The sequence below is a fragment of the Streptomyces sp. ISL-87 genome, from assembly GCF_018614095.1.
Taxonomy (GTDB): Bacteria; Actinomycetota; Actinomycetes; order Streptomycetales; family Streptomycetaceae; genus Streptomyces.
The window spans coordinates 126,954-181,864 of the sequence record NZ_JAGGOY010000043.1 but is presented as its reverse complement, the minus strand read 5'-3'; the positions used below and the strand labels follow the sequence as shown (position 1 = coordinate 181,864).

At 72.8% G+C, this 54,911-nt stretch carries 54 protein-coding genes, 1 other RNA gene, 1 pseudogene and 1 riboswitch (2 of these 57 cut by a window edge); of the genes and pseudogenes, 27 read left to right on the top strand and 29 right to left on the bottom strand.

Annotation, left to right across the window (positions count from 1 at the left end):
* From J7I97_RS17225 to J7I97_RS17195, 7 genes are all read right to left on the bottom strand, one after another.
* Window positions 1-396, bottom strand: partial view of a transglycosylase SLT domain-containing protein gene (locus tag J7I97_RS17225; RefSeq protein WP_214935778.1) — the 5' portion only. The gene continues 60 nt to the left of window position 1, outside the view; 396 of the gene's 456 nt are visible here — the first part of the coding sequence; its start codon is at window positions 394-396; its stop codon lies beyond the left edge, outside the window.
* A gap of 264 nt (window positions 397-660) precedes the next feature.
* A complete protein-coding gene (locus tag J7I97_RS17220) occupies window positions 661-1,581 on the bottom strand; it encodes an ECF transporter S component (RefSeq protein ID WP_214935776.1) in 921 nt (306 codons plus the stop codon).
* On the bottom strand, window positions 1,578-3,758 hold the full coding sequence (locus J7I97_RS17215; RefSeq protein ID WP_214935774.1) for an ABC transporter ATP-binding protein: 2,181 nt from the start codon (window positions 3,756-3,758) through the stop codon (window positions 1,578-1,580). The genes J7I97_RS17220 and J7I97_RS17215 overlap by 4 nt, the downstream gene beginning before the upstream one ends.
* Complete coding sequence (locus tag J7I97_RS17210; protein WP_251058874.1) at window positions 3,755-5,149, bottom strand: energy-coupling factor transporter transmembrane component T; 1,395 nt, start codon at window positions 5,147-5,149, stop codon at window positions 3,755-3,757. The genes J7I97_RS17215 and J7I97_RS17210 overlap by 4 nt, the downstream gene beginning before the upstream one ends.
* A complete protein-coding gene (locus tag J7I97_RS17205) occupies window positions 5,146-5,892 on the bottom strand; it encodes an SCO2322 family protein (RefSeq protein WP_251058873.1) in 747 nt (248 codons plus the stop codon). The genes J7I97_RS17210 and J7I97_RS17205 overlap by 4 nt, the downstream gene beginning before the upstream one ends.
* Complete coding sequence (locus tag J7I97_RS17200) at window positions 5,892-7,130, bottom strand: prenyltransferase/squalene oxidase repeat-containing protein (RefSeq protein WP_214935772.1); 1,239 nt, start codon at window positions 7,128-7,130, stop codon at window positions 5,892-5,894. The genes J7I97_RS17205 and J7I97_RS17200 overlap by 1 nt, the downstream gene beginning before the upstream one ends.
* Window positions 7,131-7,261: 131 nt before the next feature.
* A riboswitch (cobalamin riboswitch) is annotated at window positions 7,262-7,342 on the bottom strand.
* 191 nt (window positions 7,343-7,533) lie between these two features.
* Window positions 7,534-8,574: an MBL fold metallo-hydrolase gene (locus tag J7I97_RS17195; protein ID WP_214935769.1), complete on the bottom strand. Its 1,041-nt coding sequence runs from the start codon at window positions 8,572-8,574 to the stop codon at window positions 7,534-7,536.
* 270 nt (window positions 8,575-8,844) lie between these two features.
* Here J7I97_RS17195 and J7I97_RS17190 point away from each other — a divergent pair, with 270 nt between their 5' ends.
* Both J7I97_RS17190 and J7I97_RS17185 read left to right on the top strand, forming a co-directional pair.
* Window positions 8,845-10,317: an aldehyde dehydrogenase gene (locus J7I97_RS17190; protein WP_214935768.1), complete on the top strand. Its 1,473-nt coding sequence runs from the start codon at window positions 8,845-8,847 to the stop codon at window positions 10,315-10,317.
* Window positions 10,317-10,550 (top strand): ferredoxin, encoded by a 234-nt coding sequence (locus tag J7I97_RS17185; RefSeq protein WP_214935766.1) that lies wholly within the window; start codon window positions 10,317-10,319, stop codon window positions 10,548-10,550. The genes J7I97_RS17190 and J7I97_RS17185 overlap by 1 nt, the downstream gene beginning before the upstream one ends.
* Before the next feature lie 114 nt (window positions 10,551-10,664).
* On the opposite strand, the gene J7I97_RS17180 is transcribed toward J7I97_RS17185, so the two are convergent.
* Window positions 10,665-11,363: a TetR family transcriptional regulator gene (locus J7I97_RS17180; protein WP_251058872.1), complete on the bottom strand. Its 699-nt coding sequence runs from the start codon at window positions 11,361-11,363 to the stop codon at window positions 10,665-10,667.
* 262 nt (window positions 11,364-11,625) lie between these two features.
* On the opposite strand from J7I97_RS17180, the gene J7I97_RS17175 reads away from it, so the two are divergent.
* From J7I97_RS17175 to J7I97_RS17155, 5 genes are all read left to right on the top strand, one after another.
* Complete coding sequence (locus tag J7I97_RS17175; RefSeq protein WP_214935764.1) at window positions 11,626-12,939, top strand: glycosyltransferase family 4 protein; 1,314 nt, start codon at window positions 11,626-11,628, stop codon at window positions 12,937-12,939.
* Between the two features lie 73 nt (window positions 12,940-13,012).
* Complete coding sequence (locus J7I97_RS17170) at window positions 13,013-13,747, top strand: class I SAM-dependent methyltransferase (RefSeq protein WP_214935762.1); 735 nt, start codon at window positions 13,013-13,015, stop codon at window positions 13,745-13,747.
* Window positions 13,744-14,826 carry a prenyltransferase gene (locus J7I97_RS17165; RefSeq protein ID WP_214935760.1) on the top strand — a complete coding sequence of 361 codons (1,083 nt, stop codon included), beginning with the start codon at window positions 13,744-13,746 and terminating at the stop codon, window positions 14,824-14,826. The genes J7I97_RS17170 and J7I97_RS17165 overlap by 4 nt, the downstream gene beginning before the upstream one ends.
* A 179-nt stretch (window positions 14,827-15,005) precedes the next feature.
* Window positions 15,006-15,641 (top strand): hypothetical protein, encoded by a 636-nt coding sequence (locus tag J7I97_RS17160; protein ID WP_214935842.1) that lies wholly within the window; start codon window positions 15,006-15,008, stop codon window positions 15,639-15,641.
* Window positions 15,642-15,667: 26 nt separating this feature from the next.
* Window positions 15,668-16,060: a hypothetical protein gene (locus J7I97_RS17155; RefSeq protein ID WP_214935758.1), complete on the top strand. Its 393-nt coding sequence runs from the start codon at window positions 15,668-15,670 to the stop codon at window positions 16,058-16,060.
* Here the strand turns inward: J7I97_RS17155 and J7I97_RS17150 are convergent.
* The 5 genes from J7I97_RS17150 to J7I97_RS17130 form a co-directional block, all read right to left on the bottom strand.
* Entirely contained in the window at window positions 16,057-17,067 is a 1,011-nt protein-coding gene (locus tag J7I97_RS17150) for an LLM class F420-dependent oxidoreductase (protein WP_214935756.1), read from the bottom strand. The genes J7I97_RS17155 and J7I97_RS17150 overlap by 4 nt on opposite strands.
* A gap of 141 nt (window positions 17,068-17,208) precedes the next feature.
* Entirely contained in the window at window positions 17,209-18,024 is an 816-nt protein-coding gene (locus tag J7I97_RS17145) for a DUF5336 domain-containing protein (RefSeq protein WP_214935754.1), read from the bottom strand.
* A 139-nt stretch (window positions 18,025-18,163) separates the two neighbouring features.
* Window positions 18,164-19,186: an N-acetylmuramoyl-L-alanine amidase gene (locus J7I97_RS17140; RefSeq protein ID WP_214935752.1), complete on the bottom strand. Its 1,023-nt coding sequence runs from the start codon at window positions 19,184-19,186 to the stop codon at window positions 18,164-18,166.
* Between the two features lie 149 nt (window positions 19,187-19,335).
* Window positions 19,336-19,983, bottom strand: a complete 648-nt coding sequence (locus tag J7I97_RS17135; RefSeq protein ID WP_214935750.1) for a class I SAM-dependent methyltransferase — start codon at window positions 19,981-19,983, stop codon at window positions 19,336-19,338.
* Window positions 19,984-20,247: 264 nt separating this feature from the next.
* The gene (locus J7I97_RS17130) at window positions 20,248-21,243 is read right to left on the bottom strand and encodes a polyprenyl synthetase family protein (RefSeq protein WP_214935840.1); all 996 of its coding nucleotides are present in this window, start codon (window positions 21,241-21,243) and stop codon (window positions 20,248-20,250) included.
* Window positions 21,244-21,559: 316 nt separating this feature from the next.
* Here J7I97_RS17130 and J7I97_RS17125 point away from each other — a divergent pair, with 316 nt between their 5' ends.
* Both J7I97_RS17125 and J7I97_RS17120 read left to right on the top strand, forming a co-directional pair.
* Entirely contained in the window at window positions 21,560-23,725 is a 2,166-nt protein-coding gene (locus tag J7I97_RS17125) for an acyl-CoA dehydrogenase (protein WP_214935748.1), read from the top strand.
* Between the two features lie 22 nt (window positions 23,726-23,747).
* Entirely contained in the window at window positions 23,748-24,938 is a 1,191-nt protein-coding gene (locus J7I97_RS17120; protein ID WP_214935746.1) for a lipid-transfer protein, read from the top strand.
* Between the two features lie 121 nt (window positions 24,939-25,059).
* On the opposite strand, the gene J7I97_RS17115 is transcribed toward J7I97_RS17120, so the two are convergent.
* Entirely contained in the window at window positions 25,060-25,419 is a 360-nt protein-coding gene (locus J7I97_RS17115) for a DNA-binding response regulator (protein WP_251058886.1), read from the bottom strand.
* A 265-nt stretch (window positions 25,420-25,684) separates the two neighbouring features.
* On the opposite strand from J7I97_RS17115, the gene J7I97_RS17110 reads away from it, so the two are divergent.
* The 3 genes from J7I97_RS17110 (at window position 25,685) to J7I97_RS17100 (ending at window position 28,730) form a co-directional block, all read left to right on the top strand.
* A complete protein-coding gene (locus J7I97_RS17110) occupies window positions 25,685-26,539 on the top strand; it encodes a MaoC/PaaZ C-terminal domain-containing protein (RefSeq protein WP_214935742.1) in 855 nt (284 codons plus the stop codon).
* A 24-nt stretch (window positions 26,540-26,563) separates the two neighbouring features.
* Window positions 26,564-27,640, top strand: coding sequence for a Zn-dependent alcohol dehydrogenase (locus J7I97_RS17105; protein ID WP_214935740.1), 1,077 nt, complete (start codon window positions 26,564-26,566; stop codon window positions 27,638-27,640).
* 145 nt (window positions 27,641-27,785) lie between these two features.
* On the top strand, window positions 27,786-28,730 hold the full coding sequence (locus J7I97_RS17100) for a 3-oxoacyl-ACP reductase (protein ID WP_214935738.1): 945 nt from the start codon (window positions 27,786-27,788) through the stop codon (window positions 28,728-28,730).
* 31 nt (window positions 28,731-28,761) lie between these two features.
* On the opposite strand, the gene J7I97_RS17095 is transcribed toward J7I97_RS17100, so the two are convergent.
* Window positions 28,762-29,853 carry a hypothetical protein gene (locus J7I97_RS17095; protein ID WP_214935736.1) on the bottom strand — a complete coding sequence of 364 codons (1,092 nt, stop codon included), beginning with the start codon at window positions 29,851-29,853 and terminating at the stop codon, window positions 28,762-28,764.
* A gap of 287 nt (window positions 29,854-30,140) precedes the next feature.
* Between J7I97_RS17095 and J7I97_RS17090 the strand changes: the two genes are divergently transcribed.
* The 3 genes from J7I97_RS17090 to J7I97_RS17080 are packed head-to-tail and all read left to right on the top strand — an operon-like array spanning window position 30,141 to window position 33,162.
* Window positions 30,141-30,998 carry a Nif3-like dinuclear metal center hexameric protein gene (locus J7I97_RS17090; RefSeq protein WP_214935734.1) on the top strand — a complete coding sequence of 286 codons (858 nt, stop codon included), beginning with the start codon at window positions 30,141-30,143 and terminating at the stop codon, window positions 30,996-30,998.
* A complete protein-coding gene (locus J7I97_RS17085; protein ID WP_214935839.1) occupies window positions 30,995-31,738 on the top strand; it encodes a zinc ribbon domain-containing protein in 744 nt (247 codons plus the stop codon). Before J7I97_RS17090 ends, J7I97_RS17085 begins: the two co-directional genes overlap by 4 nt.
* Window positions 31,738-33,162, top strand: a complete 1,425-nt coding sequence (locus J7I97_RS17080; protein ID WP_214935732.1) for a bifunctional RNase H/acid phosphatase — start codon at window positions 31,738-31,740, stop codon at window positions 33,160-33,162. The genes J7I97_RS17085 and J7I97_RS17080 overlap by 1 nt, the downstream gene beginning before the upstream one ends.
* A gap of 83 nt (window positions 33,163-33,245) precedes the next feature.
* Here J7I97_RS17080 and rnpB read toward each other — a convergent pair.
* An RNA gene (gene rnpB / locus J7I97_RS17075) (RNase P RNA component class A) lies at window positions 33,246-33,655 on the bottom strand.
* A 77-nt stretch (window positions 33,656-33,732) separates the two neighbouring features.
* On the opposite strand from rnpB, the gene J7I97_RS17070 reads away from it, so the two are divergent.
* Window positions 33,733-34,467 (top strand): MerR family transcriptional regulator, encoded by a 735-nt coding sequence (locus tag J7I97_RS17070; RefSeq protein WP_214935730.1) that lies wholly within the window; start codon window positions 33,733-33,735, stop codon window positions 34,465-34,467.
* Complete coding sequence (locus tag J7I97_RS17065) at window positions 34,464-35,093, top strand: hypothetical protein (RefSeq protein ID WP_251058871.1); 630 nt, start codon at window positions 34,464-34,466, stop codon at window positions 35,091-35,093. Before J7I97_RS17070 ends, J7I97_RS17065 begins: the two co-directional genes overlap by 4 nt.
* On the opposite strand, the gene J7I97_RS17060 is transcribed toward J7I97_RS17065, so the two are convergent.
* Window positions 35,090-36,532, bottom strand: coding sequence for an RNB domain-containing ribonuclease (locus J7I97_RS17060; protein ID WP_214935728.1), 1,443 nt, complete (start codon window positions 36,530-36,532; stop codon window positions 35,090-35,092). The genes J7I97_RS17065 and J7I97_RS17060 overlap by 4 nt on opposite strands.
* A gap of 102 nt (window positions 36,533-36,634) precedes the next feature.
* On the opposite strand from J7I97_RS17060, the gene yaaA reads away from it, so the two are divergent.
* A complete protein-coding gene (yaaA, locus tag J7I97_RS17055; protein WP_214935726.1) occupies window positions 36,635-37,435 on the top strand; it encodes a peroxide stress protein YaaA in 801 nt (266 codons plus the stop codon).
* Between the two features lie 285 nt (window positions 37,436-37,720).
* Here yaaA and J7I97_RS17050 read toward each other — a convergent pair whose 3' ends face one another.
* Both J7I97_RS17050 and J7I97_RS17045 read right to left on the bottom strand, forming a co-directional pair.
* Window positions 37,721-38,470 (bottom strand): bifunctional DNA primase/polymerase, encoded by a 750-nt coding sequence (locus J7I97_RS17050; RefSeq protein WP_214935724.1) that lies wholly within the window; start codon window positions 38,468-38,470, stop codon window positions 37,721-37,723.
* A 166-nt stretch (window positions 38,471-38,636) separates the two neighbouring features.
* Window positions 38,637-39,278 (bottom strand): TetR/AcrR family transcriptional regulator, encoded by a 642-nt coding sequence (locus J7I97_RS17045; protein WP_214935722.1) that lies wholly within the window; start codon window positions 39,276-39,278, stop codon window positions 38,637-38,639.
* 131 nt (window positions 39,279-39,409) lie between these two features.
* Here J7I97_RS17045 and ddaH point away from each other — a divergent pair, with 131 nt between their 5' ends.
* A complete protein-coding gene (gene ddaH / locus J7I97_RS17040; protein ID WP_214935720.1) occupies window positions 39,410-40,219 on the top strand; it encodes a dimethylargininase in 810 nt (269 codons plus the stop codon).
* Window positions 40,220-40,222: 3 nt separating this feature from the next.
* Here ddaH and J7I97_RS17035 read toward each other — a convergent pair whose 3' ends face one another.
* The gene (locus J7I97_RS17035) at window positions 40,223-41,224 is read right to left on the bottom strand and encodes a small ribosomal subunit Rsm22 family protein (RefSeq protein WP_214935718.1); all 1,002 of its coding nucleotides are present in this window, start codon (window positions 41,222-41,224) and stop codon (window positions 40,223-40,225) included.
* A 203-nt stretch (window positions 41,225-41,427) separates the two neighbouring features.
* The gene (locus J7I97_RS17030) at window positions 41,428-42,732 is read right to left on the bottom strand and encodes a multidrug effflux MFS transporter (protein WP_214935716.1); all 1,305 of its coding nucleotides are present in this window, start codon (window positions 42,730-42,732) and stop codon (window positions 41,428-41,430) included.
* 107 nt (window positions 42,733-42,839) lie between these two features.
* Between J7I97_RS17030 and J7I97_RS17025 the strand changes: the two genes are divergently transcribed.
* Genes J7I97_RS17025 through J7I97_RS17015 form a run of 3 tightly spaced genes read left to right on the top strand, consistent with a single transcriptional unit; the run spans window position 42,840 to window position 45,083 of the window.
* On the top strand, window positions 42,840-43,601 hold the full coding sequence (locus tag J7I97_RS17025) for an SDR family oxidoreductase (protein ID WP_214935714.1): 762 nt from the start codon (window positions 42,840-42,842) through the stop codon (window positions 43,599-43,601).
* A 52-nt stretch (window positions 43,602-43,653) separates the two neighbouring features.
* On the top strand, window positions 43,654-44,517 hold the full coding sequence (locus J7I97_RS17020) for a PhzF family phenazine biosynthesis protein (RefSeq protein ID WP_214935712.1): 864 nt from the start codon (window positions 43,654-43,656) through the stop codon (window positions 44,515-44,517).
* Window positions 44,518-44,564: 47 nt separating this feature from the next.
* Window positions 44,565-45,083: a GNAT family N-acetyltransferase gene (locus J7I97_RS17015; protein ID WP_308365291.1), complete on the top strand. Its 519-nt coding sequence runs from the start codon at window positions 44,565-44,567 to the stop codon at window positions 45,081-45,083.
* A gap of 24 nt (window positions 45,084-45,107) precedes the next feature.
* On the opposite strand, the gene efeU is transcribed toward J7I97_RS17015, so the two are convergent.
* The 3 genes from efeU to efeO are packed head-to-tail and all read right to left on the bottom strand — an operon-like array spanning window position 45,108 to window position 48,411.
* Window positions 45,108-45,953 carry an iron uptake transporter permease EfeU gene (gene efeU / locus J7I97_RS17010; RefSeq protein ID WP_214935710.1) on the bottom strand — a complete coding sequence of 282 codons (846 nt, stop codon included), beginning with the start codon at window positions 45,951-45,953 and terminating at the stop codon, window positions 45,108-45,110.
* A gap of 12 nt (window positions 45,954-45,965) precedes the next feature.
* On the bottom strand, window positions 45,966-47,237 hold the full coding sequence (gene efeB, locus J7I97_RS17005; RefSeq protein WP_214935708.1) for an iron uptake transporter deferrochelatase/peroxidase subunit: 1,272 nt from the start codon (window positions 47,235-47,237) through the stop codon (window positions 45,966-45,968).
* Window positions 47,238-47,271: 34 nt separating this feature from the next.
* The gene (gene efeO / locus J7I97_RS17000) at window positions 47,272-48,411 is read right to left on the bottom strand and encodes an iron uptake system protein EfeO (protein ID WP_214935706.1); all 1,140 of its coding nucleotides are present in this window, start codon (window positions 48,409-48,411) and stop codon (window positions 47,272-47,274) included.
* Between the two features lie 540 nt (window positions 48,412-48,951).
* Between efeO and J7I97_RS16995 the strand changes: the two genes are divergently transcribed.
* On the top strand, window positions 48,952-49,614 hold the full coding sequence (locus J7I97_RS16995; protein ID WP_214935704.1) for a PhzF family phenazine biosynthesis protein: 663 nt from the start codon (window positions 48,952-48,954) through the stop codon (window positions 49,612-49,614).
* 70 nt (window positions 49,615-49,684) lie between these two features.
* Window positions 49,685-50,026: a hypothetical protein gene (locus tag J7I97_RS16990; protein WP_214935702.1), complete on the top strand. Its 342-nt coding sequence runs from the start codon at window positions 49,685-49,687 to the stop codon at window positions 50,024-50,026.
* Between the two features lie 30 nt (window positions 50,027-50,056).
* Here J7I97_RS16990 and J7I97_RS16985 read toward each other — a convergent pair whose 3' ends face one another.
* Together J7I97_RS16985 and map are read right to left on the bottom strand one after the other, a co-directional pair.
* On the bottom strand, window positions 50,057-50,704 hold the full coding sequence (locus J7I97_RS16985) for a heme oxygenase (biliverdin-producing) (RefSeq protein WP_214935700.1): 648 nt from the start codon (window positions 50,702-50,704) through the stop codon (window positions 50,057-50,059).
* Window positions 50,705-50,830: 126 nt separating this feature from the next.
* Entirely contained in the window at window positions 50,831-51,688 is an 858-nt protein-coding gene (gene map, locus J7I97_RS16980) for a type I methionyl aminopeptidase (protein WP_214935698.1), read from the bottom strand.
* Between the two features lie 72 nt (window positions 51,689-51,760).
* Between map and J7I97_RS16975 the strand changes: the two genes are divergently transcribed.
* Complete coding sequence (locus J7I97_RS16975; RefSeq protein ID WP_214935696.1) at window positions 51,761-51,997, top strand: hypothetical protein; 237 nt, start codon at window positions 51,761-51,763, stop codon at window positions 51,995-51,997.
* A 46-nt stretch (window positions 51,998-52,043) separates the two neighbouring features.
* Here the strand turns inward: J7I97_RS16975 and J7I97_RS16970 are convergent, their stop codons facing one another.
* Window positions 52,044-52,691 carry a hypothetical protein gene (locus J7I97_RS16970; RefSeq protein WP_214935694.1) on the bottom strand — a complete coding sequence of 216 codons (648 nt, stop codon included), beginning with the start codon at window positions 52,689-52,691 and terminating at the stop codon, window positions 52,044-52,046.
* A 107-nt stretch (window positions 52,692-52,798) separates the two neighbouring features.
* Between J7I97_RS16970 and npdG the strand changes: the two genes are divergently transcribed.
* On the top strand, window positions 52,799-53,509 hold the full coding sequence (npdG, locus tag J7I97_RS16965; protein WP_214935692.1) for an NADPH-dependent F420 reductase: 711 nt from the start codon (window positions 52,799-52,801) through the stop codon (window positions 53,507-53,509).
* A 155-nt stretch (window positions 53,510-53,664) separates the two neighbouring features.
* Here the strand turns inward: npdG and J7I97_RS16960 are convergent.
* Window positions 53,665-53,802, bottom strand: a pseudogene (locus J7I97_RS16960) (TerD family protein); the annotation flags it as partial.
* A gap of 252 nt (window positions 53,803-54,054) precedes the next feature.
* Between J7I97_RS16960 and J7I97_RS16955 the strand changes: the two are divergent.
* Window positions 54,055-54,249 (top strand): hypothetical protein, encoded by a 195-nt coding sequence (locus J7I97_RS16955; RefSeq protein WP_214935690.1) that lies wholly within the window; start codon window positions 54,055-54,057, stop codon window positions 54,247-54,249.
* Window positions 54,250-54,270: 21 nt separating this feature from the next.
* On the opposite strand, the gene J7I97_RS16950 is transcribed toward J7I97_RS16955, so the two are convergent.
* On the bottom strand, window positions 54,271-54,911 hold the 3' portion of the coding sequence (locus tag J7I97_RS16950) for a site-2 protease family protein (RefSeq protein WP_214935688.1). The gene runs 190 nt beyond the window's last position; the window shows 641 of its 831 coding nt (coding positions 191-831); the start codon falls outside the window, past its right edge; it ends in the stop codon at window positions 54,271-54,273.

Below are 54,911 nucleotides of genomic sequence, written 5' to 3'. Positions count from 1 at the left end.
GTTCATGTAGTCCAGACCCCACTTGATCTGGGTGGCCGGGTTGGTCTTCCAGTCCGAGCCCGCCGAGGCCATCTTCGAGGCCGGCAGGGCCTGGACCAGGCCGTACGCGCCGGAAGACGCGTTCGTGGCGGTGTGGTCCCAGCCGCTCTCGTGGGAAATGATCTTGTCAAAGGCCGCAAACTGCGCCGGGTCCTTGATCATCTGGTGCGCGATCGCCTTCGCGTTCATCGGGGCCGCCTGGGCGGGAACCGTGGCGAGCATGGAACCGGCGACGCCCAGGGCGAGGACGGTGCCAGCGAGGGTCTTCTTGGAAGCGGCGATGCGACGGATGACTGCGTTGGACACGGATGAACCTTCCGAAGGGGACAAGGGCGGTCGCGGGCATGCCGAAGACATGCGTGAGCCACTCACGCTGAGGAGAGGGGTTCGTCGGGCGGGGGGTGAAGACCCCGCCGCCGTAGCGACAACACCAGTTAGCCAGGCCCTCGGAGGTCTGGCAACGACCCCCCTGTACTAGCGGCGGTCGCAGTCCTCACGAAACCGCCCAGAGGTGACGGCTCCGGTGTCCGTGCAGGTGGGGGGCGGTTTTGAGGGGGTTGGCGGAGGGTGCCCAGGGGCTACTATCCCGGGCCGTATGTGACGTAGGTCCTGTGGGGCGCCTCACCGCTGGAGGGTCTGAATGTCACCTTCCGTGCCTGGTTGTACCCCTTTTGTGGGTGTGGCCGGGGCCACTTTCACCCCTGAATCGAAGGAAACAGGCGCATCGAAGGCAGCTTTCCGAGTCGCCCGCCGCAGCGCCTTCAGCAGGATGGTGCCGAGCGCGAAGATCAGTACGACGGTCAGGGCGGCCCGGCCCAGATCCCAGCCCACCGAGGTCGCCAGGCAGTACGCGAGGAAGCGCGCCAGGTTCGCGGGGACCGGGTCGCCGGGGTGGAAGGAGATGCCCTGGCCCATGCCCTGCAGCATCACCCAGCCCTGGAGGTTCATGACCGTGCCGTACGCGAACGAGCCGAGGAACCCGTACGCCGCGAGCATCGCCAGCTCAGCCCGGCCGCGGATGCGGGAGGGGCCGGGCAGCAGGCCGGCGCCCAGCGAGAACCAGCCCATGGCCAGCATCTGGAACGGCATCCACGGCCCGACCCCGCCGGTGAGCAGGGCGGAGGCGAACATCGTGACGGAGCCGAGGACGAAACCGAAGCCGGGACCGAGGACGCGTCCGCTGAGCACCATCAGGAAGAACATGGGCTCCAGGCCGGCCGTCCCGGCGCCGAGCGGCCTGAGCGCGGCCCCGACGGCCGCGAGCACGCCGAGCATGGCCACGGCCTTGGAGTCCATGCCGTCGTCGGCGATGGTCGCGACGACGACGGCGACGAGGAGGGGGAGCAGCGCGGCAAAGAGCCAGGGGGCGTCGTGCGAGTGGGCGAGGCCGGACTGGCGGTCGGCGAGGAGGGGCCAGCCGAAGGCGGCCACGCCGATGAGGGTGACGAGGACCAGGGCGGTGGCGGCGCGGGGGCCTAGGCGGATGGGGCGGGCGGGGCGGGTGGTGTGGGTGGCGTGGGCGGGGACGGTGGGGCGGATCATGGGGTTTCTGCCGCCTTGGGGGCGTCGTCTGCGGATGCTGCCGAGCGTGACAGGGCCTGTGAGACCTGGGTCACCGTGAGCCAGTGGCCGGGGGCGAGGATCTTGGCCACCTGGGGGGCGAAGGCGGGGGAGGAGACGACGACCTCGGCGGTGGGGCCGTCCGCGACGATCTCGCCGCCGGCCAGGATCACCACGCGGTGGGCCAGCTCGGCGGCGAGCTCCACGTCGTGGGTGGCGAGGACGATGGCGTGGCCCTCGGCGGCCAGAGCGCGGAGGATCTCGATCAGACGGGCCTTCGCGGCGTAGTCCAGGCCGCGGGTTGGCTCGTCGAGGAGCAGCAGCGCGGGGCGGCCGGTGAGGACCAGGGCCAGGGCGAGGGCCAGGCGCTGTCCCTCGGAGAGGTCGCGGGGGTGGGTGTCGTCGGGGACGTCGGGGAGCAGGGCGGTGACGATGGCCCGGCAGGTACCGGGCGCCTGGCCGGCGTCGGAGTCGGCGGCGGTGCATTCGGCGGCGACGGTGTCGGCGTAGAGGAGGTCGCGGGGTTCCTGGGGGACGAGGCCGACGCGGCGGACCATCTCGGCGGGCGGAGTGCGGTGGGGGGTGCGGCCGCCGACGGTCACCTGGCCGGTGGCCGGCTCGACGGTGCCGACGAGGGTGTTGAGGAGGGTGGATTTGCCGGCGCCGTTGCGGCCCATGAGGGCGATGGTCTCGCCGGGGGCGACGGTGAGGGTGATGTCGTGCAGTACCTCTGCGTGGGCGCGGCGGACGGAGAGGGCGGTGACGTGGGCCACCGGGGCCGGGGCCGGGTCGGTGCTGTCGCCCGTGCGGGGGGTCGGGGCGGCGGACCTGCGGCGCAGCCGGGCCCACAGGCCGGGCCGGGGGGCGGTGCCGCGGCGAGGGGCGGTGCCGCTGCGGTGGGCGGTGCCGCTGCGGTGGGCGGTGCCGCTGCGCGGGGCCGTTTCCCCACCCCGCCCCTTCCCGAAACCGGGGGCTCCGCCCCCGGGCCCCCGCGCCTCCGACGCCGGCGTACCCGGCTCCGCCGGGGTTTGCCGTGCGGGGGCCGGGGCGGAGTCCCGGGAAGTGGGAAGGGGTGGGTAGGCGACAGGCCCCGCAGGGTCCGCCGACACCTCGAGCCTCGCCACACCGTCCGGCTCCGCCACACGGTCCGGCTCCGCCACACGGTCCGGCTCCGCCACACGGTCCGGCTCCGCCACACGGTCTGGCTCCGCCACACGGTCCGGCTCCGCGGCATGGTTCGGGCTCGCGGCACGGTTCGGCTCCGCCACACGGTCCGGCTCCGCGGCATGGTTCGGGCTCGCGGCACGGTCCGGCCCCGCCGCTGCACCGGCGCTGTCGCGCGGAGTGGACAGGCGGGCGCGCAAGGGGGCGGCCAGTCTGCGGGCGTCGCGGATGGAGAGGGGGAGGGGGGACCAGCCTGCGAGGCGGCCCAGGGTGACCACCGGGGGGTGGACCGGGGAGAGGGACATGATGTCGGAGGGGGTGCCGAGGACGGGGGGCGCGCCCGGGGCGGGGAGGAGCAGGACCTGGTCCGCGTACTGGACGACCCGTTCCAGGCGGTGTTCCGCCATCAGCACCGTCGTGCCGAGGTCGTGGACCAGGCGTTGGAGGACCGCCAGGACCTCTTCGGCCGCCGCCGGGTCCAGCGCCGAGGTGGGCTCGTCCAGTACCAGGACCCGGGGGTGCGGGGTCAGGACCGAGCCGATCGCCACCCGCTGCTGCTGGCCGCCGGAGAGAGTGGCGATGGGGCGGTCGCGGAGTTCGTTCAGGCCGAGGAGGTCCAAGGTCTCCTCCACGCGGCGGCGCATGACGGCGGGTGGCAGGCCGAGCGACTCCATGCCGTAGGCCAGTTCGTCCTCGACCACGTCCGTGACGAAGTGGGCCAGCGGGTCCTGGCCCACCGTGCCCACCACGTCCGCGAGTTCGCGCGGCCGGTGGCTGCGGGTGTCCCGGCCCGCCACCGTGACCCGGCCCCGGAGCGTGCCCCCGGTGAAATGCGGGACGAGGCCGGAGACCGCCCCGAGCAGCGTGGACTTTCCGACGCCCGACGGGCCGACCAGGAGGGTCAGCTCGCCCTCCGGCACGACCAGGTCCACGTCGCGGAGTGAGGGCTGCGCGGCGCCCTCGTACGTCACCGACACCTGCTCGAAGCGGATCACTGCGACGCCTCCTTGGGCGGGACGGGTGCCACGAAGGCGGGGAGCAGGCCGATGAGGATCGCGGCGGCGGGCCAGAGCGGGAGCCCGGGGGCCACCAGGGGGACGACGCCGGGCCGCAGCCCCTCCGGGTCGAGCCGGGCCGCGTGGATCAGCAGGGCCGCGACCGCCGCCCCCGACCCGGCGACCAGCCAGGCGCGCGGGCCCCACCGGTCGGGCCGGTAGCGGGTCCGGATGCTGCGCCGGCCGCCGAGGCGGAGCCCCGCGAGGGCGAGCGCGAGGCCGATGAAGAGGACGGGGAGGCCGAACGCGGCGCCCTCGGCGGCCAGCAGGCCGTACGTGCCCGCGCACATGCCGAGCAGGCCGCCGAGGGTGAGGACGTTGGTGGTGTGGCGGATGACCGGGGGGACCTGCGCGGTGCGGCCGTAGCCGCGCGCGTCCATCGAGGCGGCCACGGCCACCGAACGTTCCAGCGCGCCTTCGAGTACCGGCAGGCCGATCTGGAGGATGGCCTTCACCCCGCCGGTGGGCCGGCCGCGCAGGCGGCGGGCGGTGCGCAGCCGGACCACGTCCGCGACCATGTTCGGCGCGAAGGTCATGGCGACGACGACGGCCACACCGACCTCGTAGAGCGCGGCCGGGAGCGACTTGAGGAGCCGGGCCGGATTGGCGAGGGCGTTCGCGGCGCCGACGCAGATGAGGAGGGTGGCCAGTTTGGCGCCGTCGTAGAAGGCGAAGGCCAGCTGCTCGGCGGTGACCCGGCCGCCGAAGCGGATGCCCTGCGCCCAGGCGGGGAGCGGGACCTCGGGGAGGACGAAGAGGGTGTGCGAGCCGGGGACGGGGGAGCCGAGCAGGGCGGAGAAGAGGAGGCGCAGGCCGATGACGGCGAGGCCGAGCTTGACGAAGGCGCCGTAGGAACGTGCCCAGGGGGCGTTGGTCCGGCGGGCGGCGACGACGTAGCCGGCGACGCCGATGATCAGGCCGAGGAGGAGGGGGTTGGTGGTCCGGGAGGCGGCCGTCGCGAGACCGAGGGCCCAGAGCCACCAGGCGCCCGCGTGCAGGGCGTTGCCACGGGTCGCCTGCGGCGGCTCCCAGCGGCGGTCCCTTCTTTCGTACGTCGGCCCGCGCGGCGGCCCCACCGGCCCGGCGCGCCCCGGCCGGGGCGGGGTCGCGACGTCGGCTGCGGGGCGGCGGGGGCCGCGGGGCGTGCGCCCGGCCCTCGTGGGCGGCTCAGCGCCGTCGGCGGCTGCCGCGCCGTGCGCGTCGGCGGCTGCCGCGCCGTGCGCGCGAACCGGCTCCGGCCCGGCTTCCGAGGTGGTCGGCTCGGCCGGGGTCCGGCCGTCGGAGGGTGCCGGAACCGTCGGGAGCCGGGGGGCGTCTGTCGGGTCCGTCATGGGGTTCGGCGGCGGCGGGACTGCCAGAGGGCGGCTGCGGCCAGGGCGGCTACCGCCGCGATGCCGGCCAGGAGGCCCACCGAGGGGCCGGAGTCCGGCTCGGGGGTGGAGGCGGAGGTGGAGGCCGGGGTGGAGGCGGAGGTAGAGGCGGAGGCGGAGGCCGGGGTGGAGGCTTCGGACGGTGCCGACTGGGTCGGGTCCGGTTCCGCGATCGGTTCGCCGCAGCCCTGCTTCGGGTACGCCGAGACCGCGCACAGCAGGGCCGCGCTGTTGTAGCGGAGCGGTTTGGCCACCGCCGCCAGGGCCTCGGCCGCCGTGCCGTCCGGGGGCAGCTGGGCGCAGGCGGTGCGCGGGGCGGACTGGGGCGGGGCCTCGCCGGACGGGGAGTCCGCCGGGATGCCGAAGTCGATGACCAGGGCCACCCGCTTCTTGCCCGCCGCCGGGGCGGTGGCCGAGCAGACGGCCTCGAAGTCCGCGGCCGCGCGGGGCTGCGCCGCCTCCGCCGCCGTGTCCTTGCTCACCGCGAAGCGGAAGCCCTGGACCGCGCCGTCCGCCGGGCGGGCCGTCGAGGGGCCCTGGGTGGCGTACTTCCACTGGCCGCCCGCGCCGTCCCAGAACGACCAGTAGCGGTAGCCCGCCGCCAGGGCCGGGGACGCCGTGGTGAGGAGCGTGGTGAGGAGGACCGCGAAGGCCAGGGCCAGGGAGGCCGGGGCCGGGGCGGGGCGGCGGCGCGTCCGGTGCATCAGAGCTGGTTCTTCTTCCGACGGCCGCTCAGGAGGATGCCGATGCCGATGCCGGCCGCAGCGCCCGCGCCGACGATCCACCAGACGTTCTGGTTGCCGGAGGACTTGTCCTTCTTCTCTTCCTTCGTCATCGCGCCGGTCGGCGGCGTCTGCGGGGCCGGCCCCGTGGCGTTCAGCGCCGAGACCAGGTCCGTGCCGCCGAACGACTTCGGGTCCGTGCCCGTCGCGTGTGCGGCCAGCACCAGGGTGGCGAGGGCGGCCGGGTTGCCCTTGGCCCACTCCGCCGAGTTGGCCTTGAGCCACTCCAGCGCGCCCGCCGCCGACTGCTTGTGCCCGGCCGCGGCCAGGGCGATCACGGCGTCGGCGGTGTTGCCGGTGTCCGGGGTGGGCTGGTCCGCGCCCGGGGTGACGGCGGTGAGGTGGCCGTCCTTCTTCAGGGCCTCGGCCAGGTAGCCGGCCGCGCCCTGGGCGGCGGCCGCCGGGTCGGTGGCGCCCGCCGGGCAGGCCAGCGCGGCCGCGGGGGTGTCCGTGGCGGAGGGGGCGACGACCGCGCCCTGCCCGAGGGCGGCCAGGGTCGCGGCGGCCGTCGAGTCGGCGTTGGCCGGCAGCTTGCCGCCGGCCGGCTGGTAGCCGAACGCACCCTGGTCGGCGGCCGGCTCGGCGGCGCAGCCCAGCTGGAAGGAGAGCAGGCCCTCGTACGCCGACTTCCCCGCCTTGGACTTCACGTCGGCCGGCTTCTCGCCCGCCACCGACAGGGCGCTGATCACCACGGAGGTGGAGCTGGCCTCGCTCGGGGAACCGGGGACGTAGCTCCAGCCGCCGTCCTCGTTCTGGACGGACTTCAGCCAGTCCACGCCCTTCTTGACCGCCGCGTCCTGGCCGCCCAGGGCCTTCAGCGCCTGCACGGCCACCGCGGCGGCGTTCGTGTCGAGCATCGTCGTCGCGTCGCACGCCTTGGTGGCGTCCGCGCGGAAGGAGGCGAAGCCGCCGTCGGCGCACTGCTGGCCGACGAGCCAGTCGACGGCCTCCTTGGCGGGCCTGACCCCGACCGTGTGCTGGGCGAGCAGCGCGAAGGACTGGCGCCACACACCGTCGTAGGTCGGGTCGTTCTTGCCGTAGAGCCCGGAGGGGATGACCGGGGCCGGCGAGGGGGAGGGCGCGGCGAGGGCTGCGGGGGCGGCGCCCACGCAGAGCACGGCGGAGGCGGCGAGCGCGGCGGCGCTGCGGCGGACGTTCATGGCGGGGCGGGTGCCTCTCGTGCTGGGGAGCGGGAGGCAGGCACGCGAACGCACCGGGCTCCGGCCCCGTATACCTCGACGGTGCCGGCCGCCGGAGGCCCCGGCGGCGCGAGCCGCGCACCTCCGGTACGGGGCATTCCGGCTCCCCGCCCCGAAGCTTCTGGGGCTGGGTCACGGTTGCGGGTCAGCGCCGGAATTGCACCGGCTTCCCCCCGTACGGAAGTGTGGACGACGGGCTTACTGTACCGGCCCGTAGTCCGCGTGCCCGGTGGTGCCCGGCACCCCCCGGCGCTTGCCCGCCGCGTTGCCCGCCCCCTTGTGCCGCCCGCCTTGCCGCACCCGGTACCCCGCATCCCGCACCCCGCATCCCGCACCCAGCGCCCCGCCCCCGGCGCCCCGCGCCCTACAGCGCCCGGTACGTCACCGGGTCGCTGCCCGGGACCGCCTCCGCCCGGCCCTGTTTCACCAGCCGCCGCAGGTGGGCTTCCGCTTCCGAGACGGCGATGGTGCGGGAGCCGTACGGGATCTGCTCCCAGGGCCGGTTCCACTCCATCCGCTCCGCCAGGCCCCACGGGGTCAGCGGCTCGGCCAGCAGCGTCCAGAGCCCGGTCAGCCGTTCCTCGTGGTGGTCCAGCAGCTCGCGCACCCGGGCCGGGGCGTCGGTGAAGGCGTGCTGGTGGGCCGGGAGCACCTCGGCCGGCTGGAGGCGGCCGACGCGTTCGAGGGAGTCGAGGTAGTCGCCCAGCGGGTCGGTGACCCGGGTGTCCTCCGAGTTCTCGTACAGGCCGATGTGCGGGGAGATCCCGGGCAGCAGGTGGTCCCCGGAGAAGAGGCGGCCGTTGCCGGGCAGGTTCGCCGGATGCTCCTCCTCCAGGTGCAGGCAGACATGGCCGGGGGTGTGACCCGGAGTCCAGATCGCGCGGAGCCGGCGGCCCGCGAGGGGGAGCAGTTCGCCGGGGACGATCTCCCGGTCGGGGACGGCGGCCCGCAGGCCCGGGAGGGTCCGCATCCGGCCGCTCGCGCGGGCCGCCCGCAGCGGGGCGATGTGCTCCTCGGGGGCGCCGGCAGCGGCCAGCTTCCCGCTGATGTAGTCGAACCAGACGCCGGGCTCGGCGGAGCGGGTCCGAACGACGACCTCCGTGTCCGCCGCGTGCATCGCGATCCAGGCGCCCGAGGCCTCCCGTACCCGGCCGGACAGGCCGTGGTGGTCGGGGTGATGGTGGGTGATGACCACACCGTGGACGTCGGCGATCGAGATGCCGAGGGCACCGAGGCCGGCGACGAGGGTGTCCCAGGACTCCGGGTCGTCCCAGCCGGTGTCGACGAGGACGGGGCCCCGGCCGGTGTCGAGGACGTGGACGAGGGTGTGTCCGAGGGGGTTGTCGGGGATGGGGACCTTGATGCCCCACACGCCGCCGCCGTGGTCGGTGACCTGAGGTGTCATGAGGGCTCCCTGTCTGGGGCGAACGGCTGGGTGAATGCCTGGGTGAGTGCCTGGGTGAGTGCCTGAGTGAATGCCGTGAATGCCTTGGGGCGAACGAGAACGTGTTTCAGTAGTAGCCCAAGTCGACCATCTCTTCCGCGTTCTGGCTAGTCGTTGGATCTTCCCGGTCGTTCCGTCCCGGCCGTGGACTCCTGGAACTAGAACTGGTATCAGTTCTGAAACACCGTCAGGGTGATCGGGTATCCGCACCGGCCGCAGGAGGCATCAGCCATGACCGAGCTCGTGGAACACGGACAGCTGTTCATCGGCGGGGAGTGGACGGATCCGCTGGGCACCGACACGATCCGGATCGTCTCCCCGCACACCGAGCAGGTCATCGGCAGCGTCCCGCACGCCTCGAAGGCCGATGTGGACCGCGCCGTCGCCGTGGCGCGCAAGGCCTTCGACGAGGGGCCCTGGCCGCGGCTGAGCCTGGAGGAGCGGATCGCGGTCGTCACCCGGATCAAGGACGCCATCGCCGTCCGGCACGAGGAGATCGCCCGCTCGATCAGCTCCCAGAACGGGTCCCCGTACTCCTGGAGCATCCTCGCCCAGGCGCTCGGCCCGATGATGGTCTACGACGCCGCGATCACCGTCGCGCGGGCCTACCCGTACGAGGAGTACCGCCAGGGCGTGCTCGGGCCGATCCTGGTCCGGCGGGAGCCGGTGGGCGTGGTCGCCGCCGTCATCCCGTGGAACGTCCCGCAGTTCGTGGCCGCCGCCAAACTCGCGCCCGCGCTGCTGTCGGGGTCGGCGGTGATCCTCAAGCCGTCGCCGGAGTCCCCGCTGGACTCGTACATCCTTGCCGACATCGCCCGGGAGGCCGGGCTGCCCGAGGGAGTGCTGTCGATACTGCCCGCCGACCGGGAGGTCAGCGAATACCTGGTCGGGCACCCCGGCGTCGACAAGGTCGCCTTCACCGGCTCGGTCGCGGCCGGCCGGCGCGTCATGGAGGTCGCCTCTCGCAACCTCACCCGCGTCACGCTGGAACTCGGCGGCAAGTCGGCCGCCGTCATCCTGCCGGACGCCGACCTGGACACCACCATCGCCGGGATCGTCCCGGCGGCCTGGATGAACAACGGCCAGGCGTGCGTCGCCCAGACCCGGGTGCTCGCGCCGCGCAGCCGCTACGAGGAGGTGGCCGAGGCGCTCGCCGCGGCGGCCGGCGCCCTGGTGGTCGGCGACCCGCTGGACCCGGCCACGCAGCTCGGGCCGCTGGTGGCCGAGCGCCAGCAGCAGCGCTCGCTGGACTACATCCGGATCGGGCAGGAAGAGGGCGCCAAGATCCTCACCGGCGGCAGCCGCCCGGCGGGCCTGGAACAGGGCTGGTACGTCGAGCCCACCCTCTTCGGCGACGTCGACAACTCGATGCGGATCGCCCGCGAGGAGATCTTCGGGCCGGTCGTCTGCCTGATCCCGTACGGGGACGAGGCGGAGGCGGTGCGGATCGCCAACGACTCGGAGTTCGGGCTGAGCGGCAGCGTCTGGACCGGGGACGTGGAGCACGGCGTCGACTTCGCCCGGCAGGTGCGCACGGGCACCTTCAACGTGAACACCTTCAGCCTGGACATGCTCGGGCCGTTCGGCGGCTACAAGAACAGCGGCGTGGGGCGCGAGTTCGGGCCGGAGGGGCTGAGCGAGTACCTGGAACACAAGATGATCCACCTGCCGACGGGGTACCAGCGGCCCGAGGCGGGTGCGTGATGGGTGACCGCTGGCGTGTGGAGGTGGACCGGGGCGTCTGCATCGGCTCGGGCATGTGCGTGAACCACGCCCCGGCCGGGTTCGCCCTGGACTCGGCGCGGCAGTCGCACCCCGCGGCCCCGGAGACGGACGCCAACGAGCCGGTCCTGACGGCGGCGGAGGGCTGCCCGGTGGAGGCCATCACGATCACCCTGCTGGGCAGCGGCGAGGCGGTGTTCCCGCCGGAGGAGTGAGCGACCCGCCGGGCGGTGCGGCGTGTCGTACTGCGGTGACAGCCGCCGGGACGGACCTCGCCCGGCGGCTGTCCGCACGGCGGCCGTCCGTGCGGCGGCCTCCGTGCGGCGGGATCAGGACGTTCGCGGGGCCGCCGGGGTCCTGGCCGAAGCGGTCGCGGTCGCGGATGCCCGGGCGGGGGCAGGAGCGGGGGCAGGAGCGGGGGCCGTCAGGTCGATGAGGCGGCACACGGTCTCGATGTCGATCTTCACCTGGGCGATCGACGCGCGCCCCGAGAGCCAGGTGATCAGCGCCGAGTGCCACGTGTGCTCGATGACCCGCACCGCCGACAGCTGCTCCGCCGTCGGGGGCCCGTCCAGGCCCATCGCGTCCAGAATGATGGCCGTGGTCAGCCGGGAGACCGTGTCCACCTCGGGGCTCACGCTGCGGTCCGCGAACGTCAGCGCGCGCACCATCGCGTCCGCCAGGTGCGGCTCGCGCTGAAGGGCGCGGAAGGCGCGCATCAACGTCTCCGCGACCCGCTCCGCGGGATCCTCGGCCGCCGGCGGGCGCTTTCGCAGCGTGGTGTGCATGTGCTGGAGCTGGTCCTGCATGGTGGCGACGAGCAGGTGCACCTTGGAGGGGAAGTAGCGGTACAGGGTGCCCAGCGCCACGCCGGCCGCCTCCGCGACCTCCCGCATCTGCACCGCGTCGAATCCGCCCCGGCTGGCCAGCTGCGCGCTGGCGTGCAGGATCCGGCGGCGGCGCGCCTCCTGGCGCTCCGTCAGGGGAGGGGACGCCGGCGTGGTGACGGCCTTCGCTTCCGCTGTCATGTGTCCCGTTCCATGGCGTTCCGTGGCGTCGTCGGTGGTGCTGTGCGGGTGCTGTGCGGGTGTTGTGCGGGTACTGATCCAGCTGAATCCGGGCCCAGCATGTCAGGCGCCGGAGCCGTGGCGCGAATCACCTGCTCCGCCTCTTACGGTGGGGTTTCCGGCCGGTAGATTCAATGCTCTTCAACGGATCAAGTCTGAAACTTGTTCTACATTATGCGAGCGGTTACGCTCCGGCGAAAGTGCAGTGAGAAGGGGGCCGAGAGTGACCGCTGAGGCCATGGTGACGAGCCCTTTCGCGGGTCCCGCCACCCACAGCGACCGCCCGCTGCGCATCGCGCTCCTCACGTATAAGGGGAACCCGTTCTGCGGGGGCCAGGGCGTCTACGTCCGGCACCTCTCGCGCGAGCTCGTCCGCCTCGGGCACTCAGTCGAGGTCATCGGTGCCCAGCCCTACCCGGTGCTGGACACGGGAGCCTCGCTCACCGAGCTGCCGAGCCTGGACCTGTACCGGCAGCCCGACCCCTTCCGCACGCCGGGGCGCGACGAGTACCGGGACTGGATCGACGCCCTTGAGGTCGCCACCATGTGGACCGGCGGATTCCCCGAGCCGCTGACCTTCTCGCTGCGGGCCCGTCGCCACCTGGCCGCGCGGGCCGGCGAGTTCGACGTGATCCACGACAACCAGACCCTCGGGTACGGGCTGTTGGGAGACCTCGGCGCACCGCTGGTGACCACCATCCACCACCCCATCACCGTCGACCGGCAGCTGGACCTCGCCGCCGCGCAGGACCGCAAGAAGCGGCTCTCCGTCCGGCGCTGGTACGCCTTCACCCGCATGCAGGGGCGGGTCGCCCGCAGGCTGCCGTCCGTGCTGACCGTCTCCGGGTCCTCCAAGCAGGAGATCGCCGAGCACCTGGGGGTGCGCGACGAGCGCATCCACGTGGTGCACATCGGCGCCGACACCGACCTGTGGTCGCCCGACCCGTCCGTGGCCGAGGTGCCAGGGCGGATCGTGACGACCTCCAGCGCCGACGTGCCGCTCAAGGGACTCGTGCACCTCGTCGAGGCGCTCGCGAAACTCCGTACCGAGCAGCCCGACGCCCACCTGGTCGTCGTCGGCAAGCGCGCCGAGCGCGGGCCGGTCGCCCGCGCGATCGAGAAGTACGGGCTCCAGGACGCGGTGCGGTTCGTCAAGGGCATCACCGACGCCGAACTCGTCGACCTCGTCCGCAGTGCCCAGATCTCCTGCGTGCCCTCCCTCTACGAAGGTTTCTCACTGCCGGCCGCCGAGGCCATGGCCACCGGCACCGCGCTGGTCGCCACCACCGGCGGCGCGATCCCCGAGGTGTCCGGCCCCGACGGGCAGACCTGTCTCGCGGTGCCCCCGGGCGACGCCGGCGCGCTGGCCGCGGCGCTGGGCCGGCTGCTGGACGACCCGGAACTGAGAGCCCGCCTCGGCGCCGCCGGGCGCGAGCGGGTCCTGGCCCGCTTCACCTGGGCCAAGGCCGCCGAGGGCACCGCCGCGCACTACCGGGCCGCCATCGAGCAGGCCGCCCGTACCCGCCGCGCGCGGTGACCTTCCGCCTCATGTGCCGCCTCCGTTTCCCAAGCCCCACCCCTCACCCCCGCGACCGCGAAGGCAGGACCCCGTGCTGACCGTCGATTTCTCCCGGTTCCCGCTCGCCGCAGGCGACCGCGTGCTCGATCTGGGCTGCGGCGCAGGCCGGCACGCCTTCGAGTGCTACCGGCGCGGCGCCCACGTGGTCGCCGTCGACCGCAACGGCGAGGAGATCCGCGAGGTCGCGAAGTGGTTCGCCGCGATGAAGGAGGCCGGTGAGGCCCCGGCCGGCGCCACCGCCACGGCGATGGAGGGCGACGCGCTGGCGCTGCCGTTCCCCGACGAGTCCTTCGACGTGGTCATCATCTCCGAGGTGATGGAGCACATCCCCGACGACAAGGGCGTGCTCGCCGAGATGGTGCGCGTGCTGAAGCCCGGCGGGCGCATCGCCATCACCGTGCCGCGCTACGGCCCCGAGAAGATCTGCTGGGCGCTGAGCGACGCGTACCACGAGGTCGAGGGCGGGCACATCCGCATCTACAAGGCGGACGAGCTGCTCGGGAAGATGGAGGCCGCGGGCCTCAAGCCGTACGGCACGCACCACGCGCACGGGCTGCACTCCCCGTACTGGTGGCTCAAGTGCGCCTTCGGCGTCGACAACGACAAGGCGCTGCCGGTCAAGGCGTACCACAAGCTCCTGGTCTGGGACATCATGAAGAAGCCCCTGGCCACGCGACTCGCCGAGCAGGCGCTCAACCCGGTCATCGGCAAGAGCTTCGTGGCCTACGCGACCAAGCCGCACCTTCCCGTCGGCGCCGCCCAGTGAGCTCGCCCCGGCGGACCGAACACCTGGTCCTGGACGGCGTACTGACCGCGGAGCAGGCCGCCCTGACGGTGGCGGGGATCCTCGCCGCGCAGCGGTCGGACGGAGCCATACCGTGGTTCCGCGGACACCACCTGGACCCGTGGGACCACACCGAGGCCGCGATGGCCCTCGACGCGGCCGGTGAGCACGAGGCCGCGGAGCGCGCGTACACGTGGCTGGCCCGCCACCAGAACCACGACGGCTCCTGGTACGCGGCCTACGCCGACCGGGCCGACGGGGTGGACACCGCCGAGCCGCAGGACGCGAGCCGGGAGACCAACTTCGTCGCGTACATCGCGGTCGGGGTCTGGCACCACTACCTCGCCACCGGGGACGACACGTTCCTGGAGCGGATGTGGCCGGCCGTGTTCGCGGCCGTGGAGTTCGTCCTCGGCCTGCAGCAGCCGGGCGGCGAGATCGGCTGGAAGCGGGACGCGGACGGCACGGCCGTGACGGACGCGCTGCTCACCGGGTCCTCCTCGATCCACCAGGCACTGCGCTGCGCGCTGGCCATCGCCGAGCACCGGGAGGAGCCCCAGCCGGACTGGGAGCTGGCGGCGGGCGCGCTGGGCCATGCGATACGGCGGCACCCGGAACGGTTCCTGGACAAGTCCCACTACTCGATGGACTGGTACTACCCGGTCCTGGGCGGGGCGATGACCGGTCCGGAGGCGAAGGCACGGATCGAGCAGCGGTGGGACGAGTTCGTCGTCCCGGGGCTCGGCGTGCGGTGCGTGCTGCCGAACCCGTGGGTGACGGGCGGCGAGTCCTGCGAGCTGGCGCTCGCCCTGTGGGCGGTGGGGGAGTCGGACCGGGCGCTGGAGATCCTGCGGTCGATCGGGCACCTGCGGGCGGAGAACGGCATGTACTGGACGGGGTACGTGTTCCAGGACAAGGCGGTGTGGCCGGTGGAGCAGACGACGTGGACGGCCGGGTCGCTGCTGCTGGCCGTCGCGGCACTGGGTGGGGACGAGGCCACGGGGGCGGTGTTCGGGGGCTTGGACCTGCCGGGCGGGCTGGAGCCCGACTGCTGCGGTTAGCCGGTGCGGCGCGGCGCGGCGCGGCGCGGTGCGGTGCGGCGCGTTGCGGGGTGCGGGCCGGACCGGCGGGGCTGGATCCGGCGGCCCGGCAATACCCGAACGGGTCACCCACGTGGCGGTGCTTCGGGGGCCGGGTGACGCTGCCGGGGACACCTCACTCCCCGGAGGAAACCGTGTCCATACCCAGAACCGTCCGATTCCGTCGCGCCTGCACGGCGGTGCTCCTGTCCTGCGCGCTGCTGGGCGGTGCCACCGCCTGCGGCGCCGGCGGCGGCCGAGGCCGGAGCGAGGACGTCTCCGTGGCCGCGGCCGCTTCCGCGGAGGCCGTCGCCGCGGAGGCGAGAGCGGCGGAGGTCGCGGCCGTTGAGGAGGCCGCCGCCACGCCCTCGCCCAGTACCTCCGCCGAGAAGCAGAAGTTCGCCAAGACGCGCTTCGTCGCCAACGCGGGGCTCGCGGCCGGGGCGGCCTACCAGTGGATCATCAAGCCGTACCGCGACGGCAAGTTCAAGAAGGGCGCCAAGGGCCGTACGTTCGCGCTCATCAAGGCGGGTCTCGCCGGAGCCTTCGCGTACAACAGGCTGAAGGCGGCGCTCGACAACGCCAAGGGCGACCCCCTGCTGTCCAAGGCGATCGCCCCGCTGACGGGGGGCATCGAGTCCCTCAAGGGCCTCGGCTCCAAGCTCCGCAAGGGCGATGCCGGTGACGCGGACATCAGTTCCTTCGCGGACGTCATCAAGGGCGTCAAGGACGCCGGTAAGAGCGCGGGCGCCGAGGTGACCGACAAGGTCCCGAGCGTCTCCCAGCTGGGCGGATAGCCCGGGCGGCCTGATTCAATGGTCGCGTGATCGAATTCGCAGTCCTTGCCCTCGGGGCGGTCGGGGCCGGGTGGCTCCTCCGGCGCAGACACCGCCGGAGGATGGCCGCCGGCCCCGTCGCGGGTATCCCCGGCATGGCGAGGCTGCCCGCCGGTGCGGGCCGCTGGCGCCCGGGCCTGCTGCACGCCGGCCCGGGCGGGGCCCGCTGGGTGCCCAGCCGTGGCGAGCCCGTGGCCCTGACCGAGGGGCGGGCCACCGCGGTGCGGGCGCCGTCCGTGAAGGAGGGCCTGTCCATCAACCCCGGCTCGCGGATCGTCACGTGCGCCTACCCGGGCGGCGGGAGCATCGAGATCGCCGTGATGGCGCTGGATCTCCCCGAGTTGCTGGAGGCCGTGCCCCGGGCGGAAGACGGTTCCTAGCTGTTGAGCTCGGCCAGGACGCGCAAGGTGTGCGGGTCGGGGGCCGTCAGGAGCAGGTCCGTGACCGGGCCCTTGCGCCACAGTTCGAGGCGTTCGGCGATGCGTTCGCGGGGTCCGACCAGGGAGATCTCGTCGGCGAACGCGTCCGGGACGGCGAGCACCGCCTCCTCCTTGCGCCCGGCGAGGAACAGCTCCTGGATGCGCCGGGCCTCGTCCTCGTAGCCCATCCGGGCCATGAGGTCGGCGTGGAAGTTGCGGGCCGCGTGGCCCATGCCGCCGATGTAGAAGCCGAGCATGGCCTTGACGGGCAGCAGCCCCTCGGCGACGTCGTCGCAGACCCTGGCCCGGGCCATCGGCGCGATCATGAAGCCCTCGGGGAGGTCGGTCAGCGAGGCCCGGTAGACGTCGGTGCGGGTCGGTGACCAGTAGAGGGGGAGCCAGCCGTCGGCGATCCGGGTGGTCTGGGCGATGTTCTTCGGGCCCTCCGCGCCCAGCAGGACCGGGAGGTCCGCCCGCAGCGGGTGGGTGATGGGCTTGAGCGGCTTGCCGATGCCCGTGCCGTCCTCACCGCGGTACGGGTGGCTGTGGAAGCGGCCGTCCAGCTCGACCGGGGCCTCGCGGCGCAGCACCTGGCGGATGACGTCCACGTACTCGCGGGTCGCGGTGAGCGGACTCGACGGGAACGGGCGCCCGTACCAGCCCTCGACCACCTGCGGCCCGGACAGGCCCAGGCCCAGCATCATCCGGCCGCCCGAGAGGTGGTCCAGCGTGAGGGCCTGCATGGCGGTGGCGGTCGGGGTGCGGGCGGCCATCTGCGCGATGGCGGTGCCGAGCCGGATCCGCGAGGTGTGCGCGGCGATCCAGGTCAGCGGGGTGAAGGCGTCCGAGCCCCAGGCCTCGGCGGTCCACACCGAGTCGTAGCCGAGGTTCTCGGCCTCGGCGGCGAGGTCGAGATGGGCCGGATCGGGGCCGCGGCCCCAGTAGCCGAGTGCGAGTCCCAGGCGCATGTACGGTCCCCTCCGCGAAGCCATAACTGACGATGCGTCAGGTGACTGTAGGCCAACGGCCCCCCGCCCGGAAGGGCGGGGGGCCGTTGGCTCACGCGTCGGGCCGCGAGCGCCCCGAGGGGAGCCGGGCCGTCCTCGGCGTCAGCCGCGCTGGATGCCCGAGGTGTCGTTCAGGACGCCGCGGCGCCCGTCCTGGGTCTGGGCGATGAGCGTGGCCTCGCCGCGCTGCTCCACGGCCAGGTACCAGGTGCCCGGGGCGAGTTCGGCGATCGGGGTGGGGGAACCGTCCTCGGCGAAGAGGGGGCGGGCCACCGGGACGGCGAACCAGAAGGGGGTGAAGTCCGCTGCCGGGGCGGCGTCCTGCGCGGCCGGGGCGGGGGTCGGGGTCGGAGCCGGGGCGGCCTGGCCGCCGTACGGCGCGACCGGCTGCGGGGTGGCCCCGTACGCCTGCGGCTGCTGGCCGCCCGGGTAGCCGTATCCGGTGCCCGGCTGCGGCTGGGCGCCGTACGCCGGGACGGCGCCGGGCGCCGGGTCCGGGATCAGCTGACCGGCGAGCGCCGGGATCTTGGGGCCCGCGACGGCCACACCCGCCATGGCCAGGGTGGAGAGGAAGGAGATGACCGCGCCGGCGCCCAGGTCGAAGGTGCTCGGGCAGGTGATCAGCGACCACAGCGAGGCCCAGACGGCGGAAACGGCGAGCACGCTGCCCCACGCCTGGAGCGGGAGACCCGCCAGGTTGCGGGGCTGCGGCAGGAAGCGGGAGCCGGCGATCAGGCCTGCGGCGACGAAGCCGGCCAGGAAGATCGAGGGCAGGGCAAGGTGGTAGACGTCGGTGTCCCACACACTGGGCAGGTCGACGCCGTCGGCGGAGTAAAAATCGAGCAACGAGGCGATGAACAGCAGCACCGCTGCTCCGATCACCACGCCATCGCCTCGAGTGAGGGAGCGGATATTCACTTCGTCGGTGTCCTTCTCGGTCTCGGTCGTCTCGTGGTGCCGCGGTCGCGCGTCATGACGGGAGCGGGGCGGGCGGGCACCATCGTACGGACGTCTGCCGCGACCTGGAGGATCGGGGCGGCGAGCTGTCCTTGTGGGACTACCCGCCGAGGAAGCCGACGACGCCGTTCGCGATGCCCTCTGCTGCCTTCTGCCGCCACTCCGGACTCGTCAGCTGCGCCGCGTCCTTGGCGTCACGCATGTTGCCGCATTCGATGAACACCTTGGGCCTGGTCGACAAATTGAGTCCGCCGAGATCGTCCCTGACGACCAAACCGGTACCGCCGCCGAGGTAGTTGGCGGGAACGGACCCGGTGCTGCGGGCGAAGTTCCCGGCGATCCGCTCGCCCAGCTCCCGGGACGGCCCGACGATCTTGGCGGTGTCCGCGGCACCTGCCTTGACCTTGGCCGGGAGGATGATGTGGTAGCCGCGGTTGCCGGCGGAGGCGCCGTCCGCGTGGACGGAGACCACCGCGTCGGCGTTCGCCTCGTTGCCGATCCGGGCCCGCTCGTCGATGCAGGGGCCCCAGGGGCGGTCGGCCTCGTGGGTGAACACCACCTTGACGCCCTTGGCTTCCAGCAGGCTCCGCGTCCGCCGGGACACGTCGAGGGAGAACTCGGCCTCCATGTAGCCGGAGTTGGTGGTGGTGCCGGTGGTGTCGCATTCCTTGCGGTTGGTTCCGATGTCGACCTGCTTGTCGATCTCTTCGGTGTGCTTGAAGTTGCCGGTGTTGTGGCCCGGGTCGATGACCACGGTCCGGCCCGCGAGCGGGCCCTTGGCCGGTGCCGGCGCGGCCGCGGACGCCGATGCGGACGCCGATGCGGACGCCGCCGCGGACGAGGAGGCGGAGTCGGCGGAGGGCGAGGCGGTGCTGGGCTTCGCGTCTCCGCCGCCGTGGGCGGTGCCGGGCGCGGTGTGCGAGGCGGGCAGCGGCGCAAGCCGCGGCTTCGCCCCGTCCGGGCCGGCCCCGGTCAGAACATGGGTCAGCACCCAGCCCGCCAGACAGGCCGGGGCGAGCGCGGCGACCGCGACCGCGAGGGTGGAGCGGCGGGTCAGCCAGCGCCGGTCCGGGCTGACCGAGGAGGCGGACTCGGGAGGCGGGGGACTGTCGTCGTTGCGCACCTCGCGATGCTAGACCGCCCGCCCGCCGGGCGTCCGGGTATGGGCCATCCGAGGGCGTGGTGTGATTGTCACTTATGTGACGGCCATGACGGCCATGACGGCCATGACGGTTGTTGCGGATCCCTGCCCGCAGGCGTCCTGCGGCCGGGTCAGATGCCGGGGCCGGTGCGGCGCAGTACGCGCATCGAGTCCGTGACGGAGATCTCCTCGAAGGCGCCGGAGGCCAGGGCGCGCAGGTAGATCCGGTAAGGCGCCTGGCCGCCGTCGGCCGGGTCCGGGAACACGTCGTGGATGACCAGCGTCCCGCCCTCGGCGAGGTGCGGGGCCCAGCCCTCGTAATCGCCGGCGGCGTGCTCGTCGGTGTGGCCGCCGTCGATGAAGACGAAGCCGAGCGGACCGCCCCAGGCGGCGGCGACCTGCGGGGAGCGGCCGACGATCGCGATCACGTGGTCTTCGAGACCCGCCTTGTGCAGGGTGCGGCGGAAGGTCGGGAGGGTGTCCATCAGGCCGATCTCCGGGTCCACGACGGTGGGGTCGTGGTACTCCCAGCCCGGCTGCTGCTCCTCGCTGCCGCGGTGGTGGTCGACGGTGATCGCGGCCACGCCGGCCTCGCGGGCGGCATCGGCGAGCAGGAGGGTGGAGCGTCCGCAGTACGTGCCGACCTCCAGGAGGGGCAGCCCGAGCGCCGCCGCCGTGGTGGCGGCCTCGAACAGGGCGAGGCCCTCGCGTACCGGCATGAAGCCCTTGGCGGCCTCGAAGGCGGCGAGGGTCTCCGGCTTGGGGGTGGCGGGGGCCATGGGTTCCTCCTGGACTGCGGGTGGGGGCCCATGCTGCCTTACCGGCTGGTAGGACGCCACGCCCGGGGGCCGCCGGCCCCGAGTCACGCCGGGGCGCCAATGCCGGGGGGAGCCGCCGGGGTGCCATGCCGGGGTAGCCGCCGGGGTCTCATGCCGGGGGTAGCGCCGGGGTGTCATGTGGGGTCCCATGCGGGGCGGCCGCCGCCCCCGCGGTCCGGCCGGGGGCTGCCTCCGGCTGCGCGCGCCGCGGGATCGCGGCCGTTCCTACACCGGAACCGGTCGCGCGGTGTCGAAGGCCGGCTCCAGGAGCATCTGGGCCGCGTGGTCCACGAGCCGCCGCAGGATGCCCGCGTACCGACCGTCGCCGTCCAGTCCGTCCAGAATGCGATACGCCTCGTCGCGGAATCCGTCGAGGTCCTCCCGGTACTGATGAAGAACGCCGGGCGCGAGAAGCAGGCCGGTGAGCTCGGACCTCGCCGCACCGGAATGCCTCGCGGCGGCGCAGAGGGCGAGGAGGTGCTCCCTGGATTCGGGCGACGCGTCGTCGAGGGCGCAGGTGAGCAGATAGGTGACCGTCCCGTTCAGGAGGTCCTCATTGCGGCCGGACAGGATGTCCTCCTGGTCATTGAACAACTGCCACAGGATGCCGAAGACATATCCGAACTCACGCCACAGCTCTGTTTCCTCTCTGGTCGCGCCCGACAATATCGCCGCCATTGCCGTGATCATCGAGAACGGCCCGCCGGACTTGCCGCGGTAGGCGGTGACCACCGATTTCCGGGTGGCGTTCTCGACGTCTCCGCTGATGTCGCTCAGCTGGCCCTCGGTGCCGACGACCCAGCCGGTCGCGACCTCGGCCGTCAACGCGGTGTGGACGGGTGCCGGAACCCGGAGGGACTGGATGATCCGGAAAGGAAGAATCGTTCCGCTGATGACGGAAGCGAGCATGGCCTCGTTCTCGCTGAGGCCGGAGGTGAGGGTCGTGCCGTGCCCGTCGGCGAGGTCGTCGAGAAAACACGCCGACGTCCACCAGAGCACGTGCAGGGCGGACAGCGGGGCTGCCGGTGTGGCGCTGCCCGTCTCGACGGCGTGCACCAGCATCGGCAGTACCGACAGGGGATGCTTCAATTTCTGATGTCGCAAGAGTTTGGTGACGGCGTTCCTGACCGCCTCCGACTCCGGGCCGAGCAGGCCGAGAGCAGCTTCGATCTCCGCGTCGATATCAGTGGAGACCTGCCGATGCAGGTCGACATACGACATGGAATTCACGTGGTGGCTCCCCATTTCAAGGGTCGTTTTGAGTCGAGTTGTGGCACAGATTCGATCATTTCGGAATGGAGGGGAGCTAGAGCGACTTACGGCCATGGCCGGTTCGCTTCGGCCGCGTTCGCGTCCGGGTATGCGTCGGCGTCCGCACCGGCGTCGCGTCCGCGGCGCCGTCCGCGCCGGCCGGCCCCGCCGGATCCGACCATGGATCTGACCTTCCGTCAGAATGGAACGTGTTCTAGTCTGGCCCGCGACCAGGGGACCCGCCCGGCGGTGGCCGGGGCAGGCGGAGAGGGCGGCAGGGATCCGTATGGGCATCGGAATCACGCAAGAACAGCGGGAGCTGGCCGAGGCCGTGCGCGGCTGGGTGGCGCGGGCCGTGCCGCCCGAGGAGGTGCGCAAACTGCTCGACACCCCGCCGCAGGCCGGGGCGAGACCCGCCTACTGGGACGCACTCGCCGACTCCGGGCTGCTCGCCCCGCACCTGGAGGGTGGCACCCTGCTCGACCTCGCCGTGGTGGTCGAGGAGGCGGCCCGGGCGGCGCTGCCCGGGGCGTACCTGCCGAGCGTGCTGGCCTCCGTACTGCTGGACCGGGCCGGGGCCGAGGGGCTCGGCGGGCGGGTAGGGGCGGTCGCGCTCGGCCCCGGGACCATGACCGCCGTCGCCGTCGAGGGCGGCGGACACCTGCTCGACGGGATCGCGCCGCCGGTGCTCGGGGCGGGCGAGGCCGACCTCGTACTGCTCGCCGCCGAGGCCGCCCACGGCACCCGCTGGTTCGCGGTGGACGCCGCCGCGCTGGACATCCGTACCCACGAGGCCGCCGACCCGACCCGGCCCACCGCCGAGGTCCAGGCCCGCGGGGTCACCGTCGTGCCCGGCCGGCTGCTGGAGCTGGACGCGGCCCTGGTCCGGGACCTGGCCTGCACCCTGTTCGCGGCCGACGCCTGCGGCACCGCCGCCTGGGCCCTGCACACGGCCGCCGAGTACGCCAAGGTGCGCGAGCAGTTCGGCCGGCCCATCGGGCGGTTCCAGGGCGTCAAGCACCTCTGCGCCGACATGCTGGTCCGGCTGGAGCAGGCCCGGGCGCTGGCCTGGGACGCGGCGAACAGCATGGACGAGGCCCCCGAGGTCCGGTCCCTGGTGGCCGCGCTCGCTGCGGGCACCGCGCTGGACGCCGCGTACTCCTGCGCCAAGGACTGCATCCAGGTGCTCGGCGGCATCGGCTTCACCTGGGAGCACGACGCCCACATCTACCTGCGCCGCGCGATCGTGGCCCGTCAGCTCCTCGGGTCCGGCGACGGGCACCGCGTACGGGCCGTGCGGTTCGCGGAGGCGGGCGCTCGCCGGGAACTGAGGCTGGAACTCCCCGCGGAGGCCGAGGCGCACCGGGCGAAGGCCCGTACCGCCGTCGAGGACGCCCGCGGGCTGGACCCGGCCGCCGCGCGCCGGGTCCTGGCCCCCACCGGGTACGCGGCCCCCCATCTCCCGCCCCCGTACGGCCTCGGCGCCGGACCGGTCGAACAGCTCGTCGTCCAGCAGGAGCTGAAGCGGGCCGGGGTCACGATCGCCGACCTGGGGATCGCCACCTGGGTCGTCCCCTCGCTGATCGCCTACGGGACGGACGCGCAGCGGGAGGCCTACGTACTCCCCACCCTGCGCGGCGAGCTCACCTGGTGCCAGCTCTTCTCGGAGCCGGGCGCGGGCTCCGACCTGGCCTCCCTGCGGACCAGGGCGGAGCGTACCGAGGAGGGCGGCTGGAGGGTCAACGGGCAGAAGGTGTGGACGAGTTCCGCGCACACCGCCGACTTCGGGATCCTGCTGGCCCGGACGGATCCGGACGCGCCGAAGCACAAGGGGCTCGGGTACTTCGTCGTCGACATGAGGCGGACCCCGGGCATCGACATCCGGCCGCTGAAGGAGATCAACGGCGAGGCCCTCTTCAACGAGGTCTACTTCGACGACGCGGAGCTCCCGGCGGACGCCCTGGTGGGAGCGGCGGACGGAGGGTGGCGGGTCGCGCGCAACACCCTCGGCAACGAGCGGGTCCACATGGCCGACCAGATGGCCTTCGACACTCCCCCTGGGCCTGGCGGCCCGGGAGGTACCCCCGGTCTGGAGGCGCTGATCAGGCGCTCCGCCGGCCTCGACGGGGCCACCCGCGCGCGGATCGGGGCGCTCGCCGCCGAGGCGCACGCGCTGGCCTGCATCGGGCTGCGCACCACCCTCCAGCAGGTGTCGGGGCTGGAGCCGGGCGCGGGTGCGTCCGTACGCAAGCTCGTGCAGACCCCGCACCAGCAGCGGACCGCGGAGCTCGCCCTCGAACTGCTGGGACCGGCAGGCGCGGTGCGGGAGGGGGCGGGGGAGCGGGCGGTGCACGGGATGCTCATGTCGCGCTGCCTGACCATCGCCGGGGGCACCACACAGGTCCAGCTCAATGTCGTCGCCGAGCGGATTCTCGGCCTTCCCAGGGACTAGTAGGGGACAGGAGTTGTCAGGCATGAAGTCGTACATCGTGGGCGTCGGCATGACGAAGTTCGAGAAGCCGGAGTCGCGGGACTGGCAGTACTGGGACATGGTCAAGGAGGCCGGGTCCGCGGCGCTCGCGGACGCGGGGATCGACTACGGGCGGGTGGAGCAGGTCCCGGTCGGCTACTGCTTCCAGGCCTCCACGGCAGGGCAGCGGGCGGTGTACGAACTGGGGCTGAGCGGAGTCCCGGTCTACAACGTGAACAACAACTGCGCGACGGGCGCGACGGCGCTGATGATGGCGCGGCAGTTCGTGGAGGGGGGCCTCAACGACTGTGTGCTCGCGCTGGGCTTCGAGAAGATGAAGAAGGGCGCGCTGGGGGGCGGGGCCGACGCCGGTTCCGACTTCAAGACCTCGCCGGTGGCCCGGCACTACGGGATCATGGCCGCCGGGCACGGTTTCGAGATGTCGCCGCCGACCGCGCAGATCTTCGGGAACGCGGCGCGGGAGCACATGGAGCGGTACGGGACCACCGCCGCGCAGCTGGCGGCGGTGGGCGCGAAGAACCACCGGCACTCGGCGAACAATCCGAACGCGCAGTTCCAGGACGTGTACTCGCTGGACGAGATCCTCGCGGCGAAGCCGATCCACGACCCGCTGACGAAGCTCCAGTGCTCGCCGACGTCGGACGGGGCCGCGGCGGCACTGGTGGTGTCCGAGCGGTTCGTGGTGGAACACGGGCTGCACGACAAGGCGGTCGAGATCGTGGGCCAGGCGATGGCCACGGACACGGAGGCGTCGTTCTCGTCGGGTTCGTGCATCGACGTGGTCGGCAAGCCGGTGTCGGCGGCGGCCGCGCGGAGGGTGTGGGAGGGGTCGGGGCTCGGCATCGAGGATGTGGACGTCGTGGAGCTGCACGACTGCTTCTCGGTCAACGAGCTGCTGACGTACGAGGCGCTGGGCATGTGCGGGGACGGCGCCTCGGGCCGGCTGGTGGAGAGCGGAGCGACCACGTACGGGGGCCGCTGGGTGGTCAACCCCTCCGGGGGCCTGATCTCGAAGGGCCACCCGCTGGGCGCGACCGGGCTCGCGCAGGCGGCGGAGCTGGTGTGGCAGCTGCGGGGCGAGGCGGGGGCCCGGCAGGTACCCGGCGCCCGGGTGGGCCTGGCCCACAACATCGGCCTGGGCGGCGCGGCGGTGGTCACCCTGCTCCGCCGCTAGGGGGTGTCCGGCCCGTCTTCCGGATCAGGGCGGGCCCCGGCCCGGCTGCGGGGGCCACCGATATGGGTTGGTTCCCGTGCCCGGCAGCCGGACCCTCACGGGGTGACCCCGGGCCTCCGTATCAGGGGCCCGACAGGGTGGGGTCGATGACCGTTTCGCCCCGCGAGGCTCGCCGGATGGCGTCCGCCAGGTCCTCCACCGGGCCGTCCCGCAGGACCAGGCCCGCCGCCCCCGCGGCAAGGGCCGCCTCCCGCAGGCCGGGGTGCGCCGAGCCGGTCAGCAGCAGGACCGCGCATTCCGGGTCCTCCGCCAGGAGCGCCGGCACCGAATCCAGCTCCTCCGCCAGCGCCACCGCCGGCCGTCCCAGCGCCGAGGCCACCACCTCGATGTCCGGCTGGAGGCCGAGCTGGACCGCCAGGGCCGGGTTCGGCGGCGAAAGCAGGACCCGCAGGGACCTGGTGGGGCGCTGGTAAACCGGCATTTCGTTCACCCCGCCAGGGTAGGCCGGCCCACCCCGATCGACGCACAACACGGCTGGGTGAAGGTGATTCTGACGTGAAGTCAGGACTCTTCCCAAGTGGTGGGGCGTGCGTTATACATTCCTTCACCGGCACTCTAGAACGCGTTCTAGAACCGGTCCCGCATACGACCTCGGTGCGGCCGACGGTGCGGACGGCCGCACCGAGGTCTTCCAAGGCCTCTTCGTCCAAGGCCCTCGTTCCTCCACGACAGGGAGCAGCATCCCGATGCCGATCGATGCCGCCAAGGCCCTCGCCGCCGACCCCCGCCACGGGGACATCGCCTGGGATCACAAGGACATCCAGCTCTACCACCTCGGCCTCGGCGCCGGTCTCCCGGCCACCGACCCCGACGAGCTGCGTTACACCCTGGAGTCCAAGCTCCACGTGCTCCCCAGCTTCGCGACCGTCGCCGGTGCCGGCATGGCCATGCTGGGCGGCCTCGCCGCGCCGGGGATCGAGGTCAACCTCGCCGCCGTCCTGCACGGCGGGCATTCCATCGAGCTGCACCGGCCGATCCCGGTCAAGGGCCGGGCCACCTCCACATCCAAGGTCGCCGCCGTCTACGACAAGGGCAAGGCGGCCGTGATCGTACTGCGCTCCGAGGTCGCGGACTCCGACGGGCCGCTGTGGACCAGCGATGCGCAGATCTTCGTACGGGGTGAGGGCGGGTTCGGCGGGGAGCGCGGACCCTCCGCCCGGGAGGAGGCGCCCGGCCGCGAGCCCGACCGGATCGAGGAGCGGCGGATCCGCGAGGATCAGGCGCTGCTCTACCGCCTCTCCGGCGACTGGAACCCCCTGCACGCCGACCCCGAGTTCGCCAAGCTGGCCGGCTTCGACCGGCCGATCCTGCACGGCCTGTGCTCGTACGGGATGACCCTCAAGGCCGTCGTCGACACCGCCCTCGGCGGGGACGTGTCCCGGGTCCGCGCCTACCGCACACGCTTCGCCGGGATCGTCTTCCCCGGCGAGACCCTGCGGATCCGGATGTGGGAGGAGCCCGGCCGGGTCCAGGTCTCGGTGACCGCCGTCGAACGGGACGACGCGCCGGTCCTCGCCGACACCGTCGTCGAACACGTGTAATCCAAAACGCCAAGGAGCCGCACCGTGCGCGCAGCACTGCAGAGCGAGATCGGCCAGGACAAGCTGGAAGTCGTCGACGACATGGAGGCCGTGGGCTTCGGCCCCGGCAAGGTCAAGGTCCGCATCAAGGCCACCGGACTGTGCCACTCCGACCTCTCCGCGATGAGCGGCGTCCTGCCTCAGCCGGCCCCCTTCATACCGGGCCACGAGGGCTCGGGCGAGATCGTGGACGTCGGCGACGGGGTCACCAGTCACAAGATCGGCGACCGGGTGCTGGTCTGCTGGCTGCCGCCGTGCGGGCACTGTCCCTCCTGCAAGCGCGGCCAGGGGCACCTGTGCCTGGAGGCCTTCGGGAACGTCGCCACGCCCAACTTCCGCCGTGCGGGCAGTGACATCTTCGGATTCGCCGGCACCGGCACCTTCTCCGAGGAGATGGTGGTGCCCGCCGCGTGCGCCGTACCGATCCCCGACGACCTGCCGTACGACATCGCCGCGCTGATCGGCTGCGGTGTGACCACCGGCCTGGGCGCGGCCATCAACACCGCGAAGGTGGAGGCCGGGTCGTCCGTCGCGGTCATCGGCTGCGGCGGCGTCGGCATCTCCGTCATCCAGGGCGCCAAGGTGCAGGGCGCGGCGCAGATCATCGCCGTGGACCCGGTCGCCTCGCGGCGTGAGGCGGCGCTGCGGTTCGGGGCGACCGAGGCGGTCGCGCCGGAGGCCTTCGGTGACGCGAAGAACCGGATCACGGCGGGGGAGGGCTTCGACTACGTCTTCGAGGTCGTCGGGAAGTCCGCGACCGCGCACACCGCGTACGAGATGACCCGGCGCGGCGGCTCGGTGGTCGTGGTCGGCGCGGGCGCGCTCGACGACAACTACTCGATCAACATGTTCTCGCTGTTCTTCGACGAGAAGAAGATCCTGCCGTCGATGTACGGAGGCGGGGACGTGCTCCGCTCCTACGACCGCACCATCGCGCTGTGGCGGTCCGGCCGGGTGGACCTCGCGGGGCTGATCACGCACCGGGTGCATCTCGCCGAGATCAACGACGCCCTCGACCAGATGCGTACGGGTGTCGCCCTGCGCACCTGCATCGAACTCTGACCTGCTCGACCTCCACTGACCTCTGTTGATCTCCACTGGCCTGCTCGACCTCTACCGACCTGCTCGACCCCGACCCGCTCGACCTCTACCGACCCGCTCGACCTGCTCTGGCCTGCTCTGACTCGTTCTGAGAGGAACCGTACGGATGTCACTGCCACTTGAGGGGCTCTCCGCCATCGTCACCGGCGCCGGCCGCGGGCTCGGCCGGGCCGAGGCGATCGAGCTCGCACGGCTCGGCGCGAGCGTCGTCGTCAACGACTTCGGCCAGCCCGGCCGCGACGGCTCCGGGGAGGCCTCGGCCGCCCCGGCCGAGGAGGTCGCCGAGGAGATCCGCGCCGCGGGCGGGCAGGCGGTGGCGCACCTCGGTGACGTGGCCGACTTCGAGCAGGCGCGGGAACTGGTCGAGCTGGCGGTGAACAGCTTCGGCAAGCTCGACATCCTGGTCAACAACGCGGGGATCCTGCGCGACCGGATGGTGTTCTCGATGTCGGAGGCGGAGTGGGACTCGGTGATCCGCGTCCACCTCAAGGGTCACTTCAACACCACCCACTTCGCCTCCGCGCACTGGCGGGAGCGGTCCAAGGCGGCGGGCGGCCCGGTCTACGGCCGGATCGTCAACACCTCCTCCGAGGCGTTCCTCGGCGGCTCGGCCGGCCAGCCGAATTACGCGGCGGCCAAGGGCGGCATCGTCGGGCTCACCACCTCGACCGCCCTCGCCCTGGCCAAGTACGGGGTGACGGCCAACGCCATCTGCCCCCGCGCCCGCACCCGGATGACCGAGGACGTCTTCGCCGGCTTCCAGGTCCCGGAGGAGGGCAAGCTCGACGCCCTCGCCCCCGAGCACGTCTCCCCGCTGGTTGGCTACCTGGCCTCACCCGCCTCCGCCAAGGCCAACGGGCAGCTGTTCGTCGTGCACGGCGGAATCGTCGTCGTCATGGAACGCCCGAAGGTGGCGGCGAAGTTCGACACCACCAAGGAGGCGTTCTCCTACGAGGAGCTCGACGAGGTCCTCACCCCGCACTACGACTCCCGCCCTGCGAACGAGACCTTCGCGGCGGCGGAGGTCCTCGGCCTCAAACACGCCCTCTAGGGGCGGCCCGAACCGCACCACGCGCCCGATGTCACCTCAGCGGGGCCTGCTGGAGGGGGATCGGGCGCGGTGCTGGCGGCGGCGGGGGGTCCAGGCGGACCGGGGGCGGCGGGGCCACCGGGATGGCCAGGCTCACGAGGGCGCACGGGACGTCCGGGGTGGCGTACGGCAGACGCAGGCGGCCCTCCCGGGTCCACAGCCCCGTGCCGCCGAGCCAGCCGACCGGGGCGCCGAGGCGGAAGACATGCCGGTCGGCGGGGCGCCACAGACCGATGCCGCCCTCGTCCAGCCGGAGCGCCACCCCGCAGGTCTCCGGCATCAGGGCCTGGCCCGGCTGCACCGCGAACGGTGTCGCCCCCATCGCCCCCACCCCCCGCAGGCACTCCGGGAAACGGACCGGGCGGGAGCTGCCCAGGACCCCCCAGCCCAGCCGCGGTTCGCCGGGGCCCGGGGCGTCCGAGCGGATCAGCAGCAGCCCGCTTTCCGGGTCGGCCAGGAGCAGCCGGTCGTCGCTGGCCTCCGCGATCTGGAGCAGCGGGGACACCTCGCCGCCGCGGCCCAGGTCCACCGCGACGGCCTTGGTGCGGCCCTCCAGTTCGCGGTCCAGGGCCAGCAGGCGGCCCGTGCGGTCCAGCCAGACGCCGCCCGAGCACCGGCCGGGGATCCGGGCGACCGGCCCGAAGGCGCCCCCCGCCACCTGCCACACCGCGGTCTCGTCCGGTCCCACGGCCAGGGCGAAGGCGCCGCACCCGTCCGGGGACGGCGGCAGCAGGGACACCCGTACGTCGTCACCCGCCGGGTGCACCGCGCCCAGCGGCAGCTCCCCGGTCCGCGGCCCGGCCGCCGCGCCGCCACCGCCCGTCGGGTACAGCAGGGCGAAGGCGTGCCGCTCCGCGACCCGGCGGTGGATCAGCACCCGCCCGTCGGCCAGCGGCAGCACCTCGCTGTCGGCCTCCTCGGGCTGCGCGAGCGGCAGCGGCACCGCGTACGGCTCGGGCCCGGCCACGGTCCAGCGCTCCGGGTAACGCGCCTCGCCGTCCCCGGCCAGCCGGGCCGCGTACGAACCGTCCGCGGCGATGGTGAACGGGGCCGTCGTCGTGATCTCGATGGCACAGGCAGTCATGCGGGGTCACCTCCGGTGAGGAAGCTAGTTTTCGCAATTCCTGCCGGACAAGACGACCAACCTGGCTTCACACATACGGGTGGCCGGGCGGCGATTCGCCTGTGGTGGACGGGGTGAGTGTGCTGTGCGATATCGGGGCGTTTGGGGTGACAGGTGGATATGGTTTCGCCATTTCGAAGGGTTGCCCTACCGAGGGCGCGGGGGCGCGGGGCGCCTCGCCGGGCGCCCGCCCGCATCCCGGCCCGGGGGATCGGCGGGCCGGGCGCCACGGACGGTAGCCTTGGCCCGTGCCCCGTCTCTCTGAAGTCATCGCCGTGCTGGACGCGCTCTGGCCCCCCTCGCGGGCCGAGGAGTGGGACGCCGTGGGAACCGTCTGCGGCGATCCCGACGCCGAGATCTCCCGGGTCCTGTTCGCCGTGGACCCCGTCCAGGAGATCGTCGACGAGGCCGTGAAGCTGGACGCCGACCTGATCGTCACCCACCACCCCCTCTATCTGCGCGGCACCACCACCGTCGAGGCAGGCACCTTCAAGGGCCGTGTCGTGCACACGCTGATCAAGAACGACATCGCTCTGCACGTCGCCCACACCAACGCCGACACCGCCGACCCCGGGGTCTCAGACGCCCTCGCCGGCGCCCTGGACCTGCGCGTCACCGGCCCCCTCGTGCCCGACCCCACCGACCCCGAGGGCCGCCGGGGCCTCGGCCGGATCTGCGAGCTGGATCACCCCGAGACCCTGCGGGAGTTCGCCGCCCGCGCCGCCGCCCGGCTGCCCCGGACCGCGCAGGGCATCCGTGCGGCCGGCGACCCGGACGCGCTGATCCGTACCGTCGCCGTCAGCGGCGGCTCCGGCGACAGCCTCTTCGCGCAGGTGCGGGCCGCCGGCGTGGACGCCTTCCTCACCGCCGACCTGCGCCACCACCCGGTGTCCGAGGCGCGCGAGCAGAGCCCGCTCGCCCTCGTCGACGCCGCCCACTGGGCCACCGAGTGGCCCTGGTGCGAGCAGGCCGCCGCGCAGCTCGACGCGATCTCCGAACGCCATGGCTGGGGTCTGCGTACCCACGTCTCGCGCGCGGTCACCGACCCCTGGACGGCGCACGCGCCGTCCGTCACACCCCCTTCTACCTCTGGAGCCCCCAACTGAACGCCGAGCCCGCCGACCAGATCCGACTTCTCGACGTCCAGGCCCTGGACGTCCGGCTGTCTCAGCTCACCCACAAGCGCAAGTCGCTGCCCGAGCACGCCGAGGTCGACTCCCTGACCAAGGACCTCACCCAGCAGCGCGACCTGCTCGTCGCCGCGCAGACGCAGGCGAGCGACGCCGCCCGCGAGCAGACCAAGGCCGAGCAGGACGTCGACCAGGTGCGCCAGCGCGCGGCCCGCGACGAGCAGCGGCTCGACTCCGGCGTGGGCATCTCGGCCCGGGACCTGGCGAACCTGCAGAGCGAGGTCGTCTCCCTGGCCAAGCGGCAGGGCGACCTGGAGGACGTGGTCCTGGAGGTCATGGAGCGCCTGGAGGCCTCGCAGGAGCGTGTCACCGAGCTGACCGAGCGGGTCTCCGCCCTCGAAGCCAAGCTGACCGACGCCACCGCGCGCCGTGACGCGACCACCGCCGAGCTCGACGCCGAGGCGGCCAAGATCGCCAAGGACCGCGAGATCGTCGTGTCGTCCATCCCGGCCGACCTGATCGCCCTGTACGAGAAGATCCGCGTCAAGCAGGGCGGGGTCGGCGCCGCGCGCCTGTACCAGCGCCGCTGCGAGGGCTGCCGGCTGGAGCTCGACATGGCCGAGGTCAACGAGATCAAGGCCGCGGCCCGCGACCAGGTCGTCCGGCACGAGAACTGCGGCCGCATCCTGGTCCGTACGGCGGACTCGGGTATCTGATGCCGCGGTTTGTCGTGGAGGCGGACGGCGGCTCCCGGGGCAACCCGGGGCCCGCCGGCTACGGCGCGGTCGTCCTCGACCCGGTGACGGGGGAGACGCTGGCCGAGCGCGCCGAGTACATCGGCGTAGCGACGAACAACGTGGCGGAGTACAAGGGCCTGATCGCCGGGCTGAAGGCGGCGCGTGAGCTCGCCCCCGACGCGCAGGTCCTCGTCCGGATGGACTCCAAGCTCGTCGTCGAGCAGATGTCGGGCCGCTGGAAGATCAAGCACGCCGACATGAAGCCCCTGGCGGCGGAGGCGGCCACGATCCTGCCCCGCTCCCAGGTGATGTACGAGTGGATCCCGCGCGAGGTGAACAAGCACGCGGACCGGCTCGCCAACGAGGCGATGGACGCGGGCAAGCGCGGCAAGCAGTGGGAGCCGTCGGACTCCACGGCCGTCTTCGACCGGGGCGCCGCCCGCGCCCTGGCCACCCCGCCGCCGTCCGGCCCGCCCGGCGACGCCGCCGCGGGTGCCGCGGCCGTACGGGCCGCCCTCGCCGCGTCCTCCTCCGGTACGTCGTCCAGCGCGGCGGCGCTCGCGGACGCAGGGGCCGACACCCTGTTCGCGGAGCCCGGCTCCGGCGCGGCGGGACGCATCCCGGCCCGGGTACCAGGGCCCGGCTCGGCCGCCCCCGCCACGACGGCCGAAGCCCCCGCGGCAACGGCCGAAGCCCCCGCCCCCGCGGCCACGGCCGCAGCCGCAGCCGCGACCGCGGCCGCCCCGGTGGCCGGTACCGGCTGGGGCCCGGTGGACATGGGTACCCCCGCCACCTTCGTGCTGCTGCGCCACGGCGAGACCGCCCTCACCCCGCAGAAGCGTTTCTCCGGCAGCGGCGGCACCGACCCCGAGCTGTCCCCGGTCGGCCGCCGCCAGGCCGTGGCCGTAGCCGAGGCGCTGGCCGCGCGCGGCACCGTCCAGGCGGTCGTCAGCTCCCCGCTACGGCGCTGCCGGGAGACCGCCCAGGCCGTCGCGGACCGCCTCGGGCTGGAGGTGGCCGTCGAAGAAGGCCTGCGCGAAACGGACTTCGGCGCCTGGGAGGGCCTGACCTTCGGCGAGGTGCGCGAGCGCTTCCCGGACGACCTCCAGGCCTGGCTGGACTCCCCGAAGGCGGCCCCCACGGGCGGCGGCGAGAGCTTCGCCCACGTCACCCGCCGGGTCCTGGCCACCCGCGACCGCCTGCTGGCCCGGTACGCCGGCCGCACGGTGCTGCTGGTCACCCACGTGACCCCGGTCAAGACGCTGGTCCGCCTCGCGCTGGGCGCCCCGCCGGAGTCCCTGTTCCGGATGGAACTCTCCGCGGCCTCCCTCTCGGCGGTGGCCTACTACGCGGACGGCAACGCCTCGGTCCGGCTCCTGAACGACACCTCGCACCTGCGGTAGCGGGCGGCGAAGCCGGGGCCCGGCCCGTACGACTGAGAACCCCCGCCACACGTGGCGGGGGTTCTCAGTATCGTCAAGGACGGCAGACGAGCCGGCCTGTACGCCGGGTTCTGTCGCCCGGAGACCTCGCGGTCGCCGGGGAGACGGCCATCCATCTAGGACCGGTGTTGCCACCGGCCTCGTGCGGTCTACCCGCGAACTCGGGCGGGCAGCCCTCGAACGTTCGCGCAGGGTTGGCCGTCCGAAAACGGACAACCCCTCTTGACCTTGCTCCGGGTGGGGTTTACCTAGCCGCCTGAGTCACCTCAGGCGCTGGTGGTCTCTTACACCACCGTTTCACCCTTACCGAGGACCGAAGCCCCCGGCGGTCTGTTTTCTGTGGCACTGTCCCGCGGGTCACCCCGGGTGGGCGTTACCCACCACCCTGCCCTGTGGAGCCCGGACGTTCCTCGGCGGGATCCGAAGATCCCGACGCGGCCGCCCAGCCGACTCGTCTGTCGTGGCGACCATGTTACCGGCTGGCCCGTCGCGGCTTGACCTTGACGCAACGGCAGGGTCTCTACTGAGCCCATGCGCATCGGAGAGATCGCCGCGCTGGCCGGGGTCACCACCCGAGCCATCCGGCACTACCACCACATCGGGCTGCTCCCGGAGCCGGAGCGGCGCCCCAACCAGTACCGGGTCTACAGCGTGCGCGACGCCGTCGTACTGGCCCGAGTCCGCCGGCTCACCGAGCTCGGGCTGAGCCTCGACGAGGTGCGCGACGTCCTCGCGGACGACGCGGGGCGCGAGCTGGCCGACGTACTCGAAGAGCTCGACGCCGACCTGGCCCGGCAGGAGGCCGAACTGGCCGAGCGCAGGCGCCGGCTCGCCGTACTGCTCGCCGCGCCGCCTGGGGAGAACGAACCCGTCTCGCCCGCGCTCGCCGCGCTGCTGGCCAAGGCCCCGGAGACAGCCTCGCCGACCGCCGCGATGGATCGCGAGCACCTGACGCTGCTCGACGCGTCGGGCGCGGGGGGTGCGGAGATATACGCCGTACTCGGGCCACTGGCCGCCGATCCGGCCGTACTCGCGCTGTACGAGCGGCTGGACGGGCTGGCCGACGCCCCCGTCGACGATCCGCGCATTCCCTTGCTGGCCGACGAGCTGGTGGCGGCCGTCCCCGACGAGGTGTTCGCGGCGATCCCGGCCACCCGGCCGGTCGTGGCGGGGTTGAAGGAGGCCCTGCTCGCGGAGTACGCCCCCGCGCAGGCGGAGGTCGTACGCCGGGTCATGGAGGCGTTCATGGAGAGGGGCCGGGGATGAACGGGATACGGCAGGCGGTTTCCGTGGTCCGCAGGCTGCTGCTGCACGAGCTACGGGCCGCCGCCTCGCTGGGGCGATGGGCGCTGCGCCGGACGCCACACGGCGTCGGCGCGGGCGATGTCGCCGCCGGATACACGGGACCGCAGACCGCCATGATGTACGGGCTGCTGTTCGTGTCGCTGATCGAGACCGTCGGGCTGGCCGTCCTCATCCCCTGGCCGGCTGTGCACCGCGTGGTGCTGGTGCTCGACGTGTACGGGCTGCTGCTGGTGCTGGCGATGCACGCCGCCTGTGTGACCCGGCCGCACGTGGTCCGGTCCGACGGTTCCCTGCGGATCCGCTACGGGGCCCTGTTCGACCTCACCGTCCCGCCGGACGCCGTGGCCTCGGTGCGCGTCGACCGCCGCTACCCCGAGGGCCGGCTGGTCACGCTGTCGCAGGACGGGGTGCTCGACCTGATCGTCGGGAGCCAGACTTCCGTGACCCTGGAGCTGACCCGCCCGCTCCCCTTCATCCGGCCGCTCGGCGCCCGCGCGCGTGCCAGTACCGTTCGCTTCCACGCCGACGACCCCCGCGGGCTGGTCACCGCACTGCGGCAACTCGCACCCCCGCAAGACGGAGCCTAGGCCGGGGCGAAGAGGATCTTCGATGTGCCGGGGTCGGCCTGGGTGAGGCGGACTCGGATGCGTTCGCCCAGGGGGAGCTCGCGCGCGGGGGACACGATGCGGCCGATTACCGCCGGGTCCTCCAGGTGGACCGTGCCCACCAGTGGATCCTCCTCCTTGACGTCGATCACCGTCGCCTCGAAGGTCTCGCCGACGCGGTCCTTCAGCAGGGCCGCCTCCACGAGGTCCACGGACTCCCGCTCGACCGCGTTGGACCGCCGGCTGCCGTCCGCCATCCGCTCCGGGAGCGCGGGCAGGGCCGACACCGCCCACTGCGGGGGGTCGGCCCCGGCCACCGCCGCCACGCACAGCTCGCCCGTGTAGCGGTCGACGAGCCTGCGCAGCGGCGCGGTGCAGTGCGTGTACGGGGCCACCACCGCGGCGTGGATCGCGGGGGAGGGGGTTTCGCCGCCGGTGAAGACCGTGTAGCCGGCGCCGCGCAGCAGGGCCGTGCACTCCTGGAGGAACGCCGCGTGGGCCGGGCGGCGCGGGTCGAGGGAGCGTACGAGTTCGGCGTACGGGACGTGGTGCGGCCACTCGATCCGCAGGGCCTTCGCCGCGCGGCGCAGCCGGCCGACGGCGCCGTCGGGGGCGGTGGGGAGGGTACGCAGGATCCCGGTGCCGGAGGCGAGCATCAGGTCGGCCGCCGCCATGCCGGTCATCAGGGAGATCTGGGCGTTCCAGCCGTCGGCGGGGAGCGGCGCCCGGTAGGCCAGGGTGTACGAGCCGTCGCGCGCGACGATCTCCTGCTCGGGCACGTTCAGCGAGATGCCGCCGCGCTCCACCTCCAGGGCCTCACGCAGCCGGCCGATGTCCTTGAGGAGGGCGAGCGACTCGTCCGCGGTGCCGGCGTCGATGGCCTTCTGGACCCCGCCGTAGTCGAGCCTGGCCCGGCTGCGGACGAGGGCCCGCCGGACCTCGGCCGTCTCCACCCGGCCGTCGGAGTCCAGGTCGAGCCGCCACAGCAGCGCCGGGCGGGTCTGGTCCGGCAGCAGGCTGGCCGCGCCCTCCGAGAGCACGGCCGGGTGCAAGGGCACCCTCCCGTCGGGAAAGTAGAGGGTGTTGACCCGCCGGTGGGCCTCGGTGTCGAGGGCACCGCCGGGGGTGACGAAGGCGGCCACGTCGGCGATGGCGTAGTGCACGCGGTAGCCGCCGCCCGGGCGGCGGGCGAGGTGCATGGCCTGGTCGAGGTCGACGGAGGCGGGCGGGTCGATCGTGAAGAAGGGGATGTCGGTGGCGTCCAGGGAGGGGAGGCGGGGGTCGGCGGCCGCACGGTCGGCCTCGGCGAGGACCGGTGAAGGGAATTGGGCCGGTACCTCCAGCCTTGTCCGCAGGTCACGCAGCGCGGCCCGCAGGGCAGCCCCGTCTGCGCCGGCCATGTGCATGTGACGGCGTGGCATGGACCGAGCGTATGGCGGTTGGGCCGGGGCGGCGCGTCGGGAGGCTTACCCTGGCTCGGGGGCCGCACCCCCGCGCCGTGTTTGTACTGAAGGAGAACCGCCGTGCTCGTGCTGCTGCCGCCGTCCGAAGGAAAGGCCGCCGGCGGCTCCGGCGCACCCCTGAAGCCGGAGTCGCTGTCGCTGGCGGGGCTGGCCGAGGCCCGTGCGGCGGTGCTGGAGGAGCTGGTCGAACTGTGCGTCGGCGACGAGCTGAAGGCGCGCGAGGTGCTGGGGCTGAGCGAGGGCCTGCGGGGAGAGGTCGCGAAGAACGCCGAGCTGCGGTCCGCGGTGGCGCGGCCGGCGGGGGAGATCTACACCGGGGTGCTGTACGACGCGCTGGGGCTGGCGGACCTGCCGGCGGGGGCGCGTGCGCTGGCGGAGGAGTCGCTGCTCGTTTTCTCCGGGCTGTGGGGTGCGGTGCGGGTGACGGACCGGATTCCGTCGTACCGGTGCTCGATGGGCGTGAAGCTGCCGGGGCTGGGGGCGCTGGGGGCGTACTGGCGGGGGCCGATGGCCGCTGTCATGCCGGAGGCTTCGGGGGACGGGCTGGTGCTGGACCTGCGGTCTTCGGCGTACGCGGCCGCGTGGAAGCCGAAGGGGGAGCCGGCGGGGCGGACGGCGACGGTGCGGGTGTTGCACGCGCAGGTGGTGGACGGGGTGGAGAAGCGGTCCGTGGTGAGCCACTTCAACAAGGCGACGAAGGGGCGGCTGGTACGGGACCTGCTGGTGGCGGGGGCCGTGCCGGGGTCGCCGGCGGAGCTGGTTACGGCGCTGCGGGATCTGGGGTACGTGGTGGAGGCCGAGGCCCCTGCGAAGGCGGCGAAGGCGTGGTCCCTGGACGTGGTGGTCAGCCAGATCCACTGAGGTGTCCCGGGATGGGGTCGGTGCCGCTGCGCGGAGCCCCGCCTTTCGCCGTCTCCCCCAGACCTTGTCCTGGGCACCCCGGGGGTTCCGCCCCGGACCCCGCGCCTCAAACGCCGGCGGGGCTGAAGCACCGGGGCTCCGCCCCGGACCCCGCGCCTCAAACGCCGGCGGGGCTGAATTTGCCGCTGCGCGGCAATCAGCCCGCCAGGCGCTCAGAGGCCCAGGGGCCAGGCCAGGCGCTCAGAGGCCCAGAGGCCCAGAGGCCCAGAGGCCAGGCCATGCCGCTCAGCGGCCCAGGGGCCAGGCGACGGTGGCAGGGGTGTGGGGGGCGGAGCCGGCGTAGGCCGCGCAGGCGTCCGTGAGGGTTTCCAGGAGGGTCAACGGGTCCGGGAGGGGGTGTTCCATGCCGCGGATCCAGGAGACCGTGTGGCCGCCCGGCAGGGTGGCCGGCGGGACCAGGACGTAGCTGCCACGGCAGTGCCACCGCAGGCCCGGGTGTTCGTCCATCGTCTCGGGGTGGCAGTCCAGCTCACACGGCCACCACTCGTCCTCGTCCTCCGGCGTACCCCGCGTCGCCGTGAAGAAGAGCATCCGGGCCTGGTCGTCCGTACCGGGCGATTCCGCCACCGGGCCGACGTCGACGCCCGCGGCCAACAGGCGGTCCAGCGCGCTGCGGCCCGCCTCGAGGGGGACGTCCAGAACGTCGTGGATCATGCCCGTCGCGGTGATGAAGTTGGCCTGGGGCTGGTTGCGCGCCCAGCGCTCGACCTGCGCGCGGTCGGTGGTCGACTGGGTCTGCCAGGCGAAGGAGACGGGGTGCCGCGCGGGCGTGGGACAGCCGATCCGGTCGCACGAACATCGGTAGCCGGCCGGATGGGCGGCAGGGGCGAGCGGCAGTCCCGCGGCGGCGACGGCCAGGAGAAGGGCTTCGCGTTCTCGTCCGGGGTCTTCGGGGGAGGGTTTCGGCCGCCGGCGCAGCCACTGGGAAATCCTGCTCTGCTCGCCGCGTTTGACGCGGCCGGACTCAGACCCCATCTATCCCCTCACCTCACCGTTACCCCGGCGTTCCCTCACATGCTCCCACCATCCTGCTCCCCGGATGACCGCACTCCTCAACCGGGGGGCAGGGGATGACCGGCCGGAAGTCGCCCCATAACGGTAGATTCCGGCCATATGTTCTCGGCCGGTGATCGACCATCTGTCAGTCGGTGACTTTTCCCACGCCGCCCAGCACCCGGTCCACCAGCGCGTCCGTGAACGCGTGCGTGAGCGGCGCCGTCCGCATCAGCCAGCGGTACGTCAGCGGCCCGAGCAGCATCTCCACCGTCAGTCGCAGATCCGCGTCCTGCGCGAGCTGCCCCGCCTCCCGCGCCGCGCGCAACCGTGCCTCGTACAGGGCGAGCTGGGGCTCCAGCAACTGCTCGGTGAACCGCGCCCCGAGCTCGGGGTCCATCGCCCCGGCGGCGGTCAGGGCGCGCGCGGGGGCCTCGTACTTCGCGTCGTTGAACTCGTCCACCGCCGCCCGCAGTACGGACTTCAGGTCGGCCGCGAGGTCCCCCGTGTCGGGGAAGGCGGTCCACCCGCCGTCCGTCTCCGCGTGCCCGGCGAGGCCGAGAGAGGCGTCCAGCAGCACCGCCGCCTTCGACGGCCACCAGCGGTAGATCGTCTGCTTGCCGACACCCGCGCGGGCGGCGATGGCCTCGATGGTCAGCTTGTTGTAGCCGACCTCGCCGACCAGCGCGAGCGCCGCGTCGAGGATGGCGCGCCGCGAGCGGTCGCTGCGGCGTCCGGCGTCCGGCGGCTTCGCGGCGGAAGGCTTCGGGCTGGGAGTCCTGCTGGTCATTCCGTCACGCTACCAACCCGAGACGTCTCGTCTTTCAGACATTCCGTAAACCACCCAATCAGTTCACTGCGCGGTCTCCCTTGAGGAGAGACGATTCTCTCCACATCTTCGCGAGTCGTGAGGAGCCTTCTTTGCGCAGAGACGCCACACCCCGGCGCTACCTGATGTGCCCACCCGCACATTTCAAGGTCACGTACTCCATCAACCCGTGGATGGATCCCACGAAACCGGTGGACCTGCCCCTCGCACACGCCCAGTGGGAAGACCTGAGGGACCGCTACCGCGCCCTCGGCCACACCGTCGAGACCCTCGTACCGGACCCCGCGCTGCCCGACATGGTCTTCGCGGCCAACGGCGCCCTCGTCGTCGACGGCCGGGTCCTCGGTGCCCGGTTCGCCTACCCGGTACGCGCCGCCGAGGCGGAGATCCACCTCGACTGGTTCCGTGCGCACGGCTTCCAGGACATCCACGAGCCGTCGCACGTCAACGAGGGCGAGGGCGACTTCGCCGTCACCACCAGCTACATCCTGGCCGGCCGGGGCTTCCGCTCCAGCCCGCTCTCGCACGACGAGGCCCAGGAGTTCTTCGGCCGCCCGGTCATCGGCCTCGAACTGGTGGATCCGCGCTACTACCACCTGGACACCGCGCTCTGCGTCCTCGACGGCGACGAGGTCATGTACTACCCGCCGGCCTTCTCGCAGGGCAGCCAGGCCGTGCTCGGGCGGCTGTTCCCGGACGCCCTGATCGCCACGGGCCCGGACGCGGCGGCGCTCGGGCTGAACGCGGTCTCGGACGGCCGGCACGTCCTGCTCCCGCAGGCGGCGACCGGGCTGCTCGCGCCCCTGCGGGAGCGGGGCTTCGAGCCGGTGCCGATGGACCTGGGAGAGCTGCTCAAGGGCGGCGGCAGTGTGAAGTGCTGCACCCAGGAGCTGCGGATGTAGGCGCTACGGCGCGGACGGCGGCCACTCCTGGCCCCACTCGGCGTCCCGCGCCGCCTTGTAGAGGTCACCGTGGCGCTTGGTCACGGTGGCCCGGGTCAGACCCGTGCCCTCCGGACCGCACAGGTCCAGCAGGACGAGCCCCTTCCGGATCTGCGGCCTACGCGTGATCCGGGAGGCGGCCGGCTCCGTCGGGAAGCGGGTCGCGGCCACGTAGCTGAACTTCTCGTCCTCGTACGGGAGGGAGCCGCCCTTGATCTGCCGGTGCAGGGAGGACCGGCTGACCCGCGCCGAGAAGTGGCACCAGTCCTGCCCGACCTCGATCGGGCAGGTCCCGTCGTGCGGGCAGGGGGCGGCGACCCGCAGCCCGGCCTCGATCAGCTGGTCGCGGGCCTCGCGGATCCGGAGGTACCCCTCGGGCGTGCCCGGCTCGATCAGCACCACCGCCTGCCCGGCGCGTGCCGCCTCGGCGACCACGGCCCGGCGGGCCTGCGGTGTCAGTTCGCCGAGTACGTACGACACGGTCACCAGGTCCGCCTCGGGGAGGGTGATCCCGGATCCGATGACGGCCCTGCGCCAATCGGCCGCGCGCAGCACCTCCGAGGAGGAGAGCGCCGCCAGTTCCTTGCCCAGGGCGAGCGCCGGCTCCGCCCAGTCGAGCACTGCGGTCTCGCGCGGCCCGTCCCAGGTGGCGTCCACCGCCCAGGTCGCCGCCCCGGTTCCGCCGCCCACGTCCACGTGCGAGCCCGGCGTCCACTGCGGAGCCGCCTCGGCCAGTCCGTCCAGGGCGGACCGTACGGCCTCGAAGGTGGCCGGCATCCGGTACGCCGCGTACGCCGCCACGTCGGAGCGGTCGCGCAGCACGGGCGCGTTGGTCGGGGTGGTGCCCCGGTAGTTGGCGATCAGCCGCTCGACGGCGGCCGTGGCCTGCTTCGGCGGGAGCCCGTCGAGCAGCCCGCCGAGCGCGGACCGGAGGGTTTCGGCGGTGGTGGGGACGGAGGCGTTCACCTGCGAAGTTTACGGCGCCGCGGAGGCCCGGCCGCCCGCACGGTCCGGACGCCCGCGCCTGCGCCTACGCCCACGCCTGCACCTGTGCCTACGCCTGCGCCTCGCCTACGCCTGTGCCTACGCCTGCGCCCTGCCCGCGCCCGCGCCTCGCCCGCGCCCACGCCTGTGCCTACGCCTGCGCCCCGCCCGCGCCCCGCCCGCGCCTACGCCGCCGACTCCTGCTCCTGCCTCTGCCACGGCCGGCCCAACCCGAGGAAGCACCCCACCGACAGCAGCGAGCAGGCCACCTGCACGACCGCCATCGGCACCGCCGTGCCCTCGCCCGCGATCCCGACCAGTGGCGTGGCGATCGACCCGAACAGGAAGGAGGAGGTGCCCAGCAGCGCCGAGGCCGACCCGGCCGCGTGCGGGGTGCGCATCAGCGCCTGCGCGTTGGTGTTCGGCAGCGCCATGCCCATGGCCGACATCAGCACGAACAGCGCCGCGGCGATCGGGGCCAGCCCGACCTCGCCGAACACTCCGGTGGACATCAGCAGCAGCGACACCGAGGCGGCCGTGATGACCGCGAGCGCGCAGCCCAGCGTCTTGTCCAGGCTGACCCGGCCGACCAGCAGCTTGCCGTTGATCTGGCCCGCGATTATCAGGCCGACGGAGTTGAGGCCGAACAGCAGGCTGAACGCCTGGGGCGAAGCCCCGTAGATCTCCTGCACCACGAACGGGGAGGCGGAGATGTACGAGAACAGCACCGCGAAGGCGAAACCGCCGGCCAGCATGTACCCGGAGAAGACCCGGTCGCCGACCAGCACGCCCATGGTCCGCAGCGCGGCGCCCACGCCTCCGGTCTGCCGGCGCTCCGGCGGCAGGGTCTCCCCGAGACGGCGCCACACCACCAGCGTGAGCCCGATGCCGATGGCGGTGAGTATGACGAAGACCCCACGCCAGTCGGAGACGCGGAGCACCTGGCCGCCGATGAGCGGGGCGACGATCGGGGCGGCCCCGGAGATGAGCATCAGGGTGGAGAAGAAGCGGGCCATCTCCACACCGTCGTAGAGGTCCCGGACCACGGCCCGGGCGATGACGATCGCGGCCGCGCCGGCCAGGCCCTGGAGCAGCCGGAAGGCGATCAGCAGCTCGGCGGTCGGGGCCAGGGCGCAGATCGCGGTGGCGAGCACGTAGACGACCATGCCGATGAGCAGCGGCCGGCGGCGGCCCCACTTGTCGCTCATGGGGCCGATGACCAGCTGGCCCAGCGCCATGCCGGCCAGGCAGGCGGTGAGGGTGAGCTGGACGGTGGCGGCCGGGCTGTGCAGGGAGGTGGTGACCTGCGGCAGGGCCGGCAGGTACATGTCCATGGACAGCGGGGGGAGCGCGCTGAGCCCGCCGAGTATGAAGGTGACGAGCAGTCCGGTGCGGCGGGCCGTCGTGACGGAGGCGGTGGATCCGGCGGCAGAGGGGGTCTCGGGCGTCGGCTCGGGTGATCCGGCCGGCGCGGGGGCTCTCTCCGACATGCGGAACTCCACTCTCGTCGTCATCTTTTCGCCCCCTGAGCGACCCATGCTCTCAGCAATCGGAACGTCCGGGGGTGCAAGCGCGGTGTGACGTACTCTGCGGCCCCATGAGCGCAAGTGGGAAGAAGATCGCCGTGGTGACCGGGGCCGGCTCCGGGATCGGCCGCTCCGTGGCCCTGACCCTGGCCGCGGCCGGCTGGGCGGTGGCCGTCGCGGGCCGCCGGACCGAACCGTTGGAGGAGACCGCCAAGGCGGCCGGGGACGGCGCGGACGTGCTGTGCGTACGGGCGGACGTGAGCAGTCCGGACGACGTGGCCGCACTGTTCGCGGCGGTGGACGAGCGGTACGGGCGGCTCGACCTGCTCTTCAACAACGCCGCCACCTTCGGGCCGGGCGGCGTCGCGCTGGAGGACATCACCTACGAGGCCTGGCGCTCGGTGGTGGACGTCAACCTGACCGGGGCGTTCCTCTGCGCGCAGGCGGCCTTCCGGATGATGAAGGCCCAGGACCCGCAGGGCGGCCGCATCATCAACAACGGCTCGATCTCGGCCCACGTGCCGCGGCCGAACTCGATCGCCTACACCGCGACCAAGCACGCGATGACCGGCCTGACGAAGTCCCTGTCGCTGGACGGCCGGCCGTACCGGATCGCGTGCGGGCAGATCGACATCGGCAACGCGGCGACCGAGATGACCGAGCGGATGCAGACCGGCATCCTCCAGGCCAACGGGCAGCTGGCGGTGGAGCCGGTGATGGACGCGGCCGACGTGGCACGGACGGTGCTGCACATGGCGGAGCTGCCGCTGGAGGCGAACGTGCAGTTCGCCACCGTGATGGCGACCGCGATGCCGTACATCGGACGGGGCTGATGAGCTTCGCGCCCCCGGGAATACCCGGCGTGGGGCCGAAGTTGAGGCGATCATGACTACTGAGGTACTGCGCTACACCGCCTTCTCCGCCGACCCCGAGGGCGGCAACCCCGCCGGTGTCGTGCTCGACGCGTCCGCGCTGGACGACGCGGCGATGCTGGGCATCGCCGCCGAGCTGGGCTACAGCGAGACGGCCTTCCTGACCCCGCCGCCGCAGGGCCTGGCCGGGGAGCCCGGACGGGCTTTCACGATGCGCTACTTCAGCCCGAAGGCGGAGGTTCCGTTCTGCGGGCACGCGACCGTGGCCACCGCGGTGGCGCTGGCGGAGCGGATCGGCCCCGGCGAGCTGGTCTTCGCCACCCGGGCCGGAACGGTCCCGGTGTCGGTGACCGCGCTGGACGGCGAGGGGCTGCGGGCCACACTGACCAGCGTGGAGCCGCACGTCGAGGCGATATCCCCGCAGGACCTGGCGGAGGCACTGGCCGCGCTGGACTGGCCGGCGGGCGACCTGGACCCGGCCCTGCCGCCCCGGATCGCCTATGCCGGAGCCCGCCACCTGGTGCTCGGCGCCGCCACCCGGGCCCGGCTCGCGGACCTCGCGTACGACTTCGCCCGGCTGGAGGCGCTGATGCGGCGCCTGGACCTGACCACGGTCCAGCTGGTGCACCGGGCGGGCCCGGCGCTGTTCCACGTACGGGACCCCTTCCCGGTCGGCGGCGTGGTCGAGGACCCCGCCACCGGAGCGGCCGCGGCGGCCTTCGGCGCGTACGCCCGGGAACTCGGCCTGGCCCCGGCGGAATCGGTCCTGACCCTCCACCAGGGCGAGGACATGGGCCGCCCCGGAGTCCTGACCGTGGAGCTGCGGGCCGGCGATCGGCGGGTCCGGGTGGGCGGCGCGGGAGTACGGATCCCCTGAGGCGGACTCAGACGTACGAGGCGCTGCCGACCGGGCTCGCACTCCAGGTGGCGGACCTGGAGGCGCGGGCCTGGCCCGGCGCCTGCGCGGGACACGACCCGGCGCTGGCACCCCGGGCGATGGTGCTGGTGGACGAGGCCGGGGCGGTGTCCGCCTCGCTGGCGCTGCTGTACAAGGAGATCCCGCTGGCGGGCCGGACGTACCGTGCGGCCGGGCTCAGCGGTGTGGTCACCCTTCCGGAACTGCGCGGCCGGGGCCTCGGCGCCCGGCTGGTGGCGGCGGCCCGCGCCGAGCTGGCCGCCGACCCGGCGGTGGACCTGGCGCTGTTCAGCTGCGACCGGGAGCTGGCCCCCTTCTACGAGGCGGCCGGCTTCGAGATCCTGCCCGGCACGGTCCTGCTCGGCGGCACACCGGCCGAGCCCCTGGCCACGGACGAGCCGGGCTTCGACAAGGCGGTGCTCGCGGCGTTCTTCCTGCACGACGAAGGCCGCACGGACGAGGTCCGTGCGGCCTTCACCGGCGTGCGTGTCCCGCTCTACCCGGGGCTGATCGACCGCCTCTGGTGATCAGAAGGGTGATCGGGCGCGTGATCAGGAGCGGCTGGGCTCCGGCTTGGGCTCCGGCTGCGACGGTCGGCCCGCGCCCAGCGGCGCGAGGAACAGCGCCAGCACCGGGATCAGGTACAGCGCCCAGACCGCGAGCTGGAGCACCGTCGGATCCGGCTGGAAGTTGAACGTCCCCTTCAGCAGGGTTCCGTACCAGCTGTCCGGCGGGATCGTGGTGCTGATGTCGAAGGCCTTGGTCGCCAGCCCGGGCAGGAAATCGGCCTCCTGGAGGTCGTGGATGCCGTACGCGAGCACGCCCGCGGCGACCACGACCAGCATGCCGCCGGTCCAGGTGAAGAACTTGGCCAGGTTGATCCGCACGGCGCCGCGGTAGAACAGCCAGCCCAGCAGGATCGACGACGCGATGCCCAGCAGCACCCCGGTCAGCGGGCCCGCACCGTCACCGGCGGCCTTCACCGAGCGCCACACGAACAGCGAGGTTTCCAGGCCCTCCCGGCCGACGGCCAGGAAAGCCGTGGTGACCAGCGCGCCGGTGCCCATCGCGAGCGCCGCGTCCAGCTTCCCGTGCAGCTCGGTCTTCAGATGCCGCGCGGTGCGCTTCATCCAGAACACCATCCAGGTCACCAGACCCACGGCGATGACCGACAGGGAACCGCCGATCGCCTCCTGAGCCTTGAACGTCAGCTCCTGGGTGCCGAATTCGAGCGCCGCGCCGAAGCCCAGGCTCAGCGCCGCCGCCAGGCCCACGCCGGCCCACAGCGGAGCCAGCTTGTCCTTGTGCCCGGTCTTGACCAGGTAGGCGACCAGGATGCAGACGACCAGGCTGGCCTCCAGCCCCTCGCGCAGACCGATCAGATAGTTGCTGAACACGTTGTTCCCCTCCTACGCGAACAGCGTCCGGCCCCACCAGTCGTCCTTGTCGCGGACGCCCGGCGGGACGGCGAAGACGGCCGAACCCACGTGCTGGATGTATTCGTTGAGTACGTCGTTCTTGGCCAGGTTGCGCTGGATCGGGATGAAGCCCTTGCGTACGTCCCGCTGGTAGGCCAGGAAGAACAGGCCCGCGTCGAGCCGGCCCAGTCCGTCCGTACCGTCCGTGAAGGAGTAGCCGCGGCGCAGGATCGTCGCGCCGCTGTTGGTGTCCGGGTGCGCGAGGCGGACGTGCGCCTCGGGCTTCATCGCCTTCAGGAACGGCTCGTCGCGCTCCTTGGACTTGCCCGCGGGAGCACCCTCGCCCTTGTCGCGGCCGATGATGTCTTCCTGCTCCCCGAGGGGGGTCCGGTCCCAGGTCTCGATGTGCATCCGGATGCGCCGGGCGACCAGGTACGAGCCGCCGGTCATCCAGTCGCTGCCGTCGGAGGCGCCGACCCACACGTGCTTGTCCAGGGCCGCCTTGTCGGTGCCCGAGATGTTCCGGGTGCCGTCCTTGAAGCCCATCATGTTGCGCGGGGTCTGCTCGTCCGGGGTGGTCGACGAGGTCTTGCCGAAGCCGAGCTGCGACCAGCGCACCGCGGTCTTGCCGAAGCCGATCCGGGCGAGCTGGCGGATCGCGTGCACCGCGACCTGCGGGTCGTCCGCGCAGGCCTGCACGCAGAGGTCGCCGCCGCTGCGCGCCGGGTCCAGGTTGTCGCCGGGGAACAGCTCCAGGTCCACCAGGGCGTCCGGGCGCTTGCCCTCCAGCCCGAAACGGTCCTTGGCGAACAGGCCCGGGCCGAACCCGATGGTCAGGGTGAGCCGGGAGGCCTTCAGGCCCAGAGCCTCGCCCGTGTCGTCCGGCGGAGCATCCGGCAGGCCGCCGTAGCCGCCCTCGCCGACCGGCTGGCCGGCCGTCATCAGCCGGGCCGCCTCGGTCCAGTCCTTGAGGAGCTTGATCAGCTCTTCGCGGTCCTTGGTCTTCACGTCGAAGGCCGCGAAGTGCAGCCGGTCCTGGACCGCGCTCGCGATACCGGCCTGGTGCTCGCCGTGGAACGGCACGGCCGCCCCGGCCGCCGCCGCCGGCACCGCGTCCGAGGCCGAGTCGAAGGCCGCGACCGCCCCGCCCGCCGCGGCGGCGCCGAGCGCGAGCCCGGCCCCGCCCCAGCCGAGCACCGATCGCCGCGAGGGCGCGGCCGGAGCGCCGTCGGTCTGCTCCGGCCCCGTCACTGTTTCAGTCATTCCGGATCTCCCGCCTGTTCCGCTTCTACCGGAATTACTTCGCGACCGCCGCGGCCAGCTTCGAGAGCGGCTCGGCCAGCGCGTTCACGGCGTCCGAGAGCTCCTTGCGCTCGGGCTCGCCGACCTTGTCGTATGAGGTGAAGTCGTAGCCCGCCTTGTCGGCGCGGTACTTGTCCAGCAGCGTGTTCAGCGCCGCGAACTGGGTGTCGAGCGTCTTGGCGAGCTCCGGGTCGTTCTTCGCGGCGGTCGGCTTGAGCAGCTCGTACGCCTTCTGCGCGCCCTCGACGTTGGCCTTGAAGTCGACCAGGTCGGTGTGGCTGTAGCGCTCTTCCTCGCCCGTGACCTTGCCGGTGGCGACCTCGTCCAGGAGCTCCTTGGCGCCGTTCGCTATCGAGGCGGGGTTGATCTCCGCCGTCCCGACCTTCTTCTTCCAGTCGGTGAGGTCGGCGATCAGGGTGTCGGCGAGCTTCTTCTCGGCGTCGCCGATCGTGTTGTCGACCCAGAGCGCCTTCTCGAGCTTGTGCCAGCCCGTCCACTCCTGCCCGGCCTCCAGGCCGTCCTCGCGGACGTCCACCTTCGGGTCGATGTCGCCGAAGGACTCGGCGACCGGCTCGGTGCGCTCCCAGCCGATGCGCGAGGGGGCGTACGCCTTCTTGGAGGCCTCGACGTCGCCGGCCTTGACCGCGTCCGCGAAGGCCTGCGCCTTGGGGAGGGTCTCCTCGGCCTGCGCCTCCACGTACTGGCGGTACGCGGCGACCGCGGCGTCCAGCTCGGGGCTGCGCTTCTCGACGGTGCCCGTGCCGGTGGCCTTGACCTGCTGCTTGATGCCGTCGCCCTTCATGCCGGGCTTACAGGCGATCTCGTAGTCGCCCGCCTTGATCTCGGCGGTGATGGAGGCCTTGGTGCCGGGGCCGATGTTCTCGCGCTCGGCGACGATGCGGCCGTCCGGGAAGAGGACGTAGACCTCGGTGACCTTGGAACCCTTGTTCTCGACCTCGATGGTCGCCTTGCCGGCCGGGAACTCCTTCTTGGAGACCTCGCAGGCCGTGTCGGTGGCCGCCACGTTGATCGTGCCGTTGCTGCCGGCGTCGCTCTTCTCGGCGCAGCCGGTGACGGCGGTGAGCGCGGCCACGACGGCTGCCGCGGTGAGGACGGTGAGGCGGGCGGGGCGCATACGGGGCTCCTGGGCGTCGGACGTGGGTGCCGCCCCAGAGGGGGAGGCCGGTGAGGCGGACCTAACTTAACCGAGGCTTACCTCACCCATGCCCGCCCGTCCAGTGATTCAGCGCACACCCGCGGCAACCGGATACGGCGCCGTCACGGACCCCTCATGGAACCCCCACGAGAAGGTCAAGGGCTGGTCAAGTCCAGGTGACTGTTCCGTACGGTGGAATGACCCCCTCCGCCCGTGCCGTCGGGCTCGCCGCGGACCGGAAGCACCAGCGGGGCCCCCGTGCGGGGGTGCGGGAGCACCTCCACGGCTGCCGGTAGACCCGGCTCAGCAGCGCGTTCCGACCACTGCAACCACCACCGGCGGCACCGCGGGCGGCGCCGGCGTCGGCGGAGCCCTGGCCTCCACCGGCGCCGGGATCCCCGCCGGCCCCCTGCTCGCCGCCTCCGGCGCGGTGATCGCGGCCGGTGCGGGCGCCGTCGGCCTCGGGCGCAGGTGGCGTACGACCCGGAACTGAACTGCCTTCCGTGTTTCAATTCCCGGGTGAACGATCTCGACGTACTCAAGGTCTTCTGCGCGGGTGACGGCCGGTACGGCAACCTGCTCGGAGTCGTCCGCGACGGCAGGACCTGCCCCGACGACGCCGCCCGTCAGGCGCTGGCCGCCGAACTCGGATACAGCGAGACGGTGTTCGTCGACGACCCCGAGCGCGGGGTCGTCGACATCCGCACCCCCGGCACGCGGATGTCCTTCGCGGGGCACCCGCTGGTCGGGGTCGCCTGGCTGCTGGACATCGAGGAGCTTCAGCCGCCCGCGGGATCCGTATGGGCCCGTGACGACGGGGAGTTCACCTGGATCACCGCCCGCCCCGAGTGGGTCGAGGGCAAGCGCACCGAGCAGTACGCGAGCGCCGCCGAGGTCGAGGCGCTGCCCGCCCCGCCGCCGGGCGAGGGCTGGCTGTACGCCTGGGCCTGGGAGGACGAGACCGCGGGCCGGATCAGGGCCCGCGGCTTCCCGCGCCGCCCCGACGGGGTGATCGTCGAGGACGAGGCCACCGGCTCGGCGGCCCTCCTGCTCACGGCCGAGCTGAACCGCGCCCTCAACATCACCCAGGGCGCCGGCTCCCAGATCCTCACCGCCCCCAGTCCGGACGGCACGATCGAGATCGGCGGCCGGGTCCGCTTCGCGCCGCCCAGCGGGAACTGAGTACGTGCGCCGCGTGAGTTGAGTACGCGCACCCTTCGGGCGGCGCCGGGTTCGGCGGTGGAATAGAGCCATGAACACGATGACCGCGCCGACCGGCCCGCGCCCCGCCGACACCCAGCCGCAGCAGTGGCTGCTGGTGCCCGCGCTCTTCACGGCGCTGGCCCTGCTGGCCGGGGGCCTCGGCTACTCGTCCTCGTACCTGCCCGACGCGCCGTTCTGGCTCTCCGTCCCGTACCTGATCCCGCTCGGCATGGTGGCCGCCACGTGGCGCCGCCCGCGGACGCGGCAGCAGTGGACGAACCGCATCGTGCTGGGCGGCCTCGGCTGCACGGCCGCCCTCTTCTACGCCAAAGCGGCCGAGGTCGTCCTGATCGCCATCGCCATCGCCGTCTGGCTGGTCCAGGGGGACTGACCCAGCACCGGCCCGGCCCCGCCGGGGGCGCTACGCACTCAGCGGGAACTGCTCTCCCAGCTCGCGGAAGACCGCGCCGTTGAAGTCGAAGGCGCGCTTGCACTCGTCGATGATGCGCTGCTTCTCCAGGTCGTCCGCGGCGATCGCGTCCAGCAGCTCGCGGTAGGTCCGCTTGAAGGCCGCCGGGTTGGAGATGTCCGCGAAGACGTAGAAGCGGACGCCGTCGCCCTTGCGCTCGAAGCCCCACGTCCGCTCCGCCTTGTCGCGGATGATCTGGCCGCCGGAGAGGTCGCCCAGGTAGCGGGTGTAGTGGTGGGCGACGTACCCGCCCGGCCAGGTGGCCGCGCAGGCGGCCACACGCGCCGCGTACGCGTCGGTGGACGGCAGTGCCACCAGCGTCTCGCGCCACCGCGGGCCTCGCAGATGGGCCAGGTCGCGCTCGATTTCGGCCACCCGCATCAGTTCGGGCCGGATGAAGGGCCCGGCCACCGGGTCGTCCTTGAGGGACTCGGCCGCATCCTCCAGGGCCCGGTACACGAACCACAGCTGCTCGGTGTAGCGGGCGTAGGCGTCCACTTCCAGCCGGCCGCCGAGCAGGTCGCTCATGAAGGTCGAGGTTTCCGCCTCGGTGTGCTGTTCGTGCGACGCGACACGGATGACCGTGGAGAAGGCGTCCAAGACAGGACCTCCTGGGAAGGCGGACCAGGCGTGGCGGCAGTTCCGCCACACCCGATCCTGCTACTTAGGCTTACCTAAATCAATGTCTTCCCGACGTCCTGTCGGTAAAACCTCCGGCGGCCGCGCCTACGGCAGCGTGAGGATCTCCGCCCCGCTGTCCGTCACCACCAGCGTGTGCTCGAACTGCGCGGTGCGCCTGCGGTCCTTCGTGACGACGGTCCAGCCGTCGCCCCACATGTCGTACTCGTGGGTGCCCAGCGTCAGCATCGGCTCGATCGTGAAGGTCATACCGGGCTCGATGGTGGTGGTGGCGTGCGGGCTGTCGTAGTGCGGGATGATCAGGCCGGAGTGGAAGGACGAGTTGATGCCGTGGCCGGTGAAGTCCCGGACCACGCCGTAGCCGAAGCGCTTCGCGTACGACTCGATGACCCGGCCGATGATGTTGATCTGGCGGCCCGGCTTGACCGCCTTGATGGCCCGGTTCAGGGACTCGCGGGTGCGCTCCACCAGCAGCCGCGACTCCTCGTCCACCTCACCGCACAGGTAGGTGGCGTTGTTGTCGCCGTGCACTCCGCCGATGTACGCGGTCACGTCGAGGTTCACGATGTCGCCGTCCCGCAGGACGGTCGAGTCGGGGATGCCGTGACAGATGACCTCGTTGACCGAGGAGCACAGGGACTTTGGGAAACCCCGGTAGCCCAGTGTCGAGGGGTAGGCGCCGTGGTCGCACATGTACTCGTGCGCGACCCGGTCCAGCTCGTCGGTGGTCACCCCCGGGGCGATGAGCTTGGCGGCCTCTTCCATCGCCTGGGCGGCGATCCGGCCGGCGATGCGCATGGCCTCGATGGTCTCGGCCGACTGCACCTCCGGTCCGGTGTACGGAGTGGGCGCGGGCTTGCCCACGTACTCGGGCCGACGGATGTTTCCGGGAACGGAACGGGCGGGAGAAAGCTCGCCTGGTACGAGCAGCGACTGGCCAGACATGCATGCGAGTGTATCCAGCGGCGATGGGGCAGCATGGCGGCAGAGAGCGGTAACGAGAGGAGCCCGAAGACGATGGCCCTGTTCAAGAAGCGTCAGGTGGGCAAGCCCGGCGAGTGGTACTACTGCCTGGTCCACAGGAAGGTCGAGGAAGGCCCGGAGTGCCCGGCCAAGGACCGCTTCGGCCCCTACTCCACCCGCGAGGAGGCGGGCCACGCCATGGAGACCGCCGAGGAGCGGAACCTCGAATGGCAGAACGACCCCAAGTGGAACGACAAGTCCCGGGAGACGGACGAGGGCACTACGCCTTAGCCACCCCGGCCCGGCCCGGCCCGGCCTGGCTCCTCCCGGTCCTGTCCTACCAGCGGCTGGGCGGGGGCGCGGTCAGCTGATCGGCCAGCCGTGCCAGCCGGTCCCGGAACCTGCGCGGCCCGCGCTGCGCCGGCAGGCTGTTCTCCCCGGCCGCCGCGCTGACCAGGTGCTGCATGGTGTCCAGGTCCAGTTCGGCGCCGCTGTCCGGCACCGATCCCGATCCCGATCCCGATCGCGATCCCGGCCCCGGCACCGAAAGCGCCTCGTGGGCGAGCGTGCCCAGATCCGGGTCCCCACCGTCCAGGGCCAGTACGGTCGCCCCCGCGCGCCGGGCGTCGTGGACCCGCTCCAGCAGCCCCGCGCCGGGCCGCTCCGGGGCCACCACCAGCAGGGTGTGCCCGCGCCGGACCGCCTCCAGCCTGCTCAGCCCCACCGAGAGGTGCGGCGGCTCCCCGGCCCGCACGTGGTGGCGTACGAGCGTGGGGGCCAGCTCCGGCAGGCCCGACCAGGCGGCCTCGTCCACCAGGTGCGCCGCCAGATGCCAGGGCTCGTACTGCTCGGTCCCCACCAGCAGCAGATTCCCGCCGGCCGGCACGACGGAGCGGCGCAGCGAGCCGGCGAAGCGACGGGCGGCGGCCGGCCACTGCGTACCGGCGAGCACCTCGCGGAGCAGTGCGACTCTCACGGCATCCATGAACGGCATCCTGCCCGATGGAAAGGGCCCACAGGAGCGGTTGCCCGGCCCTCATCCATCCGGCCCATCCATTCGAATGGCACGTACTCGGCAGTACGCTCGCCCCCATGACTTCCACAGACAGCACGCAGACGCAGAAGCCGCCGGCCAAGGACCCGTGGGACCTGCCGGATGTCTCCGGCCTCGTCGTCGGCGTCCTCGGCGGCACCGGCGACCAGGGCCGGGGTCTCGCCTACCGGCTTGCCCGGGCCGGCCAGAAGGTGATCATCGGCTCCCGCGCCGCCGACCGCGCGCGGACCGCCGCGGAGGAGCTGGGCCTCGGGGTGGAGGGCGCCGACAACGCCGAGTGCGCGCGCCGCAGCGACATCGTGATCATCGCGGTGCCGTGGGAGGGTCACGCCAAGACCCTCGAAGCGCTGCGCGAGGACCTGGCGGGCAAGCTCGTGGTGGACTGCGTCAACCCGCTCGGCTTCGACAAGCAGGGCGCGTACGCCCTTCAGGTCGAAGAGGGCAGTGCGGCGCAGCAGGCCGCGGCCCTGCTGCCGGACTCCCGTGTCACCGCGGCCTTCCACCACCTGTCGGCGGTCCTGCTCCAGGACGAGTCGATCGAGGAGATCGACACCGACGTGATGGTCCTCGGCGAGGTCCGCGCGGACACCGACATCGTCCAGGCCCTCGCCGCCCGCATCCCGGGCATGCGCGGAGTCTTCGCGGGCCGCCTGCGCAATGCCCACCAGGTCGAATCCCTGGTGGCCAACCTGATCTCGACGAACCGCCGCTACAAGGCCCACGCGGGCCTGCGCGTCACGGACGTCTGAGCCCCCGGCCCGACGGCCCAGGCCCGGCCCGGCTCAGCTGGGGCCGGGCGGGACCGTCGGGCCGTCGGGCCGTCGGGCCGGACCGTCGTGCCGTCAGCCCCGGCGGCCCGGGCGTCCCTCGACGGCGCCCAGGCGCGCCACCACGCCGCGTTCTCGTCCAGGAGCAGGACGGAGACATCGGCATCGCCGGCGCCCGAGGCGCTGCTCCAGCTGAGGCTGACGAGGACCGAACCGGCGTCTTCGCCGCCGAGGGCGGTCAGGCTGACGTTCGCGCCCTTTGAGATCTCCTGCATGTGTTCCCCCCCCCACTCGCCCGACACCTGGGTCGGGGACCGAGCAGGGGGCCGGGCTGTCGATCTGTCGCGCGACAGACACGGCGCGCGCGTGCGCACCGTAGCCGTCTTCCGGCTCGAAGATCGGACAAAGCCGAGATTCGGCCGGATGTGGCCTCTGGAGCCTGCCCGGCGGGGCTCGCATCGGCGCTGAGGGCGGATGGGGGACACTGGAGGGGCTCGCCCGCTCAGTGTCACCGAGGAGCTGTTCCCATGCCCCGCCTTGCCGTGTTCGCCGTCGTCGTCTGCGCCCTTGCCGTGGCCGCGGCCGTGGTCTCCTTCGTGGAGGGCAGCTTCCTCGGCATCGTGTGGGTGCTGCTGGCGGGGGTCACGTCCAACATGGCCTGGTACTACCTGCGCAAGGCGAAGGCGGAGAAGGCCGCCGCCACCGCCCGCACCGAGGGCTGATCCGGCCCTGACCCGTCCCGATCAGGACTGGGGGGCGGTGCAGAGGCCGTCGGCTTCCCGCCAGAACCGGTACAGGTCGTAGCCGCAGTACGTCTCCAGGTCGGTCACGCCCAGCGCGGACAGCAGGCCGTCCACCACGCCGAAGAAGAACTGGTTGACCTCCGGGATCCACAGCAGCGCGAACACGGCGATCAGCCCGAAGGGCGCCAGCGGTGCCACCTCGCGGCGCACCCGGTGAGACAGCCAGGGCTCGATGACCCCGTAGCCGTCCAGCCCCGGCACCGGCAGGAAGTTCAGGATCGCGGCCGAGACCTGGAGCAGGGCGAGGAAGGCCAGCGCGAAGCGGAACGCCAGTGGCACCCCCTCCAGGGCGTCCAGCCAGAACGGGGCGGTGCACACGACCGCGAAGGCCACATTGGTCAGCGGGCCGGCCGCCGAGATGAGGCTGTGCTTCCAGCGGCCCTGGATCCGGCCGCGCTCGATGTACACCGCGCCGCCGGGCAGGCCCAGGCCGCCCATGATCACGAAGAGCACCGGCAGGATGATGCTGAGCAGCGCGTGCGTGTACTTGAGCGGGCTTAGGTACGGACGAGTTAGCCCTCTTCCGAGCCCCTCGCCTGGGGCTTTGTTCTCAATGAGGGTCGCTGTCCCCTCGTGGGAGA

Bases quoted from the DNA above. Each gene is read 5' to 3' on its own strand.
- J7I97_RS16970 (WP_214935694.1), bottom strand. From the start codon at position 52,691: ATGGATGCCGTGAGAGTCGCACTGCTCCGCGAGGTGCTCGCCGGTACG.
- J7I97_RS16955 (WP_214935690.1), top strand. From the start codon at position 54,055: ATGCCCCGCCTTGCCGTGTTCGCCGTCGTCGTCTGCGCCCTTGCCGTG.
- J7I97_RS17220 (WP_214935776.1), bottom strand. From the start codon at position 1,581: ATGATCCGCCCCACCGTCCCCGCCCACGCCACCCACACCACCCGCCCC.
- J7I97_RS17130 (WP_214935840.1), bottom strand. From the start codon at position 21,243: ATGTCGTATGTCGACCTGCATCGGCAGGTCTCCACTGATATCGACGCG.
- efeO (WP_214935706.1), bottom strand. From the start codon at position 48,411: ATGCGCCCCGCCCGCCTCACCGTCCTCACCGCGGCAGCCGTCGTGGCC.
- J7I97_RS17205 (WP_251058873.1), bottom strand. From the start codon at position 5,892: ATGCACCGGACGCGCCGCCGCCCCGCCCCGGCCCCGGCCTCCCTGGCC.
- efeB (WP_214935708.1), bottom strand. From the start codon at position 47,237: ATGACTGAAACAGTGACGGGGCCGGAGCAGACCGACGGCGCTCCGGCC.
- map (WP_214935698.1), bottom strand. From the start codon at position 51,688: ATGTCTGGCCAGTCGCTGCTCGTACCAGGCGAGCTTTCTCCCGCCCGT.
- J7I97_RS17125 (WP_214935748.1), top strand. From the start codon at position 21,560: ATGGGCATCGGAATCACGCAAGAACAGCGGGAGCTGGCCGAGGCCGTG.
- J7I97_RS16990 (WP_214935702.1), top strand. From the start codon at position 49,685: ATGAACACGATGACCGCGCCGACCGGCCCGCGCCCCGCCGACACCCAG.
- J7I97_RS17065 (WP_251058871.1), top strand. From the start codon at position 34,464: ATGAACGGGATACGGCAGGCGGTTTCCGTGGTCCGCAGGCTGCTGCTG.
- J7I97_RS17020 (WP_214935712.1), top strand. From the start codon at position 43,654: ATGACTACTGAGGTACTGCGCTACACCGCCTTCTCCGCCGACCCCGAG.
- J7I97_RS17195 (WP_214935769.1), bottom strand. From the start codon at position 8,574: ATGACACCTCAGGTCACCGACCACGGCGGCGGCGTGTGGGGCATCAAG.
- J7I97_RS17050 (WP_214935724.1), bottom strand. From the start codon at position 38,470: ATGGGGTCTGAGTCCGGCCGCGTCAAACGCGGCGAGCAGAGCAGGATT.
- J7I97_RS17185 (WP_214935766.1), top strand. From the start codon at position 10,317: ATGGGTGACCGCTGGCGTGTGGAGGTGGACCGGGGCGTCTGCATCGGC.
- J7I97_RS17045 (WP_214935722.1), bottom strand. From the start codon at position 39,278: ATGACCAGCAGGACTCCCAGCCCGAAGCCTTCCGCCGCGAAGCCGCCG.
- J7I97_RS17135 (WP_214935750.1), bottom strand. From the start codon at position 19,983: ATGGCCCCCGCCACCCCCAAGCCGGAGACCCTCGCCGCCTTCGAGGCC.
- npdG (WP_214935692.1), top strand. From the start codon at position 52,799: ATGACTTCCACAGACAGCACGCAGACGCAGAAGCCGCCGGCCAAGGAC.
- J7I97_RS17190 (WP_214935768.1), top strand. From the start codon at position 8,845: ATGACCGAGCTCGTGGAACACGGACAGCTGTTCATCGGCGGGGAGTGG.
- J7I97_RS17110 (WP_214935742.1), top strand. From the start codon at position 25,685: ATGCCGATCGATGCCGCCAAGGCCCTCGCCGCCGACCCCCGCCACGGG.
- J7I97_RS17030 (WP_214935716.1), bottom strand. From the start codon at position 42,732: ATGTCGGAGAGAGCCCCCGCGCCGGCCGGATCACCCGAGCCGACGCCC.
- J7I97_RS17070 (WP_214935730.1), top strand. From the start codon at position 33,733: ATGCGCATCGGAGAGATCGCCGCGCTGGCCGGGGTCACCACCCGAGCC.
- J7I97_RS17120 (WP_214935746.1), top strand. From the start codon at position 23,748: ATGAAGTCGTACATCGTGGGCGTCGGCATGACGAAGTTCGAGAAGCCG.
- J7I97_RS16975 (WP_214935696.1), top strand. From the start codon at position 51,761: ATGGCCCTGTTCAAGAAGCGTCAGGTGGGCAAGCCCGGCGAGTGGTAC.
- J7I97_RS17200 (WP_214935772.1), bottom strand. From the start codon at position 7,130: ATGAACGTCCGCCGCAGCGCCGCCGCGCTCGCCGCCTCCGCCGTGCTC.
- J7I97_RS17060 (WP_214935728.1), bottom strand. From the start codon at position 36,532: ATGCCACGCCGTCACATGCACATGGCCGGCGCAGACGGGGCTGCCCTG.
- J7I97_RS17210 (WP_251058874.1), bottom strand. From the start codon at position 5,149: ATGACGGACCCGACAGACGCCCCCCGGCTCCCGACGGTTCCGGCACCC.
- J7I97_RS17115 (WP_251058886.1), bottom strand. From the start codon at position 25,419: ATGCCGGTTTACCAGCGCCCCACCAGGTCCCTGCGGGTCCTGCTTTCG.
- J7I97_RS17095 (WP_214935736.1), bottom strand. From the start codon at position 29,853: ATGACTGCCTGTGCCATCGAGATCACGACGACGGCCCCGTTCACCATC.
- J7I97_RS17180 (WP_251058872.1), bottom strand. From the start codon at position 11,363: ATGACAGCGGAAGCGAAGGCCGTCACCACGCCGGCGTCCCCTCCCCTG.
- J7I97_RS17150 (WP_214935756.1), bottom strand. From the start codon at position 17,067: ATGCGCCTGGGACTCGCACTCGGCTACTGGGGCCGCGGCCCCGATCCG.
- J7I97_RS17100 (WP_214935738.1), top strand. From the start codon at position 27,786: ATGTCACTGCCACTTGAGGGGCTCTCCGCCATCGTCACCGGCGCCGGC.
- J7I97_RS17025 (WP_214935714.1), top strand. From the start codon at position 42,840: ATGAGCGCAAGTGGGAAGAAGATCGCCGTGGTGACCGGGGCCGGCTCC.
- J7I97_RS17080 (WP_214935732.1), top strand. From the start codon at position 31,738: ATGCCGCGGTTTGTCGTGGAGGCGGACGGCGGCTCCCGGGGCAACCCG.